The organism is Micromonospora ureilytica, assembly GCF_015751765.1.
Classification (GTDB): Bacteria; Actinomycetota; Actinomycetes; order Mycobacteriales; family Micromonosporaceae; genus Micromonospora; species Micromonospora ureilytica.
Map to the genome: position 1 here is coordinate 4,471,504 of NZ_JADOTX010000001.1, position 57,033 is coordinate 4,528,536.

Annotated in this window: 53 protein-coding genes (2 of these 53 cut by a window edge); 11 read left to right on the plus strand and 42 right to left on the minus strand. The window is 70.6% G+C overall.

What is annotated here, in order from left to right; all coding sequences use genetic code 11:
- On the plus strand, positions 1-36 hold the 3' end of the coding sequence (locus IW248_RS20155) for a helix-turn-helix domain-containing protein (RefSeq protein ID WP_196928235.1). The gene continues 192 nt to the left of window position 1, outside the view; only the last 36 of its 228 coding nucleotides appear in the window; its start codon lies off the left edge, out of view; the stop codon is at positions 34-36.
- Between the two features lie 253 nt (positions 37-289).
- Positions 290-883, plus strand: coding sequence for an Rv3235 family protein (locus tag IW248_RS20160; RefSeq protein ID WP_196928236.1), 594 nt, complete (start codon positions 290-292; stop codon positions 881-883).
- Between the two features lie 103 nt (positions 884-986).
- Here IW248_RS20160 and secA read toward each other — a convergent pair whose 3' ends face one another.
- On the minus strand, positions 987-3,914 hold the full coding sequence (gene secA / locus IW248_RS20165; protein WP_196928237.1) for a preprotein translocase subunit SecA: 2,928 nt from the start codon (positions 3,912-3,914) through the stop codon (positions 987-989).
- A gap of 168 nt (positions 3,915-4,082) precedes the next feature.
- Between secA and IW248_RS20170 the strand changes: the two genes are divergently transcribed.
- On the plus strand, positions 4,083-5,234 hold the full coding sequence (locus tag IW248_RS20170; RefSeq protein ID WP_196928238.1) for a GNAT family N-acetyltransferase: 1,152 nt from the start codon (positions 4,083-4,085) through the stop codon (positions 5,232-5,234).
- Positions 5,231-6,343 carry a GNAT family N-acetyltransferase gene (locus IW248_RS20175; RefSeq protein WP_196928239.1) on the plus strand — a complete coding sequence of 371 codons (1,113 nt, stop codon included), beginning with the start codon at positions 5,231-5,233 and terminating at the stop codon, positions 6,341-6,343. The genes IW248_RS20170 and IW248_RS20175 overlap by 4 nt, the downstream gene beginning before the upstream one ends.
- 59 nt (positions 6,344-6,402) lie before the next feature.
- On the opposite strand, the gene hpf is transcribed toward IW248_RS20175, so the two are convergent.
- The 8 genes from hpf to efeU form a co-directional block, all read right to left on the minus strand.
- Positions 6,403-7,044, minus strand: a complete 642-nt coding sequence (hpf, locus tag IW248_RS20180; protein WP_196928240.1) for a ribosome hibernation-promoting factor, HPF/YfiA family — start codon at positions 7,042-7,044, stop codon at positions 6,403-6,405.
- Between the two features lie 245 nt (positions 7,045-7,289).
- Entirely contained in the window at positions 7,290-7,997 is a 708-nt protein-coding gene (locus IW248_RS20185) for a ComF family protein (protein ID WP_196928241.1), read from the minus strand.
- Between the two features lie 4 nt (positions 7,998-8,001).
- Complete coding sequence (locus IW248_RS20190; protein WP_307788093.1) at positions 8,002-9,819, minus strand: LpqB family beta-propeller domain-containing protein; 1,818 nt, start codon at positions 9,817-9,819, stop codon at positions 8,002-8,004.
- Positions 9,816-11,573, minus strand: a complete 1,758-nt coding sequence (gene mtrB / locus IW248_RS20195) for an MtrAB system histidine kinase MtrB (protein WP_196928242.1) — start codon at positions 11,571-11,573, stop codon at positions 9,816-9,818. The genes IW248_RS20190 and mtrB overlap by 4 nt, the downstream gene beginning before the upstream one ends.
- A 12-nt stretch (positions 11,574-11,585) precedes the next feature.
- Positions 11,586-12,275, minus strand: coding sequence for an MtrAB system response regulator MtrA (gene mtrA, locus IW248_RS20200; RefSeq protein WP_030331519.1), 690 nt, complete (start codon positions 12,273-12,275; stop codon positions 11,586-11,588).
- Between the two features lie 227 nt (positions 12,276-12,502).
- The gene (gene efeB / locus IW248_RS20205) at positions 12,503-13,780 is read right to left on the minus strand and encodes an iron uptake transporter deferrochelatase/peroxidase subunit (protein WP_196928243.1); all 1,278 of its coding nucleotides are present in this window, start codon (positions 13,778-13,780) and stop codon (positions 12,503-12,505) included.
- A gap of 25 nt (positions 13,781-13,805) precedes the next feature.
- Positions 13,806-14,939, minus strand: a complete 1,134-nt coding sequence (gene efeO, locus IW248_RS20210) for an iron uptake system protein EfeO (protein WP_196928244.1) — start codon at positions 14,937-14,939, stop codon at positions 13,806-13,808.
- 22 nt (positions 14,940-14,961) lie between these two features.
- A complete protein-coding gene (efeU, locus tag IW248_RS20215; RefSeq protein WP_196928245.1) occupies positions 14,962-15,864 on the minus strand; it encodes an iron uptake transporter permease EfeU in 903 nt (300 codons plus the stop codon).
- 172 nt (positions 15,865-16,036) lie between these two features.
- Between efeU and IW248_RS20220 the strand changes: the two genes are divergently transcribed.
- Positions 16,037-16,195: a hypothetical protein gene (locus tag IW248_RS20220; protein WP_167492943.1), complete on the plus strand. Its 159-nt coding sequence runs from the start codon at positions 16,037-16,039 to the stop codon at positions 16,193-16,195.
- Positions 16,196-16,287: 92 nt separating this feature from the next.
- Here the strand turns inward: IW248_RS20220 and ahcY are convergent, their stop codons facing one another.
- From ahcY to IW248_RS20295, 15 genes are all read right to left on the minus strand, one after another.
- Positions 16,288-17,799, minus strand: coding sequence for an adenosylhomocysteinase (ahcY, locus tag IW248_RS20225; RefSeq protein ID WP_196928246.1), 1,512 nt, complete (start codon positions 17,797-17,799; stop codon positions 16,288-16,290).
- 279 nt (positions 17,800-18,078) lie between these two features.
- Positions 18,079-19,242 carry a mannose-6-phosphate isomerase, class I gene (gene manA / locus IW248_RS20230; RefSeq protein ID WP_124815565.1) on the minus strand — a complete coding sequence of 388 codons (1,164 nt, stop codon included), beginning with the start codon at positions 19,240-19,242 and terminating at the stop codon, positions 18,079-18,081.
- A 3-nt stretch (positions 19,243-19,245) separates the two neighbouring features.
- On the minus strand, positions 19,246-20,253 hold the full coding sequence (locus IW248_RS20235; protein WP_196928247.1) for a cation diffusion facilitator family transporter: 1,008 nt from the start codon (positions 20,251-20,253) through the stop codon (positions 19,246-19,248).
- A 67-nt stretch (positions 20,254-20,320) separates the two neighbouring features.
- On the minus strand, positions 20,321-21,520 hold the full coding sequence (locus IW248_RS20240) for an SIS domain-containing protein (protein ID WP_196928248.1): 1,200 nt from the start codon (positions 21,518-21,520) through the stop codon (positions 20,321-20,323).
- Positions 21,517-21,702 (minus strand): Trm112 family protein, encoded by a 186-nt coding sequence (locus IW248_RS20245; RefSeq protein WP_091394023.1) that lies wholly within the window; start codon positions 21,700-21,702, stop codon positions 21,517-21,519. The genes IW248_RS20240 and IW248_RS20245 overlap by 4 nt, the downstream gene beginning before the upstream one ends.
- Positions 21,703-21,795: 93 nt before the next feature.
- Positions 21,796-23,181, minus strand: coding sequence for a phosphomannomutase/phosphoglucomutase (locus tag IW248_RS20250; protein ID WP_196928249.1), 1,386 nt, complete (start codon positions 23,179-23,181; stop codon positions 21,796-21,798).
- A 70-nt stretch (positions 23,182-23,251) separates the two neighbouring features.
- A complete protein-coding gene (locus IW248_RS20255) occupies positions 23,252-24,310 on the minus strand; it encodes a hypothetical protein (RefSeq protein ID WP_196928250.1) in 1,059 nt (352 codons plus the stop codon).
- A 151-nt stretch (positions 24,311-24,461) separates the two neighbouring features.
- The gene (locus IW248_RS20260; protein ID WP_196930284.1) at positions 24,462-25,166 is read right to left on the minus strand and encodes an endonuclease V; all 705 of its coding nucleotides are present in this window, start codon (positions 25,164-25,166) and stop codon (positions 24,462-24,464) included.
- A 374-nt stretch (positions 25,167-25,540) separates the two neighbouring features.
- Positions 25,541-25,789 carry a hypothetical protein gene (locus IW248_RS20265; RefSeq protein ID WP_196928251.1) on the minus strand — a complete coding sequence of 83 codons (249 nt, stop codon included), beginning with the start codon at positions 25,787-25,789 and terminating at the stop codon, positions 25,541-25,543.
- A 64-nt stretch (positions 25,790-25,853) separates the two neighbouring features.
- Positions 25,854-26,510, minus strand: coding sequence for a tetratricopeptide repeat protein (locus tag IW248_RS20270; RefSeq protein ID WP_196928252.1), 657 nt, complete (start codon positions 26,508-26,510; stop codon positions 25,854-25,856).
- A 119-nt stretch (positions 26,511-26,629) separates the two neighbouring features.
- On the minus strand, positions 26,630-26,995 hold the full coding sequence (locus IW248_RS20275; RefSeq protein WP_196928253.1) for a hypothetical protein: 366 nt from the start codon (positions 26,993-26,995) through the stop codon (positions 26,630-26,632).
- Positions 26,996-27,039: 44 nt separating this feature from the next.
- Positions 27,040-27,324: a hypothetical protein gene (locus IW248_RS20280; RefSeq protein WP_196928254.1), complete on the minus strand. Its 285-nt coding sequence runs from the start codon at positions 27,322-27,324 to the stop codon at positions 27,040-27,042.
- Between the two features lie 25 nt (positions 27,325-27,349).
- Positions 27,350-31,288, minus strand: coding sequence for a toxin glutamine deamidase domain-containing protein (locus tag IW248_RS20285; RefSeq protein ID WP_196928255.1), 3,939 nt, complete (start codon positions 31,286-31,288; stop codon positions 27,350-27,352).
- A 15-nt stretch (positions 31,289-31,303) separates the two neighbouring features.
- Positions 31,304-31,636, minus strand: a complete 333-nt coding sequence (locus IW248_RS20290) for a hypothetical protein (RefSeq protein WP_196928256.1) — start codon at positions 31,634-31,636, stop codon at positions 31,304-31,306.
- Positions 31,633-32,055, minus strand: coding sequence for a YbaB/EbfC family nucleoid-associated protein (locus IW248_RS20295; protein WP_124815584.1), 423 nt, complete (start codon positions 32,053-32,055; stop codon positions 31,633-31,635). The genes IW248_RS20290 and IW248_RS20295 overlap by 4 nt, the downstream gene beginning before the upstream one ends.
- Positions 32,056-32,133: 78 nt before the next feature.
- Here IW248_RS20295 and IW248_RS20300 point away from each other — a divergent pair, with 78 nt between their 5' ends.
- The 3 genes from IW248_RS20300 (at position 32,134) to gabT (ending at position 36,278) form a co-directional block, all read left to right on the plus strand.
- On the plus strand, positions 32,134-33,375 hold the full coding sequence (locus tag IW248_RS20300) for an SUKH-3 domain-containing protein (RefSeq protein WP_196928257.1): 1,242 nt from the start codon (positions 32,134-32,136) through the stop codon (positions 33,373-33,375).
- A gap of 191 nt (positions 33,376-33,566) precedes the next feature.
- Positions 33,567-35,003 carry a gamma-aminobutyraldehyde dehydrogenase gene (locus IW248_RS20305; RefSeq protein WP_196928258.1) on the plus strand — a complete coding sequence of 479 codons (1,437 nt, stop codon included), beginning with the start codon at positions 33,567-33,569 and terminating at the stop codon, positions 35,001-35,003.
- Between the two features lie 3 nt (positions 35,004-35,006).
- Complete coding sequence (gene gabT / locus IW248_RS20310) at positions 35,007-36,278, plus strand: 4-aminobutyrate--2-oxoglutarate transaminase (RefSeq protein ID WP_196928259.1); 1,272 nt, start codon at positions 35,007-35,009, stop codon at positions 36,276-36,278.
- Between the two features lie 82 nt (positions 36,279-36,360).
- On the opposite strand, the gene IW248_RS20315 is transcribed toward gabT, so the two are convergent.
- From IW248_RS20315 to IW248_RS20380, 14 genes are all read right to left on the minus strand, one after another.
- Positions 36,361-37,035: an RlpA-like double-psi beta-barrel domain-containing protein gene (locus IW248_RS20315; protein ID WP_124815590.1), complete on the minus strand. Its 675-nt coding sequence runs from the start codon at positions 37,033-37,035 to the stop codon at positions 36,361-36,363.
- Between the two features lie 57 nt (positions 37,036-37,092).
- Entirely contained in the window at positions 37,093-37,770 is a 678-nt protein-coding gene (locus IW248_RS20320; RefSeq protein WP_196928260.1) for a M15 family metallopeptidase, read from the minus strand.
- Complete coding sequence (locus IW248_RS20325; protein WP_196928261.1) at positions 37,767-38,897, minus strand: D-alanine--D-alanine ligase family protein; 1,131 nt, start codon at positions 38,895-38,897, stop codon at positions 37,767-37,769. Before IW248_RS20325 ends, IW248_RS20320 begins: the two co-directional genes overlap by 4 nt.
- A complete protein-coding gene (locus tag IW248_RS20330; protein WP_231396372.1) occupies positions 38,894-39,904 on the minus strand; it encodes a threonine ammonia-lyase in 1,011 nt (336 codons plus the stop codon). The genes IW248_RS20325 and IW248_RS20330 overlap by 4 nt, the downstream gene beginning before the upstream one ends.
- A gap of 73 nt (positions 39,905-39,977) precedes the next feature.
- Positions 39,978-41,042: a sensor histidine kinase gene (locus IW248_RS20335; RefSeq protein WP_307788097.1), complete on the minus strand. Its 1,065-nt coding sequence runs from the start codon at positions 41,040-41,042 to the stop codon at positions 39,978-39,980.
- Entirely contained in the window at positions 41,039-41,704 is a 666-nt protein-coding gene (locus IW248_RS20340) for a response regulator transcription factor (protein WP_196930286.1), read from the minus strand. Before IW248_RS20340 ends, IW248_RS20335 begins: the two co-directional genes overlap by 4 nt.
- A gap of 379 nt (positions 41,705-42,083) precedes the next feature.
- Positions 42,084-42,929: a type IV toxin-antitoxin system AbiEi family antitoxin gene (locus tag IW248_RS20345; RefSeq protein ID WP_196928262.1), complete on the minus strand. Its 846-nt coding sequence runs from the start codon at positions 42,927-42,929 to the stop codon at positions 42,084-42,086.
- Between the two features lie 264 nt (positions 42,930-43,193).
- Entirely contained in the window at positions 43,194-43,943 is a 750-nt protein-coding gene (locus IW248_RS20350) for a G5 domain-containing protein (protein ID WP_231397521.1), read from the minus strand.
- Between the two features lie 271 nt (positions 43,944-44,214).
- Entirely contained in the window at positions 44,215-45,396 is a 1,182-nt protein-coding gene (locus IW248_RS20355; protein WP_196928264.1) for a saccharopine dehydrogenase family protein, read from the minus strand.
- Positions 45,396-46,862: an NAD(P)/FAD-dependent oxidoreductase gene (locus IW248_RS20360; RefSeq protein ID WP_196928265.1), complete on the minus strand. Its 1,467-nt coding sequence runs from the start codon at positions 46,860-46,862 to the stop codon at positions 45,396-45,398. Before IW248_RS20360 ends, IW248_RS20355 begins: the two co-directional genes overlap by 1 nt.
- A 37-nt stretch (positions 46,863-46,899) precedes the next feature.
- Positions 46,900-47,736, minus strand: a complete 837-nt coding sequence (locus IW248_RS20365) for an ABC transporter permease (protein ID WP_196928266.1) — start codon at positions 47,734-47,736, stop codon at positions 46,900-46,902.
- Positions 47,736-48,644, minus strand: a complete 909-nt coding sequence (locus tag IW248_RS20370; RefSeq protein ID WP_196928267.1) for an ABC transporter permease — start codon at positions 48,642-48,644, stop codon at positions 47,736-47,738. Before IW248_RS20370 ends, IW248_RS20365 begins: the two co-directional genes overlap by 1 nt.
- A complete protein-coding gene (locus IW248_RS20375) occupies positions 48,641-49,798 on the minus strand; it encodes an ABC transporter ATP-binding protein (protein WP_196928268.1) in 1,158 nt (385 codons plus the stop codon). The genes IW248_RS20370 and IW248_RS20375 overlap by 4 nt, the downstream gene beginning before the upstream one ends.
- Entirely contained in the window at positions 49,798-50,982 is a 1,185-nt protein-coding gene (locus IW248_RS20380; RefSeq protein WP_196928269.1) for a polyamine ABC transporter substrate-binding protein, read from the minus strand. Before IW248_RS20380 ends, IW248_RS20375 begins: the two co-directional genes overlap by 1 nt.
- A gap of 214 nt (positions 50,983-51,196) precedes the next feature.
- Between IW248_RS20380 and IW248_RS20385 the strand changes: the two genes are divergently transcribed.
- Both IW248_RS20385 and IW248_RS20390 read left to right on the plus strand, forming a co-directional pair.
- Complete coding sequence (locus tag IW248_RS20385; RefSeq protein ID WP_196928270.1) at positions 51,197-51,709, plus strand: Lrp/AsnC family transcriptional regulator; 513 nt, start codon at positions 51,197-51,199, stop codon at positions 51,707-51,709.
- Between the two features lie 472 nt (positions 51,710-52,181).
- The gene (locus tag IW248_RS20390) at positions 52,182-53,528 is read left to right on the plus strand and encodes an aspartate aminotransferase family protein (RefSeq protein ID WP_196928271.1); all 1,347 of its coding nucleotides are present in this window, start codon (positions 52,182-52,184) and stop codon (positions 53,526-53,528) included.
- A 116-nt stretch (positions 53,529-53,644) separates the two neighbouring features.
- On the opposite strand, the gene IW248_RS20395 is transcribed toward IW248_RS20390, so the two are convergent.
- Positions 53,645-54,013 (minus strand): DUF3499 domain-containing protein, encoded by a 369-nt coding sequence (locus IW248_RS20395; RefSeq protein ID WP_124822852.1) that lies wholly within the window; start codon positions 54,011-54,013, stop codon positions 53,645-53,647.
- A 153-nt stretch (positions 54,014-54,166) separates the two neighbouring features.
- Between IW248_RS20395 and IW248_RS20400 the strand changes: the two genes are divergently transcribed.
- Positions 54,167-54,616, plus strand: a complete 450-nt coding sequence (locus tag IW248_RS20400) for a metallopeptidase family protein (protein WP_074316962.1) — start codon at positions 54,167-54,169, stop codon at positions 54,614-54,616.
- A gap of 113 nt (positions 54,617-54,729) precedes the next feature.
- Here the strand turns inward: IW248_RS20400 and IW248_RS20405 are convergent, their stop codons facing one another.
- The 3 genes from IW248_RS20405 to IW248_RS20415 form a co-directional block, all read right to left on the minus strand.
- Positions 54,730-54,987 (minus strand): WhiB family transcriptional regulator, encoded by a 258-nt coding sequence (locus IW248_RS20405; protein ID WP_007455784.1) that lies wholly within the window; start codon positions 54,985-54,987, stop codon positions 54,730-54,732.
- A 458-nt stretch (positions 54,988-55,445) separates the two neighbouring features.
- Positions 55,446-55,775 (minus strand): phospholipase, encoded by a 330-nt coding sequence (locus tag IW248_RS20410; RefSeq protein WP_196928272.1) that lies wholly within the window; start codon positions 55,773-55,775, stop codon positions 55,446-55,448.
- A gap of 20 nt (positions 55,776-55,795) precedes the next feature.
- Positions 55,796-57,033 carry the 3' portion of a DUF4331 domain-containing protein gene (locus IW248_RS20415; RefSeq protein WP_124815310.1) on the minus strand. The gene runs 157 nt beyond the window's last position, so 1,238 of the gene's 1,395 nt are visible here — the last part of the coding sequence; the start codon falls outside the window, past its right edge — the gene reads right to left on this strand; the stop codon is at positions 55,796-55,798.

The following is a 57,033-nucleotide window of genomic DNA, read 5'->3' on the forward strand; positions in this document are numbered from 1 at the left end:
CAGAGCAATCCGCTCGTCGACCGCGACCCCGACTAGCAAGCCCACCTGCGCGGCCTACCCGACCTGCTCGGCCGGACCGACCGCCGGCCCGCCGGCGGCGTGATCGACTCGGTTTTGCGGAAGTCGGGGTATCGGGGGCGCTGGGATACCGCGTTGTCAAGGAACCCGAGTGGATCATGAGATTTGTCGGCCGAGGCCGCCACGAAGCCATTGACCGAGGCCGCTCTGTCGCTCAGAATCGAGTTTGTCGGAGCCAAACGAAGGCAAACGCAAGATCAAGGAGGCTGCGATGAGCGGAGCGCGACCCGGTCCTTCCCGACCATCCGTGCGGCTGCGCCCCGTCCCGCCCTTCGACCCGCCGTACGTTGACGAGACCGACGGGTCGTACTGGCCGGCACCGACCGAAGGTCAACTCGCCCTCGACCTGTTCGCCTCCACCCGCCCCAGCCCGGTCCGGCCGCCGGAGCGGCGGGCAGTCCTGCGTCCGGTGCCCACCCGGTCCACCACCATCCGCCAGGTCGCCTCGTTACCGTCGGCGACCGCTCCGGAAACCACCCGAGCCGCGCACCGATTCGTCGGCACCTGCCTGGAGGTGGTCAACGGCTACCGTTCGCCAACCCAGGTGCGAGCGCTGCTCGACCCGGCCCGGGCGGGCGACCTGCTGACCGAACTGGCCCGCGCATCCGGCCGGGCCGGTACCTCCCGCCGCCGCAACGGCCGGCCACTGGTCCGGCTGCTACGCCTGCGCGTCTGCGAGCCTCGGGAGACCGCGGTCGAGGCGGCAGCCGTCCTCACCGGCGCGGGTGGTCGAAGCTGGGCGATGGCACTGCGCCTCGAGCATCGCCGGGGCCGCTGGCTATGCACTGACCTCCACGTGCTCTGACACACCTGCCCCGGTCGTCGGCGGGGCTCAACGACAGCGACAGGCCCCGGCCTGGGTAGGCCGGGACCCGTCGGTCAGACGCTGTCGGTGCGGCTGCTGTGGATCAGTTGCCGCCGTTGGGGGCGCCGTGGCAGCGCTTGTACTTGCGGCCCGAGCCACACGGGCACGGCGCGTTGCGGGACGGGCCGTTGCTCGCCTCCGCCTGGTTCGGTGCTGGCCGACGGGCGGCGGCCGACGGAACAGCCGGGCCGCGCAGCCCGGATGCCGGCCGCTGCGGAGCGGACGGCGCGCTCTGCCCCGGCGCCGCGGGGGCACCCGGGGCCGGTCGACCCACACCGAGCGCCGGAGCCTGCTGCTCGGCCTGCTCCACGGCGACCGCGCCGGGGCTGGCCTCACCGTCGATTGTGGGCGCGGAGTATTGCAGGCCCTGCCGGCGCGGTGCCTGGTTGAGGCCCTTGGCCCGGATCTCCACCGGCTTGTCGAGCAGCGTGACCTCGTCGGCCCCCGCCTCCGGCTCCGGTTCGGTCACCTGGACGTCGACGTTGTAGAGGAAACCGACGGTCTCCTCCTTGATGCCCTCCATCATGGTGGCGAACATGTCGAAGCCCTCGCGCTGGTATTCCACCACCGGGTCGCGCTGGGCGTACGCCCGGAGGTTGATGCCCTCCTGGAGGTAGTCCATCTCGTAGAGGTGCTCGCGCCACTTGCGGTCGATGACCTGGAGCAACACCATGCGCTCGAGTTGGCGCACGCCCTCGGTGCCGAGCTGCTCCTCACGCCTGTCGTACGCGGCGTTGGCGTCGTCCTTGAGGCGGGCGACCAGGAAGTCGGCGTCCATGCCGGCCCGGGAGCCGCCGGCCTCCTCCTCCAACTCCTCGATCGTCACGCCGACCGGGTAGAGCTGCTTGAGGCTGGACCACAGCTGCTCAAGGTCCCAGTCTTCGCCGTAGCCGTCGGAGGTGGCACCCCGCACGTACGCCTCGACGGTGTCGTCGATCATGTTGCGGACCTGGTCGGAGAGGTCCTCACCGTTGAGCACCCGGAGCCGCTCGGCGTAGACGACCTGGCGCTGCTTGTTGAGCACCTCGTCGTACTTGAGGACGTTCTTGCGGATCTCGGCGTTCTGGCCCTCGATCTGGGCCTGGGCGCTCTTGATCTGCCGGGTGACCATCTTCGACTCGATGGGCACGTCCTCCGGGATGTTGAAGCGCTCCATCACCGCCTCGACGGCCCCGGCCCGGAAGCGCCGCATCAGCTCGTCCTGCAGGGACAGGTAGAAACGGGACTCGCCCGGGTCACCCTGCCGACCGGCGCGACCGCGCAGCTGGTTGTCGATCCGCCGGGACTCGTGCCGCTCGGTGCCCAGCACGTAGAGGCCACCGGCGGCGGAGACCTCGTCCGCCTCGGCGTCGCAGGCCTGCTTCCAGGTGGGAAGGACCTCCTCCATCGCCTTGGCGTACTCTTCCTCGTTCTCCAGCGGGTCGAGGCCGCGCTGGCGCAGCTCGTTCGCGGCGAGGAACTCAGGGTTGCCGCCGAGCAGGATGTCGGTGCCACGGCCGGCCATGTTGGTCGCCACGGTGACCGCGCCCTTACGCCCTGCCTGGGCGACGATCTCGGCCTCCCGCGCGTGGAACTTGGCGTTCAGCACGTTGTGCGGGATGCCGCGGCGGCGCAACAGCTGGGAGAGGATCTCGGAGTTTTCCACCGAGACGGTGCCCACCAGCACCGGCTGGCCCAGCTGGTGCCGCTCGGCGATGTCCTCGATGACGGCGTTGAACTTGGCCTTTTCCGTCTTGTAGATGACGTCGGGCCGGTCCTCGCGAACCATCGGGCGGTGGGTCGGGATCGTCACGACGCCGACCTTGTAGACCTTGTTGAACTCGCTCGCCTCGGTCTGCGCCGTACCGGTCATCCCGGACAGCTTCTCGTAGAGGCGGAAGTAGTTCTGGAGGGTGATGGTGGCCAGGGTCTGGTTCTCCTGCTTGATCTCCACCCCCTCCTTGGCCTCGATCGCCTGGTGCATGCCCTCGTTGTAGCGACGGCCGTGCAGGATGCGACCGGTGAACTCGTCGACGATCAGGACCTCACCGTCGCTGACGATGTAGTCCTTGTCGCGCTTGTAGAGCTCCTTGGCCTTGATGGCGTTGTTGAGGTAGCCGACCAGCGGGGTGTTGACCGACTCGTAGAGGTTGTCGATGCCGAGCCGGTCCTCGACCTTGGCGACACCCCGCTCGGTCACCGCGATGGTGCGCTTGGAGTGGTCGACCTCGTAGTCGCCCTCGCCGTCGGTGCCGGCCTGGAGCCGGGCCACCACACCGGCGAACTCGCCGTACCAGCGGGCGGAGTGCTCGGCCGGGCCGGAGATGATCAGCGGGGTGCGGGCCTCGTCGATCAGGATGGAGTCGACCTCGTCGACCACCGCGAAGTTGTGCCCGCGCTGGACCAGCTCGTCCTTCGACCAGGCCATGTTGTCGCGCAGGTAGTCGAAGCCGAACTCGTTGTTGGTGCCGTACGTGATGTCGCACTCGTAGGCGGCCTTGTGCTCGGTGGCCGGCCGGTTGGGCAGCACCACGCCGACGGTCAGCCCGAGGAACTCGTGCACCCGACCCATCCACGCCGCGTCACGCTGGGCGAGGTAGTCGTTGACCGTGATCACGTGGACGCCCTTGCCGGAGAGCGCGTTGAGGTAGACGGCCATGACCGAGGTCAGCGTCTTACCCTCACCGGTCTTCATCTCGGCGATGTTGCCGAAGTGCAGCGCCGCGCCGCCCATCACCTGGACGTCGTACGGGCGCTGGCCGAGCACCCTGGCGGCCGCCTCGCGGGCCACCGCGAACGCTTCCGGCAGCAGGTCATCAAGGCTTTCACCCTCGTCGAGCCGCTCCCGGAACTGTTCGGTCATGCCGGCCAGTTCCTCGTCGGTGAGGTTGACGTAGTCGTCCTCGATCGAGCTGACGGCATTGGCGATGGCCTTGAGCCGGCGCACCATGCGGCCCTCGCCCGCGTTAAGGACCTTTTCCAGAATCGACACGGATCAACGCTCCCCTAGACAGTCTCGAACCATCGTAGGCGCTCCATCGGCGCGATGGTCACTGGTGGCGGTGCTCGACCCCGCCGAACCCGACATAACTCGCGTCCTGCGCTCGCCCCAAACGTTATCCGGTTACGCCGTCGGCGAACGCTGCGGCAGGATGCACGAGTGGAGCCCGTGGAGATCATCGAGGACGGCGTGCTGCTGCGGCCCTGGCGCGAGTCGGATGCCGAGGCCGTGCACCGAGCCTGCCAGGACCCGGACATTCAGCGCTGGACCACCGTACCGCGCCCGTACCGGCCGGAACACGCGCACGGATTTGTCACCGAGATGAGCAGGAAGTCGTGGGCCGAGGGCACCGGGGCACCGTTCGCTGTGTGTGACCCGGGCACCGGCGAGCTGCTTGGCGCAAACGGCCTGATCTCCATCGGCAACGACCGCACCGGCGAGATCGGCTACTGGACGGCGCCCTGGGCGCGTGGTCGGGGAGTGATGGTCCGGGCCACCCGGGCGGTCGCCCGCTGGTCCTTCGACACCCTCGGGCTGCGCCGGCTCATCTGGCAGGCCGAGGTGGGCAACCACGCCTCCCGGCTGGTGGCCCTCCGGGCCGGTTTCCGGATCGACGGCCGGCTGCGGCTGCCCAAGCCGGCGCCGCACGGCGGCACGGACGGCTGGATCGGCTCGCTGCTGCCCGGCGAGGTGCCCGCCGTCGGGTCGACCGGTCCGGCCGGTCCGGGCACCCTCGCCGCCCGGCGGGCCGCCGTCTTCGGCCGCTCGCAGCCCGTTCTGTTCGCCACGACCGGGGCCGCCGAGCTGCTTCTGCGGCCCATGGAGGAGCAGGACCTGGACGCCGTGGTGCAGACCTGCCAGGACCCGGAGTCGATCCGCTGGACGACGGTGCCGGACCCGTACGAGCGCGCCGACGCGCAGGGTTACCAGGCCCACAACCGGGACGCCTGGGCTCGGGGGGACGCCGCCGGCTTCGTGATCGCCGATTCCGACGACCGGTACGTGGGCTCGCTCGACCTGCGAATCTCCCCCACCGACGCGCTGGTGGCCGACGTCGGCTTCATGACCGCACCGGCGGCCCGGGGCCGGGGCTATCTGTCCGCCGCGTTGGTCGCGCTCAGCGCCTGGGGCTTCAGCACGTTGGGCCTGGCTCGGATCGAGTGGAAGGCGAATGTGGGCAACACCGCCTCCCGCCGCGCGGCGGAGAAGGCGGGCTTCCTGTTCGAGGGGACCGCTCGGGGCGGTGTGCAGCACCGGGGCGAACGGGTGGACGTGTGGGTCGGGGCGCTTATCGCCAAGGATCTGGGATGACTCCGCTGCCGGTGGTCGAGGCGTACGGGGTGCGGCTGCGCCCGTTTCGCGCGGAGGACAGCGCCGACGTGGTGGACGGGTGCGCGGATCCGCTGACTCAACGGTTCGTGTCGAACCTGCCGATGCCGTACACCGAGACCGATGCCCGGTGGTGGATCGGCGTCGGCGCCCCGGCGGCCTGGACCGGCGGCGGCGCGGCGTACGCCGTCGCGGACCCCGCCACCGATCGGCTGCTCGGTGCCGTGGGGCTGAACAACCCGGTGCCCGCCCGAGGTCAGCTGGAGATCGGCTACTGGATGCGGCCGGCGGCGCGCGGACGCGGACTGGCCACGGCGGCGACTCGCGCGCTGAGCGAGCACGCGTTCGCCACCGGGACGGCCCGACTGGAGCTGCTCACCGAACCGGACAACGGCCCGAGCCAACGGGTCGCGCTGGCCGCCGGCTTCCGCTACGAGGGTCTGCGCCGGTCGGCCGGCGCGTCCCGCGACGCGGGCCGGCACGATCTGCTGGCCTGGGTACGCGTCGACGGTGATCCGCCCGGCCCGGCCACCCGGCTGCTGCCCGACCTGCCCGCAGGGGTGCTCACCGATCAGGTGGTGGCGCTGCGCCCGCTCGCGCCGGACGACGCGGCGCTGATGTACCGGCTGCACAGCCGACCCGAGGTGGTGGCCAACCAGGCGCCGCCGGTGCCGCCGACGCGCGAGGCGATGGAGCGGCGTTGTCGACTGGCGCAGAGCGGATGGCTGACCGGCGAGATCGCCCGGCTGCTGATCACGGACGTGGCCAGCGGGGAGCCGGTGGGCAGTTGCGGCTTGTCGTACACCGATGTGGCCGCTGGCGAGGCGTCGGTCGGCTACGCGTTGCTGCCCGAGTGGCGCGGCCGGGGGTACGCGACGCGGGCGGTCCGGTTGCTCGCGGCCTGGGCGTTCGGCCCGGCCGGTATCGCCCGGCTGTCGGCCGGGACGGTGCCGGACAACACCGCGTCGCACCGGGTGCTGGAGCGGGTCGGCTTTCGGCGCGAGTCGGTTCAGCGCGGCCGGCTGCCCGGGCTGGCCGGCGCCCGCCTGGACGATCTGACCTTCGCGCTGCTCCCCGTCGACCTCCGCTGACAGATCATGGAGTTGTGGTGGGCGTTCCCCACCACAACTCCATGATCGACGTGGGTCGGCTACCTGTCAGTGGCGAGGGAGATGATGCCGTAGTCGTACGCGTGACGCCGGTAGACGACGCTGGGGCGGCCGGACTCCTTGTCCTGGAAAAGGTAGAAGTCGTGGCCGACAAGTTCCATCTCGAACAGCGCGTCGTCGATGGTCATCGGCTCCGCCGGGTGCACCTTCTCCCGGGCGATGTGCCACGGCTGGTCGTCGTGATCCTCTTCGACCCGCTCCGCGACGGCGGTGCCGGCGCGGGCGCCGTCGCTCGGTGCGCTCAGCGCGCTGGGCACCAGGTCCGCGACCGGCAGGCCCGCGGTGGCTTCGGCGACGGAGATCGGCGCGTGCCGACCCCGGTGTACGCGGCGGCGGTCGGCCGCCCGGCGCAGCCGGGTGTCGAGCTTCGCGATGGCCGCGTCGAGCGCGCTGTAGAAGTCGTTCGTGCATGCCTCGGCCCGCATCACCGGGCCCCGGGAAACGCAGGTGATCTCCACCCGCTGGCAGTGGTCGGCTTGGCGCGGATTGCGCTCGTGAAACAGCTCGACATCGACGCGAATAAGTTTGTGGTCGTAGCGTTCGATCTTCGCGAGTTTCTCGGCTACGTGTACCCGGTAATGGTCCGGCACTTCGACGTTTCGGCCCTTGACCACGATGTCCACGTGACCTCCCTTGTTCGGACGGTCTTCGATCCGGTTACCCGGCCGCGCGCCGTGGGGAGACCCGCTGGCGTCGACCGGTTGGTACGGCTACGCCTCCTCTCACCGCCAGGGGCGGTTGGAACGACCTCCTACCCCCGACAGCGAAACGCTAACTCCTGTTTGCCCGGCAGTCACCCCATGTTGCCGAGACGACCCAGGATTTTTCGCAGCTCATACACCAACGGGTGAAACGGAAACACGATGGGTTACGACTGGTGTCTTTTCTCGGTCGCCGCGAGCACCGCCGCGACGCTGGGTGCCCATCCCGTCGCGGTCAGCACCCTGCTCGCGGCGGCGAGGGTGACGCCGGTGGTGACGATGTCGTCGAGCAGCACCACGACCGGCGCCGCGCCCGCGGCACCGGCCCGGACCGGTCCGGCCGAGCGGGGCTGGAAGGCCGCCTCGGCCGCCGTGGCCCGCCCAGCGCTGTCCAGGGTGACCGAGTCGGGCCGGGGCAGCGCCCGCAGCGGACGGTGCACCCGCACCGCCCAACCGCCCCGGTTGAGCCGGGCCGCGCAGTGCCGGGCCAGCCGGTCGAGGTGGTCCCCATAGCGGGACCGGGCCGCCGCCGCGGTGTCCGGGACCGGAACCAACGCCAACGGACGAGCCCCGCCGACGGCCACCGCGACGACCTCGGCGAGCAGGGCGCCGAGCGGGCGGGCCAACCCGTGTCGGCCGTGTTCCTTGTACGCCAGCAGGGCCTCACGCAGTGGACCCGAGTACGGGCCGAGCGCGACGCAGGACGGCAGGCCCGGCGGGGCGGGGGTGGGACGGACCGCCCGTGGCCGCAACTCGCCCAGCGTCGCGACGCAGGCGGGGCAGACCCCGTGCCGCAGGCCGGGTCGGCGCTCCCGACAACCGGCGCAGTCGGCGGGCAGCACCAGGTCGGCGAGGTCCGCCCAGAGCCCACTCACCGTGTCAGTAGAGGAAGAACGGCGCCGTCGGGTTACTCGGGCGCACGCCGGCCGGCACCGGGGCGATGTCGCGTACCCGGCCGGGCTCGATCCGTTCGAACGGGCTGCTGCGGTAGGCCACCCCGTTCGCCTCGTACATGTAGGCCCCGGTGGGGGCCCGCATGCCGCGGTTGCTCGGGTACGCGGTGAGGTGGTTGACCTTGGCGCCGAGGTCGGTCCTCAACGGCGTCTCCAGGGCGCCGTCGACGCTGATCTCGTAGATCGCCGGCTGGCCGACCGATCCCGCCACCACCAGCTGATCCTCCCGGCCCCAGTCGACCGCCGTGGGGTTGGTCAGCGAGGTGACCAGCTCTCGGGGCGGGCTGATGGAGACCCCGGCGCCGTCGAGGTTGACCGCGGCGACGTAGAGACGGCCGCCGACGATCAGCGCGACCCGCTGGCCGTCCAACGCGGCGGCCACCGCCGTGACCTCGGCGGAGGGCAGGTTGAGCGGCACCGGGAACATCCGGGCCGTCTCGTCGAACCGGTAGAGCTGCCCGTCGGCCACCACCAGGCCCCGGCCGGGGCGGGAGTCGACCGTACGCAGCCAGACCGGCCGGCTGATCGAGGAGTACTCGGCACCGCTGCGGTTGAACACGGAGACCGGATCGGCACCCGTGCCCACGGCGAGTCGGTACCGGTTCTTGCTGGTGCCGGTGACCACCATCGCGGCGAGGATCCGCCGGTCCTTGGCCAGCCCGAGGCTTGCCGAGACGACGTTGTGGTTGGCCTCGGGCGCCAACGGCACCGTGCCGCTGGGCTCGCCTTCGAAGTCGAGTGGGTGGATCACGCCGTCGTACACGCCGTACCGCTGTGGGCTGGCGACATGCGGGTAGAGCGTCTGGGACTCTCGTCGCTCGGCCAGGTCCACCACGGGTTGCGCGTTGTTGCGGATCTTCAACTCCAGCTGGCCGGGCAGGTCCCCCAACGACCAGGCGATCTGCGTGATCACCTGGTCGATCCTGGTCTGGTCGTCACCGGACATGTCCAGGTTGACCTCCCACCGACCGTTGCCGCCGGTGGCGTTGTTGATCAGCTCGGTGCGGTCCGGTAGCCCGACGACTGCCGGGCGCAGCCAGTCGGAAGGACCGCCGACCAGCCACTTCACCACCTCGTTGACCCGCCGCTCGACCGGCACCGCCTGCGGCCGGTAGCGCTGGTCGGGCACGAGGCGGGTGCGGTCCGAACTCCAGAAGTAGATTGTCTCGTCCTGGTAATATTGTCGAAGGGCGGTGTCGTTGAGCAGCAGCACGTTTGGCGGGTTGATGATGTACAGGCCGGCCCGATCATCGTTGATGCCGCCGTTGACCGACGCGCTGCGCACGCCGAACTCGTACTCCGTCTCGGTCGCCACCGGCGGGGCCAGGGTGCCGTTGGCCCGCAGCACACCTATCTGCTGCACGGCGATCTTCACGGTCGTGGTCAAGTCAGTGTTGAGGGTGTAGACCGCCTCGCGCAGCCGGATCACGTTCAGCGCGACCTCGCTGCCCTTCTTGTCCTGTAGGCGGATCTTGTCCTCCGGGGCGATGAACGCCTTGACCCGCTCGTACGCCCGATCCGGCTCGCCGGCGGCGGCGGACAGGAAGTTGCGGACGAACGTCTCGTTGACGCTCCCGCTGGCCGTCCGCGTCGGTGGCTCACTGCCCCGGCTGATCACGCCGGCCTCGGTCGCGGCACCGCCCTTGCCGTCCACCCGCACGTCGGATGCCGCCGGGATGCTACAGCCGGCGCCCAGCAGCACCAGCACACCAAAGGCCCCGAGGAGCAGCGTCGGCCGTCTCACGAGCGCACCTCCGTCCGCTGCCCGTCCCCGGCCGGAGCCGGGCCGATCGCCAGTGCCCCGCCGGTGCCGGGACCGATGGCCAGTGGGCCGCCGTCGCGCGGGCCCCCGAACGGCAGCGCGGCGTCGGCCGGCACCAGCCGCAGCGGCGAGGTGGTCAGCCGGTCGCCCGCGCGGGCCGGCAGGGTGAGCCGGAACTGCGCGCCCTGCCCGGGAGCACCCCACGCCTCCAGCCAGCCGCCGTGCAGCCGCGCGTCCTCCAGGCTGATCGACAGGCCAAGCCCGGTGCCACCGGTCTGCCGAGCCCGGGACGGGTCCGCCCGCCAGAACCTGTTGAACACCAACTTCTCCTCGCCCACCTTCAGCCCCACACCGTGGTCGCGGACGGTGATCGCCACGGCGGTCTCGTCGATGCCGAGGGTGATCAACACCGGGCGCGCCTCGCCGTGCTCGACAGCGTTGCCGACCAGGTTGCGCAACACCCGCTCGACCCGGCGCGGGTCGACCTCGGCGATCACCGGAGTGCCCGGCAGGTCGAGTTCGATGGGTACGCCCACCCGCTCGGCCAGGCCGGCCAGCCGGTCGACCACCCGGTGCACCACCGGCACCAGGTCGGTCGGCTCGGAATCCAGCATGGCGAAACCCGCGTCGAACCGACTGATCTCCAGCAGGTCGGTGAGCAGCTCCTCGAATCGGTCCAGTTCGGCTTGGAGCAGTTCGGCGCTACGGGCGACCGCCGGGTCGAACTCGTCGCGCTCGGCGAAGATCAGGTCAGCGGCCATCCGAACCGTGGTCAGCGGGGTACGCAGCTCGTGGGAGACGTCCGAGGTGAAACGGCGCTGCAACCGGGACATCTCTTCCAGGCGCAGGATCTGCCGTTGCAGGTTGGTGGCCATCTGGTTGAACGACGCGGCGAGCAGGGCCAGGTCGTCCTCGCCGTTGACCACCATCCGCTGGTCGAGAAGGCCCGCGGAGAGCCGCTGGGCGGTCCGTGCGGCGACCCGGACCGGGTTGACCACCAGCCGGGTGACAAGCGCCGCGAGCAACCCGAGCAGGATCACCAGCGCCACCCCGGTGGCCACCACTGTGGCTCGGGCGTCGGCGGCGGTGACGTCCTGCCGGCCCAGCGGCACCAGGTAGTAGAGCTCGATCTGGCCGAAGCGGGTGGGCACCGGCGAGCCGTAGACCAGGTATTTGGTGGTCTCGCCGGTGAGTCGCCCGGTGCGGATCTGGCTGGCCACCTTGCCGTCGGCGATCGCGGCCCGCAGCTCGGGGCTGATCAGCGGCTGGACGTTCGCCGACGGGGAGGTGCGCGTCTGGATGTCGGCGGGATAGTCGTCGGCGAGAATCGCCACCACCACCCCGCTGGTCTGCTGGGGGTCGCCACCGGCCAGGTAGTTGACAGTGCCGTCGATGGTCTCCTGGAGCTGCGCCTCCTGCGGCTGCCCGTAGAAGGACACCTGCTTGGCCGCGTAGCTGGCACCGGTGGTCACCCGCTGCCGGACGTCGCTGCGAGCGCTGTCGAGCAGGATCGTGGTGATCTTGTCAGCGATCAGGAACGCGAACCCGCCGACCAGCAGGCTGGACGCGACGAGCGTGATGGTCACGACCCGGACCTGGAGCGAGCGGCGCCAGGTCTGGTGTGCCCGACCCACCACCCGGGCGACCCGCCCGCTCCACGCACGCCAGAACTCCCCGCCGGCGCTGGGCCGGTGGGTAGCCGTACTCGGGGAGGGTGGGGGCGGCGAGGTCGACACAGTGCGACCAGGCTATCCGGTCCCCGCCTTGTAGCCCACGCCCCGCACGGTGAGGATGATTTCCGGTCGCTCCGGGTCCGGCTCGATCTTGGCCCGCAACCGCTGGACGTGCACGTTGACCAGCCGGGTGTCGGCCGCGTGCCGGTAGCCCCAGACCTGCTCGAGCAGCACCTCGCGGGTGAAGACCTGACGTGGCTTGCGGGCGAGCGCGACCAACAGGTCGAACTCCAGCGGAGTCAGCTTCACCTCCTCGTCGTTGCGGCTCACGGTGTGCGCGGGCACGTCGATGGTGATCTGGTTGTCGGGCGGCCCGATGGTGAGCATCTCGGGGGCCACGTCCTCGCCTCGGCGCAGTCGGGCCCGCATTCGGGCCACCAACTCCTTGGGCTTGAACGGCTTGACCACGTAGTCGTCGGCGCCGGACTCCAGGCCGAGCACGACGTCCACGGTGTCGCTCTTGGCGGTCAGCATGACGATGGGCACGCCGGACTCCGCCCGGATCGACCGGGCCACGTCGATACCGCTCATACCGGGAAGCATCAGATCAAGCAGCACGATATCGGGACGGCTGTCACGAAAGGCGGCCAACGCCCGCTCGCCGTCCGCCACAAACGAGGGCAGGAAACCCTCGCTGCGCAGCACGATGCCGAGCATCTCGGCGAGCGCGGGGTCGTCGTCGACCACCAGTACGCGGGCTCTCATGGGATTAATATTGCATCCTCATTCAGTTCGGTGGGACCGGCGTCCGCCGGTAACGCTTCGCGCCGCCGTCAAAACCGGCTGTCCGCGGTCCGCGGCGGCGGCGCCACGTGCTGCGGTGCCTGGCCACGGATGGGCCGTGGGCCAGGCTGCCACCATGATCCCCCTTCGGCGCCGCCCGGCGCCACCGCAAGCCGGGCCGATCCGACTGTCGCCCATCCGGACGACAGTCAGCCGAACAGCCGACGCCCCCAGTGATCCCCACCGTCGCGTACCCCGGGTGGGCAGGCGAACACCCCGCTGGAGACGTGTCGCAGATATTCGTTCATCACATCGTGCCGTGCCAACTGGGTCTGGATGGGCACGAACTGGCGGCGTGGATCGCGCTGGTAGGCGATGAAGAAGAGGCCCGCGTCGAGCCGCCCGAGGCCGTCCGAGCCGTCGACGAAGTTGTAACCCCGGCGCAGCAGCTGGGCGCCGCTGTTCCGACTCGGGTGGGCCAGCGCGACATGGGCGTGCTCGGCGATCACCGGCTTCCCGTCCGCGCCGCGCGCGGCGAAGTCGGGCTCGTCGAACTCGTCGCTCCGACCCAGTGGCGCGCCGCTGCCCTTGGTCCGGCCGACGATCTCCTCCTGCTCGGCGAGGGAGGTCCGGTCCCAGGTCTCCACCAGCATCCGGATCTTGCGGGTGACCAGGTACGAGCCTCCGGCCATCCAGTCCGGCCCGTCGCCCGGCTGCACCCACAACTGCTCGCGCAGCAGGTGGGTGTCCTCGGCCTTGAGGTTGGCCGTGCCGTCCTTGAACCCGAAGAGGTTGCGCGCGGTGGCCTGCTCCCGCGAGGTCGACGAGGTACGGCCGAAGCCGAGCTGCGACCAGCGGACACTCACCACGCCCATGCCGAGCCGGGCCAGGTTGCGGATCGCGTGCACCGCCACCTGCGGGTCGTTGGCGCAGGCCTGGACGCAGAGGTCGCCGCCGGAGAGCTGCGGCTGCAACGCGTCGCCGGGGAAATTCGGCAACTCGGCAAGGGCGGCGGGCCGCCGATCGGCGAGGCCGAAGCGGTCCCGCCCGTCGGCGTCGCGGAACAGCGTCGGCCCGAAACCGATGGTGAGCGTGAGCTGCGAGGGAGGCAGGCCGAGCGCCTCGCCGGTGTCATCCGGTGGGGCCTCCGGCATCCCGCCGACCGCGCCCAGCACCCCGGCGTCACGCCCCGCGGTCATCCGGGCGGCGGCGGCCGTCCACTCCTCCAGCAGTTCGACCAGCCGGGCCCGGTCCTTGGTGATCACGTCGAAGGCCACGAAGTGCAGCCGGTCCTGCGCCGGCGTGACGATGCCGGCCTGGTGCTCACCGTGAAACGGCACCGCCCCGGCCGGGTGGTCGCCCGCCTCGGCCGGGCCGTGGGAGCCGTTCAGCAGCGCCCCCGCGCCGGCCGCCACCCCGGCGACCCCGGCCACCCCGGCGCCGGCCAGTGTGATCGCCCGGCGCCGGGTCAACCTGCTCCCGCTCATCGAATCGACTCTTTCCGTCATCCGGTCACTTCGCGACAGCTGCGGCGACCTTGCTGATCGGCTCCGCGAGCGCGTTGATCCCGTCGGAGAGCTCCTTGAGCTCGGCCTTGCTCAGCGCGGTGTGCAGCTTCCACCCGTCGCCGTCGCGGTGCTTGCCGAGCAGCCCCTCCACGTTTGTGAACTCGGTGTCCAACTGCGTGACCAGCTCCGGCGAGCGCTGCTGCAACGCCGGGCGCAGGGCGGACACGGCGGCCTTGGAACCTTCGAGGTTAGCGGCGAAGTCCCACAGGTCGGTGTGCGAGTAGCGGTCCTCCTCGCCGGTGATCTTGCCGCTGGCGACCTCGTCGAGCAGTTCCTTGGCACCGTTGGCGAGCTGCAGCGGGGAGAGCTTCTCGGCGTTCGCCTTGGCCACGATCTCCTTGACGTCGACCAGCAGGCGGTCGGCGATCGGGCCGTCCTTGCTGATGTCACCGGACTGCCAGAGGTCCTTCTCGATCCGGTGGAAGCCGGTGAACTCCATCCCCTCCTCGATGACCTCAGCACGGCCGTCGATCTTGGGGTCGAGGTCGCCGAAGATCTCGGCGACCGGCTCGATCCGCTCCCAATAGGTGCGCGCGACCGGGTAGAGCGCCTTGGACTTCGCGACATCGCCGGCCTTGACCGCGCCGACGAACTCCTCGGTCTTGTCCAACAGCGCGGCGGTCTGGCTCTTGACGTAGCGCTGGTAGTTGTCGGTGGCGTCACCCAGCGCGGCGTCGGCGGTGAGCGGCTGCGCCGACCCGCTGACCTTGAGCGCGCCCCGGATGCCCTTGCCGCTCATCCCCGGCTTGCAGGCCGTCTGGTACGTGCCGGCCGGCAACTCCACGTGCAGCTCGCGGCTCAGCCCGGGGGCGATGTTCTCCACCTCGCCCATCACCCGGTCGCCGTCGGCGTACACGTAGAACTCGGTCACCTTCGCGCCCGAATTGGTGATCTTGAAGGTGGCGGTGCCGGCGCCCAGGTCGGTCGAGCCGACCTCACAGGCGGTGTCGCTGGCCTTGACCACGATCGGTCCACCGGACGCGGCCGCGTCACCCTTGTCGGAGTCGGAGCAGGCGGCCAGACCGGCCGTCGCCAGCACGCCGGCGGCGGCCAGCGCGAAGAACTGGGTGGTACGCATCTGAGCTGTCTCTCCTCGTGGGTCAGGCACGCTGCGGCGGGGACGCCGCCTCGGCCTCGGCGCCGGTGTCGGCCCCGCGCTCGTCGGTGACGGTGGTGGTGGTCGCTGTGGGCGCCGGCCTACGCCGGGCCGGTCGCAAAAAGAGCAGGAGAACCGGTACGGCGTACGCGACCCAGGCGATCGTCTCCAGCACGGTGGGCGCGGGAGTCACGTTGAACATGCCGGCGAGCAGGGCCGCGTACCAGGTGCTCGGGTCGAGCGCGCCGGTGATGTCGAAGGCCAGGTCGTTCAGGCCGGGCAGGACGCCGGCCTCCTGGAAGTCGTGCACGCCGTACTTGAGGATGCCGGCGGCGACCAGGATCAGCAGCGCGCCGGTCCAGGTGAAGAACTTGCTGAGGTTGATTCGCAGGGCGCTGGCGTAGAGCAGCACGCCGAGGACCACGGCGGTGACGATGCCGCCGATCAGCGCGAGCAGCGGGCCACTGTCGCCGGCCGCGCCCTGGGCGGCAGAGTAGAAGATCAGCGCGGTCTCCAGGCCCTCCCGGATCACCGCGAGGAAGGCCATTCCGGCAACCGCGAGGGATCCGACGGCCAGCGCCTCGGTGAGCTTGCCCCGCAGCTCGCCGGCGATGGTCCGGGCGGCCCGGCGCATCCAGAAGATCATCCAGGTGACGAAGACCACGGCGGCGACCGACGTGATCGCCTCGAACAACTCTCGATCCTCGGAACGGGACAGCAACGAGGTCGACGTGTACTCGATCAGCCAGCCGAAGAGCACCGAGAGCGCCACGGCCAGGCCGACGCCCGCCCAGACCTGCGGCAGCCGGTCCCGGCGCTGCGACTTCACCAGGAAGGCGACCAGGATGCTGACCACCAGGGTGGCTTCCAGCCCTTCCCGCAGGCCGATCAGATAGGTGGCGAACATCCGGGCTCCGAGTAGGTTAGGCACGCCTTGGTTGACTTAGGGCAGGCACACCTTCCTCCCTGCTCAGGGCACTCGTCAAGTCGTTCACGACAACCTCACTGGGCCCGTGCCGGGACCGACGACCGCCTCGTCGACGGGCCCGTCTCCGGCCGACTGTGGAAGGATCCCCGCCGTGAGGGGATTCCTGCCGTGGTTGGCGGTGCTGGCCGTGGTGCTGCTGCTCAGCGCGCTACGCCTACGGACGCTGGCCACCGTCGTGTCGGTCGGCTGGCTGGTCTGGTGCGTCTGGACGTGGTTCCGTCCCACCCGGCGCGGCCCCCGCTCGGGCTGAGCCCGCGGCGGAGGCACTGAGCCCGCCGAGCCGGCGGCGGAGACGACGAACCGGGCCGGCTGCGAACAGCCGACCCGGTCCGGAGATGTCGATCAGTAGCGGTAGTGATCCGGCTTGAACGGACCCTCCGTGGAGACGCCGAGGTAGGCGGCCTGCTCCTTGGTCAGCGTGCTCAGCTTTGCGCCGAGCGCGCCGAGGTGCAGCCGGGCCACCTTCTCGTCCAGGTGCTTGGGCAGCACGTAGACGCCGATCGGGTACTCCTCGGTCTTGGTGAAGAGCTCGATCTGGGCGATCGTCTGGTTGGCGAACGAGTTCGACATGACGAAGCTCGGGTGCCCGGTCGCGTTGCCCAGGTTCAGGAGGCGGCCCTCGGAGAGCACGATGATGGCGTGCCCGTCGGCGAAGCGCCACAGGTCGACCTGCGGCTTGATGTTGACCCGCTCGACGTCGGAACGCTTGGCCAGCCCGGCCATGTCGATCTCGTTGTCGAAGTGGCCGATGTTGCCGACGATGGCCTGGTGCTTCATCCGGGCCATGTGCTCGTTGGTGATGACGTCGAAGCAACCGGTGGCGGTGATGAAGATGTCGGCCTGCTCGACCACGTCGTCCAGGGTGGCGACCTGGTAGCCGTCCATCGCGGCCTGCAACGCGCAGATCGGGTCCACCTCGGTCACCACGACCCGGGCGCCCTGGCCGCGCAGCGACTCGGCGCAGCCCTTGCCCACGTCGCCGTAGCCCATGACGACAGCCATCTTGCCGCCGATCAGCACGTCGGTGGCGCGGTTGATGCCGTCGATGAGCGAGTGCCGGCAGCCGTACTTGTTGTCGAACTTGCTCTTGGTCACCGAGTCGTTGACGTTGATGGCCGGGAAGAGCAGGGTGCCCGCCCGGTGCATCTCGTAGAGCCGGTGCACGCCGGTGGTGGTCTCCTCGGTCACGCCCTTGATGCCTGCGGAGATCCGGGTCCAGCGCTGGCCGTCCTCGCCGAGCGAGCGGTGCAGCAGCTCCAGGATGACCGCGTACTCCTCGGAGTCGGCGGACTCGACCGGCGGGACCGCACCGGCCCGCTCGAACTCGGTGCCCTTGTGCACGAGCAGGGTGGCGTCGCCGCCGTCGTCGAGGATCATGTTGGGGCCGGTATTGCCAGCCGAGTCCGCAGGCCACGTCAGAGCCTTTTCGGTGCACCACCAGTACTCCGGCAGGGTCTCACCCTTCCAGGCGTACACCGGAACCCCGGCGGGAGCCTCGGGGGTGCCGTCCGGGCCGACGACGATCGCCGCGGCGGCGTGGTCCTGGGTGGAGAAGATGTTGCAGGACGCCCAGCGCACCTGCGCGCCGAGCGCGACAAGCGTCTCGATCAGAACGGCGGTCTGGATGGTCATGTGCAGCGAGCCGGTGACCCGCGCGCCGGCGAGCGGCTGCGCCTCGGCGAACTCCCGACGGATCGCCATCAGGCCGGGCATCTCGTGCTCGGCGAGTTGGATCTCTTTACGCCCGAATTCGGCGAGCGACAGATCCGCCACCTTGAAGTCGCCGTCGGCGAGCGTGCTCGGCCGGGCCTCGGACGGCCTGCCGCTGGCGGCTGCCGGGAGGGTGCTGGTCATGAAAGCTCCTGTCGAACGATGTCTGCGCCGACCCTCCACCTTACGCGCGTCGGCGACGGGCAGCAGGCACGGTCCGCGGACAGCGCACGGGGCGGCCGGTAATGGGCGGACTTTCCCGCCCACGTCCCGCCCGCCCCGTGCATCCCCCCGGTTTGGTTCCCCCGCACGTTCTCGGACCGTCGTCGCGATAACGCTGCGTACTCATAGAGTCACACTCAGGCAGGGCGACGTCAAGCTATTCCGGGAAAGTCGGACTTGTGTCGTTCTCTCGCTCGGAGATCAGCCCAGCCCGGGCGTCGCCACGAACGCCACACCGGCGCCGTCGATCCGCAGCGGTGCTCCGGACGCCGTGCCGATCGCCGCCTCGCCGGAGGCCAGCGTCAACGCGCCGGCGCCGTCGTCCACGGTGATCGCGCCACCGGCGCAGAGCACCACCCGGGGGCCGGGCAGCGGCAGCGTCACCGAGGGCACCGCCGCGTCGACCCGCACCCGGTGCAGTGCGAAATCGTCCACCGGCACCGGCCACCAGTCCACGCCCGGGCCGACCGGCTGGGCTGCCCGCACCGGATCGTCGAGCACCTCGAAGCGCAGCACCCGCAGCAACTCGTCGACGTCCACCCGCTTCGGGGTCAGACCGCCGCGGAGCACGTTGTCGCTGGCCGCCATGATCTCCACTCCGCAGCCGCTCAGGTAGGCGTGCAGGTTGCCGGCGGGCATCCAGATCGCCTCCCCCGCCTCCAGCCGCAGGTGATGCAACAGCAGCGCGACAAGCGCACCGGGATCCCCCGGGTACGCCTCGGCCAGCCGGCGGGTCAGCTCCGCGTCCGGACCGTCGGCCGGCGCTGCCAGCACGGAAGCCAGCAGGTCGTGACGCTGGGCCACCGGCCAGCCGAGCAGTGTCCGCACCGCCGTCCGCAGCCCTGCCGGCCCGGCCCGCAACGCGGCGACCACAGGCGTCAACGCCGGTACGCCGAACGCGGCGAGCGCCTCGGCCGACTCCGCCGGGTCCCGGAACCCGCACAGCGCCTCGAACGGGGTGAGCGCGACAAGCAGCTCCGGCTTGTGGTGCGGGTCGGAGTAGTTGCGCCGCCCCTCGGGGCGCCCCTCCTCCGCCGCGTAGCCGGCCCGCGCCTGCTCGGCGTCCGGATGCGCCTGCAGGCTCAGCGGAGCGTCGGCCGCGAGCACCTTGAGCAGGAACGGCAGTCGACTACCGAACCGCTCGGACACCCGCTGGCCGAGCCACTGTCCTGGTTCGTCCCGCACCAGCTCACAGAGGCTCACCCGCAGACCGGCGCGATCCACGTGGGCCGGTGCGCCCGGGTGGGCACCCAACCACAGCTCCGCCTCCGGACCCGCGCTCGGCACCGGCCGCCCCTGAAGGAGGGCGATGGCGGAGCGGGAGCCCCAGGCGTAGTCCCGGATCGGCCCGTACAGTGGCTCCACCCGTCAGCCCCCGGGCCGCCCGGTCGCCTCGCCCGACGCGTCCTGCGGCTGCGGCACGGCGGTGTCGGCAGCGGCACCGGTGCCGGCCTCGGCGGCGGCGGCGCTGTAGACGTCCGGCTCCAGATAGATCACCCGGGCGGTGGGCACCGCGGCGCGGATACGCGCCTCGACGGCGTTGATGCCGCGCGCCAGGTCGTGGGCGCTCTCCCACTCCGGGACGGCGATCTTCGCGGCCACCATCAGCTCTTCCGGGCCCAGGTAGAGCGTCTTCATGTGGATGATCCGCTCCACCTCGGGGCCGTCGGTGACGGCCCGCTCGATGGTGGCCAGGTCGGACGGCTCGGCGCCCTCACCGAGCAGCAGGCTCTTCGTCTCGATGGCCAGCACCACGGCGATGACGACAAGCAGGATGCCGATCATCGCGGTGCCGGCGGCGTCCCACCGGCCGTTGCCGGTGATCAGGGTCATGCCGACGCCGAACAGGGCGAACACCAGACCGACCAGGGCGCCGAAGTCCTCCAGCAGCACCACCGGCAGCTCCGGGGCCTTAGCCCGGCGGATGAAACGCACCCAGGACTGGTTGCCCCGAACGTGGTTGGACTCCTTGATGGCGGTCCGGAAGGAGAACGACTCCAAGATGATCGCCGTCACCAGCACCACCACCGGCAACCAGTGCCAGGACTTGATGCCACCCTCGTCATGCCACTTGTGGTACGCCTCGTACAACGCGAACAGGCCACCGATGCTGAACAGCACGATGGACACGATGAACGCGTAGATGTAGCGCTCCCGGCCGTACCCGAAGGGGTGTTCCGGGGTGGCCGCGCGCTTCGCCCGCTTGCCGCCGAGCAGCAGGAGGCCCTGGTTGCCCGAGTCGGCGACCGAGTGGACCGCCTCGGCCAGCATCGACGACGAGCCGGAGAGCAGGAACGCGATGAACTTGGTGACGGCGATGCCGATGTTGGCCAGCAGGGCGGCGACAATCGCCTTCGTCCCACCGTTGGCGCTCATGCCACCGCTCCGCTTCGCCGCACGAAGCCGCCCGCTCCGCGCATGGCGCGCCGCCCCCTACGTTCGTTCACTGGTTCGACAGCTCCTTCATCTCGGTGATGGCCGGGACGGCCATCGGGTCCAACCCGTGTGCCAGAGCAAGGTAGATCGAGGCGAAATCCGGAACGGCGATCAGCGACGCCAGCCGCTCCAGGGCGGAGCCGCCCTCGGCGGTCACCACGTCACACCGCACGCCACGGCGCTCCGCCAGGGTCTGCACCGCGTCCGCGCGGCGCTCCTCGACGGCGAGCGGCTCGTCGGTGTCGTCCTCGGCGTTGAGCCCGCCGTCGCGCAGCAGCACCAGCCGCAGCCGGGTGCCCTCGCCGTCGTCGTCGCCGGCCCGGTCGGCGAAGATGTCCCGCTCGCCCTCGGCCAGGCCGCCGAAGACGCCATCGAGCAGCCCGACGCGACCCCGCCCGGCCTCACCCAGCGCTCCGGTGACCACCGGGTAGCGGGCGTTGGCCGACAGCGTGTCGCCGAACCGGCGGGCCGCCACCGTGGCCAGGGGGGACGAACCCCAGACGATCGGGATCGAGCCGGCCAGACCCAGTGCCAGTGACTTCGCCGGGTTGACGAAGGACTCGGCGGCGGAGCGGCAGCGGTCGGCGTCCGCGTCGAGGCGGGCCGCGGTCTCGGCCAGGTCCGCCTCGTTGACCTTGACGAGCCCGAGGGAACGGGCGGCGAGCAGGACCGGCACGGTGAGCGCCCAGAGGCTGGCCCGGGCCGGGGCACGCCGGGGCACCGGGATGAACGGCGCCCGGGCCTGCTCGGCGATCGACTGCAACTGCGAGTCCGGGGCACCCACGGCGACGAGTCGGGCACCACGCCGGTGGGCCGCCTCGGCGGCGCCGAGGGCCTCCGGGCTACGTCCGGAAGCGCTCACCGCGATCACCACGTCGGCCGCGCCCACCCAACCGGGTACGCCGGCGCTGCGGTGCCCGATGATCGGGACCGGGCAGCGCGGCCCGGCGACAGTGGCCAGCACGTCCCCGGTACGCCCCGCCGTGCCGATGCCGGCGATCACGACGGCTCGGGGCCGCCCGTCGTCGGCGAGCACCGCCAGGTTCGCCTCGGCTGCCAGCGCGGCGCTCTCCCGAACCTGCGCACCTGCCGACGCCGTGTGCCGGAGCATGCCGCCCGGGTCAGCCTCGGCCAACGCCTGCGGGTTGTCGAGCAGGGCCTCGTCGGCGTCACGACGCCCGCTGACCCCGGCCGTACCGTCGATCATGAGGACTGCCCGGGGCCGCCGCGCGCCTCGTCGAGCAGCAGCACCGGCACGTCGTCGCGGACCTCGAAGATCCGGCCGCACTCCGTGCAGGTCAACGTCTGCGCCTCCGCGTCGTAGGTGAGCGGGGCGTGGTGCGTGTCCGGACAGGCAAGGATCTCGAGCAACTGCGGATCCAGGGCCATGGCGCGGCTCCTTCCACGTGTGCGGCTTGACCGGCGGCGGTGCCGACGGGTGTGCGGCTTGACCGGCGGCGGTGCCGACCGGCGCAGGCGATCTTATCGGCGAACGCGGTCGAGCACGTCGTCCCGGAGCGAGACCATCCGATCCCGGGTGGGCGCCTCGACGTTGAGCCGCAGCAGCGGCTCCGTGTTGGAGGCGCGCAGGTTGAACCAGGCGCCGTCGGGGAAACGCAGCGTGAGGCCGTCCATCTCGTCCGCCACCGCGTCGGGGTACGCGGCGCGCACCTCGGCCACCGCGGCCGCCTGGTCGACCACCGTCGAGTTGATCTCACCGGAGGCGATGTAGCGCTCGTAGTCACCGGCGAACACGGACAGCGGCAGCGACTGCTCGCCCAGCGCTGCCAACGTGTGCATCGCCGCGAGCATCCCGGTGTCGGCGAACCAGAAGTCCCGGAAGTAGTAGTGCGCGGAGTGCTCGCCGCCGAAGACGGCGTTGGTACGGGCCATCTCCGCCTTGATGAAGGAGTGCCCGACCCGGGCCACGACCGGCTGCCCACCGTGCTCCCGGATGATCTCCGCGACGGCGCTGGAGGTGATCAGGCCGTGGATCACCGTGGAACCCGGGTGCTTGGCCAGCTCACGGGCGGCGACGAGTGCGGTGATCGCCGACGGTGAGACCGGTTCGCCGCGCTCGTCCACCACGAAGCACCGGTCGGCGTCACCGTCGAAGGCCAACCCGATGTCGGCCCCGTGCTCGACCACCGCGCGCTGGAGGTCGACGAGGTTCGCCGGGTCAAGAGGGTTGGCCTCGTGGTTGGGGAAGCTGCCGTCCAACTCGAAGTAGAGCGGCACGATCTCCAGCGGCAGCGGCGACAGGGCCGCGTCGCCCAGCACTGTCGGAACGGTGAAGCCACCCATGCCGTTGCCGGCGTCCACGACCACCTTCAACGGTCGGATACCCGAGAGGTCGACCAGCTTGCGCAGGTAACCGGCGTAGTCGGGAAGCAGGTCGCGCCGCTCGGCGGGCCGGGTCGGCGCACCGGCGGGACGAGCGTCGCCGGAGTCCAGGAGGGCCTGGGCCCGCTCCCGGATCTCGGCCAGACCGCTCTCCTGACCTATCGGGCGGGCGCCGGAGCGGCACATCTTGATGCCGTTGTACTGCGCGGGGTTGTGGCTGGCGGTGAACATCGCGCCGGGCAGGTCGAGCGAGCCGGACGCGTAGTAGAGCAGGTCGGTGGAGGCGAGGCCGATCTCGATCACCGAGCGGCCCTCGGCGCGTACGCCGGCGGCGAAGGCGGCGGCCAGGCCGGGCGAGGTGGCCCGCATGTCGTACCCGACGACCACCGCGTCGCCCGGCTCGTCGGTGGAGTTGAGCAGTTGGGTGAAGGCGGCTCCCAGTGCCTCGGCGGCCCGTTCGTCCCACTGGTCCGGCACCGTCCCGCGGACGTCGTAGGCCTTCACAATCTGGGACAGATCAGACACGTGTTCCACTCCTCGGCCGCAGGTTAGACACCGATCCTGAGCCTAACGGAGGGGCCGGGTCGTACTCCGCTCAGCCGGGGAGCCGGGGTATGAACACGGTGTGGCCGCCGTCGGTGGGCGGGTCACCGGGCGGCCGACCGTCCGGCCGGCCCGGCATCGGCTGCGTCGCCTCCGGTGCCGGAGCGGGGGTGTCCGGCCGGGCGCCGTAGACCCCGCCGGTGGCGGGACGCGGGGACGGAACCGCACCCCAACCGGCGGCCGGCGGCTGCTGGCCGTACACCTGGCCGGGGCGACCGGGCGCGGCCGGCAACCCACCCCCCGCGCGGTAGGTGGTGCCACCGGGGTTGCCCGGCAGGGCGCCGGGCCCGTCGTCGGACGGCTTCCGGTCCTGCCGCGAGCGACGGAACAGCAGCACGATGAGCAGCAGTCCGACCGCCACCAGCACAATGCCGAAGTACATCACCGGCGATCCCCCTCCGGACGATTCGGCGGCGGTCGCAGTGGTGTTCGGGGCGGCGGAGACGCCGCCCAGCGCCGCCGGGTTCACCGCCTCGTCGACGGTCGCGGCCTCGGTGGGGCTCGGGGAGGGCGTCGGCGACTTCGACCGCGACGGAGTCGGCGACGGAGTCACCCGCGCTCCGGTCAGCCGCGCCGCGTCGGTGGCTTGACCCAGCCTCTGGCCGGCGGCGCTGAGGCCCGCACCCGTGACCACGAGGCGGCCGCCCGGCGCACCCTCCGCGAACGCCACCCGGTAGCGCACCGTGATGCCCTTGCCCTTGCACAGCGTCGGCTTCGACGGCGACGTCTGCGCGGTCGACACGTTGCCGTTGCCGCCGCCGACGGCCACCGGGAACCAGCGCCCGCCCGCGTTGACCTCGACCTTCACCTGGCTCGACTGAAGACCCTCCAGCCTGAAGCCCAGCGCGGTACGCAACAGGACGCACCCGTCGGTGCGCTTGCGCACCGCGACGTTAACCCCCTGCGCGGAACCACCGGCGGCGAAGCTGCTGGCCGCACCCACCCGGACCGAATCCTCGTCGGCCAGCGCCGGCGACGCACCGAGCATCACCAGGCCGCCCGCCAGACCGCAGACCGCCGCGAGCCGTGCCACGCGTCGACGCACTGTCATGATCACCTCGCCGTTCTCCCCGGGTGGGGTCCGCTGGTCAGGCTACTACCGGCCCACTCACCCCATCGGTCATAGAGCGGCCCGGATGTGTGCGGCGTTACGGTTTACGACCCGGCCCGCCGACCTGCGGTTGACCGGACTGACCAGCAGATCAGCCGGCCGAATCGGCCGATCCGTCGGCCTGCTCCGCCGACCGGCCGGCCTGCTCCGCCAACCGGCCCGACTGCTCCGCCTCGGCCAGGGCCTCGCGGCACAGTCGGTCGGCGGTGCGGGTGGTCTCCGGCAGGCGGTAGCGCGGAGTCAACGCGAGCACCTGCGCGGTCGCGTTCTCCAGGCTCATCCGATGACCGACGCTGACGAAGACCGGCTTCACCCCGTCCCGGGTCCGCAACACCCGACCTACGACGTCACCACCGTCGCGCAACGACGACCAGGAACCCCGCTCGGCGGACGGCGGATCCCACGTCCCGACCAGTGGCGTCTTCCCCACCCCGATCGCCGGCAACCCGGTGACCACCCCGAGATGGCACGCGAGCCCGAACCGGCGCGGATGAGCCAACCCGTGCCCGTCGCAGACCAGCAGGTCCGGGATGGTGGTCAGGCGGTCGAGCGCAGCGAGCAACGCGGGCAACTCACGAAAGGCGAACAACCCCGGCACATAGTCGAACGCGGGTCGCCCCACACCGACCGCGGAGTCCACCACCGCCAGGGTCCGGGCATCCAGGACCGTCACGGCCGCCGCCAGAAGTTCACCACCCGCCGCGTACGCGACGTCCAGGCCGGCCACCGTCGCGGGCGCGCTCGGCCCCGGCCCGACCAGGTCCACCAGCGGCCGCAACTCCTCCTGTACGGCCACCGCCTCCGCAACACTGCCCGGCGCGGCGGGTGTGTGCGCCGTGTGCGCCGTGCCCGCCGTCTGCGGCGTGAGCGGCGTGCCCGTCGTCTGCGGCGTGTGCGGCGTGCCCGTCGTCTGCGGCGTGTGCGGCGTGCCCGCCGTCTGCGGCGTGTGCGGCGTGCCCGCCGTCTGCGGCGTGTGCGGCGTGCCCGCCGTCTGCGGCGTGTGCGGCGTGCCCGCCGTCTGCGGCGTGTGCGGCGTGCCCGGCGTGCGCACCGCGTGCGGCGTGTGCGCGGTGCGCACGGCGTGCGCGGCCCGGCATGATCCACTCGGGTTCACGGAAGTCGGGCTATCCCTTTGACCCGGATGCCCCGACTTCAATGAACCGGAGTCGATCACCCTCGACCTGCGGCCTCGGCGCCATCTCCGGCGGCCCTGCCGTCCGGGCCACCCCGGGCAGGGTCACCTTCGGCCCGGCTCCTGATCGCACCCAGGCCCAGCACGAAGGCAATGCTGAGGGCGACGCCGAAGGCGACACCACCCTTTGCCCCGAACACGGGAATGCCGATCGCCAGGCCGACCAGGATGCCAACTGGCCAGGCCCAGAGATAGAACTTGTCGCCCTGCTTGCCGGATCTCGCCATGCGTCGATCTTATTCGGCGCCTCCAGGGCCCACCGATCGCCATTCGCGACACAGCGCCCCATCGTCAGGCAAGCCCCAACTCTCCTCGGGCCTCCTCGACCCACCGGCCAACCCCGCGCGCGCCGCTGTCGGCCGCGAGCCCGGCCGCCTCGTCGAGCAACTCACGGGCACCCTCCCGATCACCGTCGCCCGCCGCCAGATCCGCCAGACCGATCAGATTCGCCGCGACCCCCGCAGTGAAGGACAACTTCCGGCGCAACCGGGTCGACTCCGTCAGCAACTCCCGCGCCCCATCAACACGACCGGCGGCCCGCTCGCCGAAACAGAGGTGCCGCAGCACGTACGACAGCGTCAGCTCATCGCCCACCGCGGTAGCCAACTCGCGCGCCCGGACGAAGGCCGGGCCGGCGGCCGCCTGGTCCTGGCGAATCACCTGGTGGACCGTGCCCACCCAGAAAAGCGACTCGCCCTCACCACGGGCATCACCCAGCTCCCGGTACAGCCCGGCGGCCCGCTCGAAAAGCGGCAACTCCTCCGCGTCCTCCAAGCCGGTATCCAGGAAACGCGCGTGCAGAAGCCGCCCCCGGGCCAACGCCACATCCGCGTCCAGCGCGGTGAGATCCCGCTCCGCCTCGTCCAACGACTTCGCGTCGCCACCGAAGACCGCCTGCTCGTACCGCACCTGCGCCCGTACCAGCCGCGCATCCAGTCCTTCGGCCATCACTGACTGCCCCTTTTCGACCAACCAGAGAACAGGTCGCGGGGCCATTTCGCCCCGCATACTTCACCATCACGTGCACTAGTTACGCGCTACGACGAGGAGGCAACCATGGGAGGTCATCATCGATCTCTGGCCGGATCGGCAGCCCCGAATCGCGCCGGCCGCTCCCCGTCAGAACCGGCAGCACCTTTGACGAGCAGCAGATGAAAAGCCTCCTCATCCGGCAAGCCCGCTAATCCCGTTACCGTCGGGGCGATCTGATCGGCTTCGGCCCGGTCGATATTGTCGTAGCGGTCGACGTTCCGGTAGTCGTTCAAAAAGCGCGTGACCAGGCCCGGATCGTAGGCCCACGATCCGCACCGGTGGTCCCAGAGCAGCGCCTCGCCGTGGCCCGCACCGAGCACAAATAGCCCCGCAGGTATCCGGACATCATCGACCCTGTAGACCACGTAGTAGGTCAGCCGTCGGTCCACCTGATTCGTCACCAATCCCGGGCCTACACCCGAATCGACTACGTCGACTTTGACGCCTACCCGCGACGGGCGATCGAAGCGACCTGCACGTCCGCCGCTTCAACGTCCGCCCGGACGGCAGCCAGTAGATCCTGCACGTCCGAGTCGCCCGGGTCCGCCAGCAGCTCGATGTCGAGGCGCCATCCTCGGCTGTCCACGTCGCGCCAGAGCTCGACGTTCGCAGAAACCCCTGCGATTGTTCGGTTAGCTTCACCAAACAACTCGTCCCAGTCGTCGCTGAGGCGCCCGACCTCACTGAGGCCGAGTACCGCCCGCAGACGGCCCAGCGTGACTCGATCCACGTGTCCATCTAGATCAATTACCCAACTAGCTGACATCCGCTTCCCCAACAATCCAGTCTGAATCTCGGAAGTGGGACGAAACTCCGGTTCCGGCTCGATCCGGCGGCCCGGAACCGGGAAAAATTGCCGGCACCACGTCGCGGCCCAGACCACGGGCGTGGCGCTCCGCCCACTCGAACAAGCGAGGGAAGCACTCTCGCGCCACCTTCTTCGTCACGAACCCGTACCTGGAGTTGACGACACGAAGGCCAGGGTATTTCTCGGCCGCGTGTTGCCGAGCCCGCTCCACCATCTCATCCGAGGAGATCTGAAAGTCGTAGTCACTCGGCTCTTCCAGGCCCAACCGGTACATCGCGTCGAACGGCCTACGCAGTGGAAGCGGCTCCCCCTGCGACCAGCCCTGCAGACGCGCCAACGCCTCCGGGTTGTCCACCAACTCAGACTCCGTCGGCATTTGCTTGTGGGGACCCGAGAAGAAGCGAGCCGATGAGCCCTGGAGCCGAATGTCGACAGTTGACAGGTCGAGGCCGTCCTGCCGCAACGCATCGACGAGATCGGCCCTCATCTGCGCGAACTGCGCCCGGGTAACTCCAAGGGGCGCTGATCTGTCGGCCCAGGCAAGGACGGCATCGGGCGTGATGCCGAGGAACTCGCAATCCTTCGGGTTCAGTTGGCGGCCAGACTCGTCCGCGGGCAACAGAGGACCGGCAGCCTGCCAGCCGTCGCCCTGCTCTTCTGCCGCGGTCTTTTCCACGGCCTCGATGCTGTTCGGCCCGCCATCGGAGTCGGGCGACCACGGGGCCGAGCCCGGGCCGTCGAGGAGCAGGTACATCCGGTTGATGTACGGGTCGCCGTGCCCGCCGTTGTCGTGCGTCGGCGGGTGATCAGGCAGGTCGGGTCGTTCGCTGAACCGCCCCCGGGGCAGTCCGCCGAGCGGCATCGGCCGGCCGTCTCCGCTCAGCACCAGCGCGTCGATGCCGACCACGTCGGGGTAGAGCGGCCGGTCCCGGACCACGCCGTTCTGCGGGTCCACGTAGAGCACCGTGCCGTTCTGGTTGAGCGCCACCCAGGCGTGCGAACCACCGTGCGCCCACTCGGTGACCAGGAACGAGTAGCTGCCGTGGCCGCCCAGTAGGAGTTGGTCGTGCAGGTTGCGGTAGCCCCGGTCGGCGGCCTGCCGTGCCTGCGCGGCGTCCGACGGTTGGCCGGGGGCGAGGAGTTTCTGGAAGCGCCCGCCGGTCACGTCCTCCACCCGACCGGGGCCGCCTGCCTCGCCACGGATGGGGCGCCGGATGTCACCGTCCAGGTAGCCGTCGAAGGTACGAGGCGCCGACACGCGGGGCCGCCCGTGCACCCACGTCTCGAACAGTGACAGCGTGCAGTCCAGACAGTTGATGCCTCGGGTGGCGTCGGCCGCGGGACCGCCGTCGTTGAGAAGCCGGAACCAACCGCCCTGGCGGGGGTCGGCGGTGCGGGCGACGGCACCGTTCGGCTCGCGGGGCATCTGCCGTTCGACGTCGACCTGGTGCAGGGCGAGCGGTGGACGGAGTCCTCCGGGCTGCCCGTACGGCCGGGAGTCGTCGATGGGCGGCGGACCGTCGTCGCCGGTGAGCCTGGACGGGCCGGCTGTCTCCACCGCGCCGAGCGCGAGCGCGCCCACGTCCCGGTTGGCGTGCTCGAAGGTGGCGGTGATGTCCACGACCGGCGGGGCAGTGGTGCCAGCCAGCACCGCGTCTGCCAGGTCACGCCATTCGGTGTACGCGCGAGTCTCCTCGTTCGCGGCGCGCTGCCAGCCGTCGGCCCACTGCCGGTTGCCGGCTTGGTGCAACTGCCGGGCGTAGGTGGCGTACTCGACGGCTCGGCGATCGTGCTCCACGGCACGGGTGCGCAGGCGGGCGGCCTCGGACTGCCGGCGGTTGTTCTCGAACGCGATCCGCAGCGATTCGTAGTGGTCCTGGTAGCGCCGCCGCTCGGCGGCTTCCGCCGCGGCTGCCCACTGCGCCGCGTACGAGTCGTTGGTCTCGGGCTCGCGCACCGATGGGGCACCGAACGCGGCCACGTCGACGGGGATCGACGCCCTTCCCCGGGCCGGATGGTCGGGCGCTCGCACCGGTGCGGGCGTCTCCCGCGTCGGAACGCGCGACGGTACGGCGAATCGACCCACCACCGGTGGGGTGGAGGCGACCGGCAGCGCTCCGTTGGTGGTGGTCGGGACGCCGAAGGTGACAGGTGCCGCGGGGCCGGGGGTGATCGTTGGTGCGGAGGGTCCGGTCGCCGGAGACCAGGCGGTCGGTCCGGAGGTGGTGGTGTGCGGCGAGCTGCCGGGGTGGGTCGGCGGCACACCGGTGGCAGCCGGCCCACTGCCCGATTCGAGCGGACCGACCACGGGCGCGGCCGCCGCCGAAAGCCTCGGATCGGCGGGCGCCGACGAGAGCCTCGGATCAGCACCGACCGCCGACGTGGCCGGATCGGCACTCACCGCCGACGTGGCCGGGTTGGTGGTCGTCGACGAGAGCGTGGGGTCTGCCGCTACCTGGTGCGGTACGCCCGCTCTCTCCCCGATTGGCCCGCCCGTCGACGGCGTCGCCTCAGACGCGCTCACCGGGCGGTCCGCCACGTCCACGTCGGACACCGCATCAACAGTCGTCGCTGACGACAGGTGCACGTCGGGCACGACAGGAGACGCCAGCCCGGCTCGCCCTGACTGCTCGATGCCCGGAGACGTCTGCGCAGCCACCTGGTTCGTCGGCGACGCCGCGCCGGCCTCCGTCGCCTGCACGGGAACGCCAGCAGACGTGACGAGACCACCCGAAGCCACACCACCCGAAGCCCCCACCGCGGGCGAGACCGCCGCGGACGGGACTTCCGCGGAGAACGACGCTCCCGCATCCCCCGCGACAGGCAGCACAGACGGAAGGGAGGGACCCGCGAACGATGCTCCGGCGAGGGCGTTGGCCTGCGCGTCGAGCCGGGCGCGTAGCGCGTGGTCGGTCTGGCCGGTCGCCGAACCGGTGGCCCCGGACGCGGCGGCACGCGCCGCGTCCTCCATTGAGGCTGGGCCCTGACCGGTGGCCAGACGCGCAGCGTTCTCGGCGAGCACCTCGCCGGTCATCTCCCGCCCCAGGTGCTCCCCGACCTTCGCCGCTCGCCCGGTCGCGTGCCGGCCCAGGCCGGCCAGCGGCGCCACCGCCCCACCGGCGAGCCCGCCGACCGCCGAGGCACCAAGGTCGGTCAGGTCCAGGCCGTGTGCCCGCCCGGTGGAGTTCTGGTACGCCTGGGTGGCCAGGGTGACTCCGGCCTCCTCGGTGGCCTCCTCCAGCCCTTCCCGGGCGGCTCGCTTGGCGAAGCCGCGTGCACCACCTCGGGCGGCCTCCTTGGCGGCCCGCTCGCCGGCCTCCTTGAGCCCGTGTTTGAGGGATTTGCTGGCCAGCTGGCCCATCAGCCGTTTGAAGATCTGTTGAACCAGGAGCCGCGTCGCGGTGATCGCCACGCCGGCGGCCGGGGTTGCCGCACCGGCGGTGAGCACCGCCGCGACCGCCACGGAGAGCAACTCGACGACCAGGATGCCCAGCTCGATCCAGACTTCCAGCTTGGCGCCCTCGATGTCGCAACCGCACTCCTCGACCAGTCGGCCCAGGTCGGCCGTGACCGCGAGCAGCACGGGCAGCGGGGCGTCGGAGCCCTCGGCGATCCCCCGCCAGGCCGCCTCGAACGCCGCGTCGACAGCCCCGACAGCGCCGTACCCGTTGTGCACCTCGACGGCGGCCGCGGCGGCGTCGGCGTGCGGCCCGGCGAGTACGGAGGCGACCGCGTACCACTGGTCGGCGAGGTCCCAGACGGCCCGCTCGTTGCCCTCCGGCCACTGCACACCGACGACCCAGTCGAGGGCCTCGTAGATCCAGCCGGGCACGTCCCACGGTGCGTGGTCCAGTGGGTGCGGGATGGGACTCGGCAGCACGCTCATCGGGATCGCCGGCCGTCAGCGCCGGTCGGCGGCCCGGCCGACCCGGGCGGCGTTGGCCCCGTCGGTCTGCACGCTCGCGTCGACCGCCTCGACCACGTCGCTGCCCAGCTCGGTGAGCCGGTGCCCGACGCCGGCCCAGGCTCGCAGCACGGTTTGCTCGAACCCGCGGTAGTTGCGCTCGAAGGCCGCGCCGATGTCGTCGCGGCCCCACGGCCGGGCACCGCTGGCGGCCTCGATCGCGCCCCCCTCCACCACACGACGGGCCGTCACCGCCTCGCCGGCGAGCGCCAGGTCGGCACCACCCCGGCGGGCCCGGGACGGATCAAGCCAGAGCTGCCCGTCGGTCATGCCTTCGCCTCACCTTTGCCGAGTGCGGCGTCGGCCCGGCCGAGCAGCGCGGCGTAGTCGCCGGTCTTGAGGAAGTCCGTCGCTCCGGAGCCGGCCGGCATGCTCTCGGCGACGAGGTCGCGGGTGGCGTCGGCGGCGGCGGTCGCGGCCGCCCGGATCGTTTCGGTGATTTTTCGGCCGAGCGCGCCAGCGTCGCGGTCCCGGTAGATGGCCGGCGTCAGCTCGACCTCGATCAACTGGCCCTGCGCGCCCACGGTCGCCGTCACCTGCCCGTCGGTGGACCGCCGGGTCACCCGTAGCGCGGCAAGCCGCGTCTGGAGGGTGTCCAAACCGGACCTGAGCTGCTGATATTGCCCGTACACGTCGTCGAATCGGGCCCGTAGGTCGCGATTGACGCCCCTGTCCGCCTGTTCGTCCACCGCCGCCCTCCCGTCACCGTCGGTAGAGCGAAACAATACCGGCCGCCATCGATCCGTGTAGTCCGGTAGTTTCAATGCGTGATCGACCGTCAACAGGCCGAGCAGCTCGCGGCCACCTGGGCCCGCCGTGACTCGCAGCGCCTCGGCCACGAGTGCACAGCGATGGTCGACGAGTTCGACCTGGGTTACGTCATCACGTCCGTCGTGCCCACCGAGGTGCGCACGGTGCCGGGTGACCTGCCGACGACAGTCATCGACAAGCAGACTGGCAAGGTCACCACCTGGCCCCGGGTGCCGAGCACTGTGGTGGCGGAACTGTACCGGCGCAGCCAGCCGGCCGGGCCGACCGCACCCCGCACCGTCGACCCGTCGAGCCTGCTGGTCCGTGAGATCCACCGGGGCGCCACCCCGAACACCGCCGCGCACCTGACCATCGACGGACGGATCTGGACGGCCCAAGGCACGAGGGCCGACGTGCCACTCAACCATCACCCGCTCGTGCGCGACTATCTCCAGCAACTGCCCCCGGGCGAGCTGGTGCGCGGCGGGGCAGCGCACGCGGAGCTGATCGTGGTCTCCGACGTCCTGCACGAGTACGACCACCGCCGGGCCGCCGAGGGCATCGCGCCGATGGGGCGGGCCGAGGCGGCCGCGCTCCTGGAGGACGCCCGCTTCGAGATCTTCCGGATCCGTGAGCCGGGTGATCCCGCAGGTGGGCCCGCCGAGCGGCCCTGCGACTCGTGCATCAGCTTCCTGGTGCGGGCGAACGTCCTGCCGGAGTCGGCTCGCGCCTACACCGAGACCTGGAACTCGCCGGAGGCACCCGACCCCGATCCTGGGCGCTTCCCGGCGGAGGTCGCCAACGCGCTGGTCGCGGCCGGTTGGCGGCCACACATCGGGGATCAGATCATGGCCGCCGCCGCGGTACGCGACGTCACGTCGGTGGCGGGGCGGAACCATCGACACGAGGTCTTTCCCGCCGCCGTGGAGGCGCTCACCGCGTTCCCCAGTCTGGTCGGCGCGCGGCGCGGCCGGGGCGAGCAGGTGTGGATCTCCCGTTTCGACATCCGCCCGCACGCCATCGCACACACCGCCGACACCCTCGCGGACTTCGGCGCGGTCCTCGGCGTACGCCTCTTTCCGATCGGCACCGAGCAGCAGGACAGCATCCTGGCGGTGGACGAACGCGGTCGGGTCTTCGCGCTCGATCAGGCCGGCGAGTGGTTCCTCGGCGACACCATCGACGCCGCGCTGACCACTCTGCTGCTCGGCCGCTCCCCCGCCCGGGTTCGCGACGACGGCACCTGGCAGGCCGACTAGCGCGGCAGTGCTGCGTCCTGGATCGCGAGACGGGTCAGCACCATGACCCGGGGCCGAGGGTAGCCGAGGGGCAGCCGACGGAAACAGTCGCGACAGCCCTTGTCTGCCGCGAATTCAGTAGCGAAGATGGCAGAGAGATTGCGATAACCGCCGCAGAACCGCGCCCCCGGCCCCTTCGGAGTGATCCCGTCATGAGTGACCAGCAGCAGCTGCGCAACTTCGTCAACGGCTCCTACGTCGACCCGGCCGATGGCGGTTATGCCGACCTGGTCGACCCCTGCACGGGTGAGGTGTTCGCCCAGGCCCCGGTCTCCGGCCCCGCCGACGTGGACGCGGCGATGAATGCCGCCGCCACCGCTTTCGAGAGCTGGCGGGAGGTCACCCCCGCCGAGCGACAGCGGGCGCTGCTCAAGCTCGCCGACGCCGTGGAGGCGCGCGCCGCCGAACTTGTCGACGCCGAGGTGCGCAACACTGGCAAGCCCCGCCAGCTCACCGCCGAGGAGGAGCTTCCCCCGGCGGTGGACCAGTTCCGGTTCTTCGCCGGCGCCGCCCGGATGTTGGAGGGGCGGTCCGCCGGGGAGTACCTGGCCGGGCACACCTCCTACGTGCGGCGTGAGCCGGTCGGCGTCTGCGCGCAGGTCACCCCCTGGAACTACCCGCTGATGATGGCGGTCTGGAAGATCGCCCCGGCGCTCGCCGCCGGCAACACTGTGGTGCTCAAGCCGTCGGACACCACGCCGGTGTCGACGCTGCTGCTCGCCGAGATCGCCGCCGAGTTCTTCCCGCCCGGGGTGTTCAACGTGGTCTGCGGCGACCGGGACACCGGTCGTACCCTCGTGTCGCACCCGACCCCGCAGCTGGTGTCGATCACCGGCTCGACCCGCGCGGGCATGGAGGTCGCCGCCGCGGCGGCCTCCGACCTGAAGCGGACCCACCTGGAGTTGGGTGGCAAGGCACCGGTGGTGATCTTCGACGACGCGGACGTGGCGGCGGCCGCCGAGGCCATCGCGCTGGGTGGCTACTTCAACGCCGGGCAGGACTGCACGGCGGCCACCCGGGTGCTGGCCGGCCCCGGCATCCACGACGACTTCGTGGCGGCCCTCGCCGAGCAGGCCCGCAACACGAGGACGGGCGCCCCGGACGACGCCGACGTGCTCTACGGTCCGCTGAACAACGCCAACCAGCTCACCAGGGTCAGCGGCTTCGTCGACCGCCTGCCGGACCACGCGGCGATCCAGACCGGCGGGTCCCGGCAGGGCGAACGCGGTTACTTCTACGCGCCGACCGTGGTCTCCGGGCTGCGTCAGGCCGACGAGATCATCCAGGACGAGGTGTTCGGGCCGGTCATCACCGTGCAACGCTTCTCCGACGAGGACGAGGCGGTGCGCTGGGCCAACGGCGTCGACTACGGCCTGTCCGCGTCGGTCTGGACGCGGGACCACGGCCGGGCCATGCGGATGACCCGTCGACTGGACTTCGGGTGCGTCTGGGTCAACACGCACATCCCGTTCGTCTCCGAGATGCCGCACGGCGGCTTCAAGCACTCCGGGCACGGCAAGGACCTCTCGGTCTACAGCCTGGAGGACTACACCCGGATCAAGCACGTCATGCACAACCTGGGGAGCTGAACCATGCCGTCGAGCGAGGAGCTGCACAAGCGGCGCGGCGGTGCGGTGGCCAGGGGCGTCGGCAGTGTGATCCAGTCCTACGTGGACCGCGCGTCCGGCGGGACGGTCACCGACGTCGACGGCCGGGAGTGGATCGACTTCGCCGCCGGCATCGCCGTGACAAGCGTGGGCAACTCGGCCCCGAGGGTGGTCGAGGCGGTCCGTGCACAGGTGGAACGGTTCACCCACACCTGCTTCATGGTCGCGCCGTACGAGTCGTACGTGGCGGTGTGCGAGCAGCTCAACGCGTTGACGCCCGGCGGGTTCGAGAAACGCTCGGCGTTGTTCAACTCCGGCGCGGAGGCGGTGGAGAACGCGGTGAAGGTCGCCCGGCACGCCACCGGGCGGCCGGCGGTAGTGGTGTTCGACCACGCGTACCACGGCCGGACCAACCTGACGATGGCGTTGACCGCGAAGAACATGCCGTACAAGCACCGGTTCGGGCCGTTCGCCGGGGAGATCTACCGCGTGCCGATGTCGTACCCGCTGCGCGACGGCGGGCTCTCCGGCGCGGACGCGGCCGCACGGGCCGTCGAGATGATCGAGAAGCAGGTCGGCGCGGAGAACGTCGCCGCGCTGCTCATCGAGCCGATCCAGGGCGAGGGTGGCTTCGTCGTACCCGCGCCGGGTTTCCTGCCCGCGCTGCGTGCCTGGGCGACGGCGGCCGGGGTGGTCTTCGTCGCCGACGAGATCCAGACCGGTTTCTGCCGTACCGGTGACTGGTTCGCCTGTCAGCACGAGGGCGTCGAACCCGACCTGGTGACAGTGGCCAAGGGCATCGCCGGTGGCCTGCCGCTGGCCGCGGTGACCGGCCGGGCCGAACTGATGGACGCGGTGCACGTGGGTGGGCTGGGCGGCACGTACGGCGGCAACCCGATCGCCTGCGCCGCCGCGCTGGCCACCATCGAGACCATGCACGAGCTGGACCTGGCCGGCGCGGCCCGACGGATCGAGTCGGTGCTGGTCCCCCGGCTACGGGCCATCGCCGAGCGGGACCCCCGGGTCGCCGAGGTACGCGGCCGGGGCGCGATGCTCGCCGTGGAGCTGGTGCTGCCGGGCACGCTCACCCCCGACCCGGTCGCCACCGCGGCGATCTCGGCGGCCTGTCACGCCGCCGGCCTGCTCACCCTGACCTGCGGCACGTACGGCAACGTGCTGCGCTTCCTGCCCCCGCTGGTGATCTCCGACGGGCACCTCGGTCGGGGTGCCGACCTGCTCGACGCCGCCTTCGGCTGAGCGGCGGAGCAGGCTGAGCCGCTGAGCGGCGGAGCAGGCTGAGCCGGCGAAGGGGCCCGGTGCACGGGCCCCTTCGCCAATGTCAGCGAAGCACCTCGACCGTGTTGCGGCGCACCAGGTTCTTGCCCGGCTCGCGGATCTGCTCCATCGCGGCGGAGTTGAGCAGCACGCAACTGCCCGACGGGCCGGTCACCGTCACAGTGGTCGCCCGGTTGTTGTCCAGATTCGTCACCCGCAGCCGGGTGCCCACCGGGAACTGCCCGCTGGTCGCCGCCGGCCCGGCCGCCTCCTCGAAGAAGGTGATCGCCCCCGAGCACACCGATTGCGGCGCCGGGCCGGACGCGCCGGGCGACGCGGCACCCGGGCGGACGGTGCCGGGGGCCGGTGCGCCGGCGTTCGGGGCCGCGCCGTCGACGCGTTCCACCACGTTGCGGCGGATCACGTTCTTCCCCGGCTCCCGGACCAGCTCCATGGCCGCCGCGTTGAGCAGCACGCAACTGCCCGACGGGCCGGTCACCGTCACAGTGGCCGCCCGATTGTTGTCCAGGTTGGTCACCCGCAACCGCGTACCCACCGGGAACCGGTCGCTGGTCGCCGCCGGTGCCCCGCCCTCCGCCGAGAAGGTCACCGAGCCGGAGCAGACCGACGACCGTGCCGGGGCCGTGTCGGCGAACCCGAAGCTGGTCCCCACCGACACGCCCACCGCGGCGAGCACCGCCACACTCGCCGCCAGCACGTGCCTGCGCTGCACCCTCATCGCCGTCACTCCCGTCCTCGGTGGTGTCCTTCACCCACCGGTACGGACCGGAGCGCCCTACCGTTCAGCCGGCACGGGTATCGATCGTGCGGCGGCCAGGTCCACCGGCCCGTACCGGGTGTGCGGCGCCCCGGTGATCAGCGCCCAGTAACGATCGCCGTACGACCAGTGCCACCACTCGGTCGGGTAGTTCACCATCCCCGCGCCACCGAGAGCGTCCACCATGATCTGCCGGTGCCGCCGGGCGGTGCCGCCGATCGCCGGTGCGTCGGTGAAGCAGGCGTCGGCGCTGTCCTCCGGGGTGGCGTCGATGGCCGTGCCCAGATCCAATTCCACACCGTCGTCGGTGCACAGCGTCAGGTCCACAGCGCCGCCCGTGCTGTGCGGGGCAACCTCGACCGGTGCGACGAACTTCGTGGTCTCCCGGTGCAGCCGCTGCGGCGACCAGTCCGGGTGCCGTCGGCGCAGCTCGTCGCGGTAGCCGGTGAAGATGGCCAACTGCGCCTGGTACGGCCGGTAACCCTCGACCACCAACAGCCGCAGCCCACCGGGCAGGGCACGCTGCGCGGCCAGCAGGCGGTCCACGACACCGGCGCGCAACCGGGCGTACGCCCCGGCCGGGTCCGCCGCCCGGCCGTCGAGCCGCAACTCCGGCAGCTCACGCAGGTCCACGAACTCCTCGCCGTCGTCGGCGCTGGGCACCGCCGCCACCCGGGGGTCGGAGAGCAGGATCATCGGATGCTCCCCGCCGTGCTCGCGGGCCGTTCCGCGTGCCGGGCCCGGGCCAACTCGACGAGTCGGTCCACCACCTCCCGGTAGCTGACCCCGACGGCGTCCCACACCTTCGGGTACATCGAGTGCGCGGTGAAGCCGGGCATCGTGTTCAGCTCGTTGACGTACAGCTCACCGACCGTCTCGTCGTAGAAGAAGTCGACCCGGGCCAGACCCCAACCGCCGATCGCGGCGAACGCGCGCAGCGACAGCTCGCGGACCCGCGCGGTCACCTCGTCCGGCAACACGGCGGGAACGATCATCGGGTCGGCGTCACCGAAGTACTTCTGCTGGTAGTCGAACCAGCCGCCGCTGACCTGCACCTCGCCCACCGCCGACGCCTCGGGACGCCAACCACCGAGCACAGCGCACTCCAACTCCCGCCCGGCGACCCCCTGCTCGACCATGACGAGCTGGTCGTGGCGAAGCGCCTCCTCCACGGCGGCGGCCAGGTCGTCACCCTCTCCGACGCGGGAGATGCCGATCGACGAGCCCATGCTGGCCGGCTTGACGAACAGTGGCCGGGTCAGCCCGGTCACCAGCTTCTCCGGGTCGTCGACCGCCCGGTAGGTGTGCGCGTCGAACGACACGTACGGAGTGACGGGGATGCCCTCGGCACGCAGCGCCCGCTTCATCGCCACCTTGTTCATGCCCACCGCCGAGGCGAGGATGCCGCACCCGACGTACGGCACGTTCAGTGACTCCAGCAGCCCCTGCACCACACCGTCCTCGCCGTACGGGCCGTGCAGCACCGGGAAGACCACATCCAGCTCGGCGTGCACCGCGCCGGGGGCGTTACCGGCGGACACCTGCACAACGCCCGGACGCGGACCGGCCCGCAGCTCTACGGCCGGCCCGGTCACGACCAACTGGTCGTCGATGGCCCGCTCGCCGGCCGGTCGGTCGCGCAACTCGGCCAGCAGCGCGTCGGGCATCAACCGAAAACCGCCGCTGCGGGTGACGCCGATGGCGACAGTTCGGTAGCCGCCGCCGGCGAGCGCCCGGGCCACCCCGAGCGCCGAGGCACAGGAGACCTCGTGCTCCGCCGACGGTCCACCGAACAGGATTCCGATCCGAACTGGCGCGCTCACGCGGCCACCCCTTCCCCGGTCACGTCGGCGGATCGCGGGGCCATCAACTGGGCCACCAGCGCCGCCTCCACGTTTCCGCCGGTCAGCACCACGCCGACCGTCCGCTGCCGGTCCCTGTCCGGCGGAAGCCGGAGGGCGCCGGCCAGGCCCGCCGCCCCGGACGGCTCGGCGAGCACCTTGAGCTCCGTCAGGACCAGCCGGAACGCCGCAGCGATCTCGTCGTCGTCGACCCGGACGACCCCGCGAAGCGTGTCCCGCACGATGGCGAACGGCAGCTCACCCACGCAGGACGGCCGCAGCCCGTCCGCGATGGTGGGCGCCGGCGCGACCGGCACCCGAACACCGGCCGCCAGGCTGCGGGCCAGCGAGTCGCAACCCACCGGCTCCACGCCGTACACCTCGATGCCGGAGCCGGCGGCGGCCAGGCACGCGCCGGCAACCCCGCCACCACCACCCACCGGTACGACAAGCGCGTCCAACGGCGTCCCCGCGCGCTTGGCGTCCTCGATCAACTCCAGGCTCGCGGTGCCCTGCCCGGCGATCACGTCCGGGTGGTCGTACGCGTCGATGACCGGATGACCGCTCTCGTCGCTGAGCCCATTGGCCACCCCCACCCGCTCCTCGACGCCGGTGCCCGCGAACACCACCCGCGCCCCCGCCGCGCGCGCCCGGTCGACCTTCGTCGGCGCCGCGTCGACCGGCAGCACCACTGTCGCCGCGAGCCCGTGCTGCCGGGCCGCCAACGCCACCGCCACCGCGTGGTTGCCGGTGCTCTGCGCGATCACCCCGGTGTGACCGGCCGCGGCGAGGCGACCAACGGCGCGCAGCGCGCCCCGCATCTTGTACGAGCCGCCGTGCTGAAGGTTCTCCGCCTTGAGCAGCACCCGCGCACCGGCAAGCTCGTCGATCACCGGGGACCGCAGCACGGGTGTGCGGACCACGCGGCCGGCAAGCCAGCGGCTGGCCTCCTCGACATCGGCCCGGACCTGGCCAACGGTGCGTGTCATCGTCTCTCCTTCTCGGGCACACCACAGGCGGGATCCAGCGGTACGTGGACCCCGGGAAAGGTGGGTGGAAGTGTCAGTTCAAGGTGGGTAGCTGGACGTCGACCCGCAGGCCGCCGTACTCGGCGGGCCGGGCCGCGATGATGCCGTCGTGGGCCTGCGTGATCGAGCGGGCGATGGCCAGGCCCAGGCCGGCCCCGCCGCCCTGCGAGGTCCGGTCCCGGGCGAGCCGGCGGAACGGCTCGAACAGACCGGCCACCGCCTCGGCCGGCACGGGCTGGCCGGTGTTCACCACGGACAGCGCGGGCACGCCGCTCACCACGACTGTCAGCGAACCGCCCGGCCGGTTGTACTTGATTCCGTTCTCCACCAGGTTGGTGACCAGGCGCTCCAGCAGCACCCGCTCGCCGACGACCACCCGCGGTTCGAGATGGGTCTCCACAGTGACCTCGGCCTCCCGGGCCCGGTCCAGGTACCCGGCCAGCACCGCCTCCACGATCGTGTCCAACCGCTGCGGAATCCGCGAACGGAGGCCCTGGTCACTCTCGCTGAGCGCGAGCAGGCCCTCGATCAGGCGTTCGTTGCGCTCGTTGGTCTCCAACAGCTGACTGGTCAACAGCTCCAACTGCTCGCCGGTGAGCGCCCTGGCCATGCCGACCTCGATCAGCGTCCGCTGCACCGCGAGAGGCGTCCGCAACTCGTGCGAGGCGTTCGCGGCGAACCGCCGCTGCCCCTCGTACCCGGCGGAGACGCGTTCCATCATCTCGTCGATCGCCCGGGACAGCCGAGCCAACTCGTCGCGGCCCCGAGGCCGGATCCGGTGACCGAGGTTCTGCGGGCCGAGTTGCCCGATCGGCCCGGCCAGGTCAGCGACCGGGCGCAGGCACCACACCGCGGCGAACCAGAGCGCCACCAGGGCGGCCACTGTCACTAACAGGACGGCCACCAGGGGCAGCATGAACGCCCCCGGCCGCACGTTGCGGCACACCACCGACAACCCGGGCACGGGCACATCGCAGAACTGCTGCCCCCAGGTCCAGGTCATCTCCGACAGCCACTTGCCCATCGCCGGCAGCACCGGGCCGGCCAGTAGCGCCAGCAGCCCCACCAGCAGCACCCGACGTCGGGGCGTCCAGCTCACGCCGTACCGCCGATGCGATAGCCGGCCTTCGGAACGGTGTGGATGATCGCGGGATCGCCGAGCTTCTTGCGCAGCGTCATCACGGTGACCCGTACGGCGTTGGTGAACGGATCGGCGAACTCGTCCCAGGCCTGCTCCAGCAACTCCTCGGCGCTGACCACCTGACCGTCCGCGCGCAGCAACACGTGCAGCACCGCGAACTCCTTCGGACTCAACGCGAGCGGGCGGCCGTCCCGGGTGGCCACGTGCCGGCCCACGTCCAGCGCCAGGCCATCCTGGGCGAGCACCGGCGGCAACGCCGGCGTGGACCGTCGCCCGAGAGCCTGCACCCGGGCCACCAACTCGGCGAAGGCGAACGGCTTGGTCAGGTAGTCGTCCGCGCCGAGGCCGAGGCCCTCCACCCGGTCCCGGATACCGGCCGCCGCGGTGAGCAGCAACACCCGGGTGCCGACCTGCGAGTCGGTGATGCTGCGACACACCTCGTCGCCTGTGTGCCCCGGCATGTCCCGGTCCAGCACCGCGACGTCGTAGCGGTTCACCCCGACCCGCTCCAGCGCCCCGACACCGTCGTAGCAGACGTCGACGGCCATCGACAGGCGGCGCAGCCCTTCGGCCACCGTGTCCGCCAACAACCGCTCGTCGTCCGCCACCAGCACCCGCACGTTTTCCCGCTCCCCCAGTTCGGCTTGCCCGGCCATACCGTCGCAGGCCCGGGTTAAGGGTTCTGTAAGCACCCGCCGCAGCCATCCTCCACGCGAGTGTCCAGCGGGCAAACCAACGCAAGCCAGGCCCGAACAACTTCGTACCCGTGTCACCCCACCTGCGCCATCCGTCCCGACCGACCACAGCGATCGCTGCCCTAGGGGTGAGCTGCGTCACGAGAGGCCGAGCAGGTCACCCCCCACCCCCGCCCCGCCCCCACCCCACCCCCGCCCCCGCCCCGTCGATCTTGCAGTTTGTGTTGCCCAAATGTCCTTAAGGCGTTATCTGTCGGGACAGAAAGTGCAAGATCGACGGAGGCAAAGGGGGCGCGGGGTGTGGTTAGGAGAGGGCGGCGCGGATCGTGGCCTTGATGTGTTGTGGGCGGCGATAGAGGTCACGGTCGGTGAAATAGCGCATTCGCCAACCGGCCGCGTCCAGCCAGTTGACCCGTTCCCGGTCGTGCCTGATTCGGTCACGGTCCAGGTGCGACAGTCCGTCGTACTCGATGCCGATTCGGTGTTCGCGGTAACCCAGGTCGAGCCGGCACAGAGGGATGCCATGGCGGTCGGCCACCCACAGTTGTGGCTCCGGCGGAGGCAACCCTCCGTCGATCAGGATCAGTCGCAACTGGCTTTCCTGTCGGCACTCCGCCCGACCGTCCGCCAGCGGTATGAGTTGCCGGGCCTGACGGACACCACGCAATGCGTTGTGTGCCGCAACCTCGGCCAGCAGGTCGTCCTGGGTGACCAAGCCCGACCGGAGCGCGGCGTCGAGCACCGGGAGTGCGTCGAGCCGCCGAACGGCGCGAGCCAGGTCGACTGCACAGCGAGCCGCCGGTACGCAGGGCAGACCTCCGACAAGGACCGGCCGAGCGGGTAGAACCGTCCGGTGGACGACCACCCCGGGCAGACGCGGCTTTGGCACCTCGGCGGGCAACTGGATGTGGATCAGATCGTCGCGCAGCACCCCAAAGCCGTATCGGCGAGCGGCACTCTGCCTCGCCAACATCGCTCCATCGGGTAGCCGGAGCATCAGGGCACGCAGTTCGTCATCATCGCTGCAGGGTTTGTCGGCGTAGACCCCTCTGCGCACACGCAGCAATTCGGCGTGGTCGAGCCGGGTACGGATCCGTCCAACGGTGAGCTTCCGCATCAGCGCGTCAGTACGCCACAACTGAGTAGCCATGACGGCAGGCTGACCAATCCAGGAGCCCAGCGATGCCCCGCAGTGACCACCTGTGGAAAACCGCGCCCCCTGTGGAAAACCCCAACCCCTACCCCTCCCGTGCTAGCGCCCCACCCCGAAATCCCCACCCCGGCCCCCCACCCCCGCGATCTTGCACTTTCTGTGGCCGATACGCCCAATAAGAGACGAAAAGTGAGCACAGAAAGTGCAAGATCGCGGGGGCCGAGGGCGGGGGCGCGGGCCAGGGGTGGGGCAGGGCTGGGGTTAGTCGCAGGCTATGCCGTCGCCGTCTCGGTCTAGCTTGTAGATGTCGTCGCCGATCACTCTGATTGGTCCGTCTACGTAGGCGGGGCCGTTGCCGCTGCCGCCCGCGCAGTCGACGTCGCTGGCGATCGGGACGCAGCCGCTGTAGTTCGGGTCGCACGTGGACGACTGCGGCTTCTTGGTGCCGACGGCGGCGACCTGGGCCACCGGCTGCTTCGTCACGACGGATTTGACCAGCTTCTTCGCCGTCCGCACGCCGTCGGTGGTGGTCACCTCGTACGTCAGGGTTCGTACGCCGTTCACGCCCTTGGTCCGGACGACCCGCTTGCCCTCGGCCAGGGACGAGTCCTTGACGGTCCGCTCGCTGTACCGGACCGTGGCCTGCTCCGTCACGGTTGTCACCTGCACCACGGGCGCGGGCGCCGCCGACGTGGGCGCCGTGGCGGGCGCCACCGACGAAGGCACCGTGGAGGGCGCAGCAACGGGCGACTCGGTCGGTTCGCCGGGCGCCGCCAGGATCGGCTGCTGTGCCGCTTCGGCGGCGGTGCCGGTTTTAGTCGGTTCCGGCTCGCCGGTCAGCGCGCCGACGATGGCGGTGCCGGTGCAGCAGAGCAGCAGGATCGACAGGGTCACCGAGCCGAGGATCACGGCGACCCGGCGGGCGGGGGTGGCCCTGCGGAACCAGTTCGGGCGGGGCGTCTGGTCGAACGTTGGCGGGTACGGCGGCCCCGGGTTCTGTGGTGGTTGCATCGTCACGGCGATGAGTGTCGTCGTAAACACAGCCTGCAATATCCACCGTCGCGCTCGTCACCTGCGCCTTTCGCTCACCGCGGAAGATCGGTGGGCACGCTCGCGGTCGACGAGTCGACAGGCGCGGCAACCCGGCAGGTCAACAGGGCGGGGCCGATCGTGCGCGTGTCGGCACCAACAAAAGCCGCGAATCAGCACGCACCGCATCGGCAGGCGATCGAGTGTCCAACGGGGACGACGAAACTGTCGCGATGCTGTCAGCGGGGCAGGCTCACCGCTCCTCCATCGCCCATGGTGACCCGTAACCGTTCAGGAGGTCGAGGAAGGGCAGCGGTGGCAGCGCCTCCGGTCCGAGCACGCCGACGCCGGTCCAGGCGCCGCTGGCGAGCAACTCCAACGCGACGACCGGGTTGACGGCGGTCTGCCAGACCACCGCCTGGTGCCCGTACTCCCGCATCGACCATTCGTTGTCGACCACGTGGTAGAGGTAGACCTCGCGGGGTTGCCCGTCGGGGCCGAGGCCGCGTACCCAGGTGCCGGCGCAGGTCTTGCCGCGCATCCGGGCGCCGAGCGTGGCCGGGTCGGGCAGACTCGCGGCCACCACGTCTCGCGGTGAGACCTCGACGCCGCGTACCCGTACCGGGGAGACCGCGTCGAGGCCGAGCTTGTGCAGTGTCTTGAGCACCTCGATGAACTCGTCGCCGAGGCCGTACTTGAAGGTGACCCGCCGGGCCTTGACCCAGCGCGGGATGAGCAGCACCTCCTCGTGCTCGACGTTGACGCACTCGACCGGCCCGATTCCCTCCGGAAAGTGGAAGACCTCCGGCTCGGAGAACGGTTCGGTGGTGAACCAACCCCGGTCCCTCTCCCAGACGACAGGTGGGTTGAGGCACTCCTCGATCGTGGTCCAGATGGAGAACGAGGGCGCGAAGTCGTACCCGTCGACGGTGAGGTTCGCGCCGTCCCGGACACCGATCTCGTCGATCTCACTGAACAGTTCGTCGGCGGCGTATCTGGCGAACACGTCGGAGAGGCCGGGCTCGACCCCGATGCCGCAGAGCGCCAGCCGACCGGCCGCCGACCAGGTGTCGGCCAGCGCGAACTGTTCGTCGCCGAGCTTTACCCCGGTCCCCGCGTGTGACAGCGACATCGCCATGTCGAGGTAGTCCGCGCCGGCCGCGAACGCGCCGTTGAAGATCGGCATGACGAACCGCGGGTCGACGGCGTTCAGCACGTGCGTGATCCGGTGCTCCCGGCACAGCGCGGTGACCGCGTCGACCGAGGAGGCGTCCACCTGGGCGGCGACGAAACGATCACCGTGCGCGGCGACCGCACGATCGGCGCGAACGGGGTCGTGGTCGGCGACCACCATGGTCTCGAAGAAGGTCCGTCGGGCGGCGATGGCTACGGCGGCGGAGCCGACGCCACCGGCGCCGACGAGGAGGACACGCATCAGGAATCAAACCCCAAACCGAAACGATCGAGAGTACGGAGCCAGAGGTCGCGCCGACCCTCGCGCGCGTCGGCGCGGGCCAGTGACCAGCGGGTGAGATTGATGCCGACCGCGCGGACGGGTTCCGGTGGGAACGGCAGTGGCTTGCGGCGAACCAGATCGAGCCGGGTCAGCGGGGTGTTCCCGCCGTCGAGCAGGTCGAGCAGCACCCGGGCGCCGAAGCGGGTGGCCCCGACGCCGAGGCCGGTGTAGCCGGCCGCGTACGCCAGCCGACCGCCGTAGGCGGTGCCGAAGAACGGGCAGAACCGGGTGCAGGTGTCGATGACGCCTCCCCAGCGGTGGCTGAACCGCACGTCGGCGAGCTGCGGGAACGTGGTGAAGAAGTGGCGGGCGAGGGTGGTGAAGGTGGCCGGTCGTTGCTCCAGCTCGGGGGCGACCCGATTGCCGTAGTGGTAGACGGCGTCGTAGCCGCCGAAGAGGATCCGCCCGTCGGCGGTGATCCGGTAGTAGTGGAACTGGTTGGCGGTGTCGGCGAGCCCCTGCCGGTTGCGCCAACCGATGGCGTCGCGCTGGGCCGGCGTGAGGGGCTCGGTCATCAGCACGTGGTCGTAGACCGGCACCAGGTAAGCCCGCAGCCGGCGCAGCAGCGGCGGGAACGCGTTGGTGGCCAGCACGACCCGTCGCGCCCGGATCGAGCCGGGTCGGCCGGCGGCCCGGGTGTCGGCCCGGTCGGGGTCGGCCGGGTGGTCGGCGGGATCGGTGCCCAGGGTGCTGGCCTGCAGGGCGGCATTGTCGGCGCGCAGGCCGGTGACCCGGGTGTGCTCGTGCACGCGTACGCCGAGGTCGAGGCAGGCGCGGCGCAGCCCCCAGGCCAGCTTCGCCGGGTCCACCATGGCCACCCGGTCGGCGTCGAACATCCCACCCAGGTACGTCGGTGAGTGCACCTCGGCGCGCACCTCGTCGCGGTCGAGCAGCCGCACCCGGTGGCCGTACCGGCGGGCCAGGTCGGCGTCGGCGGCCAGCCCGTCGAGTTGGTACGGCTCGACGGCGACGGCCAGTTCACCGGTGCGCTCAAGGTCGCAGTCGATGTCGAACGTCGCGACGGTGGCGGCGATGGCGTCCAGGTTCTCCCGGCCGAGGCGTTCCAGTTCGCCGACCTCGTCGGGGAACCGGTCGACGCCGTTGGCGAGGCCGTGGGTCAGCGAGGCGGCGCAGAACCCGCCGTTGCGCCCGGAGGCGGCCCAACCGCAGGTGCCGGCGTCGACGAGCAGCACGTCGCGGTCCGGGTCCGCCTGTTTCGCCAACAGTGCGGCCCACAGTCCGCCGTAACCGCCGCCGATCACCAGCAGGTCGGTGGAGTGCCGGCCAGCCAGTGGCGGCAGCGGGTCGGGGCGGTCCGGGCGATCGAGCCAGTACGGCACGGGTGCCGCGTCGGCCAACGCCCGGCCGGTATGCGGGAGCGTCATGACGGCACACTGGTCGGAAGACCCGCATCCCGGAGGGTCATGACGACCGACGCGGGTGACCTGACGGCCCGGCCAGCAGCGCGGCGCGGCGGGCCCGTCGACCGCGCAGCGAGCCGAGGCCCACGAGCAGCAACGCGACCGCGAACATCGCGGTGCCGATCACGTTGACCTGCGGGGGGATGCCACGCTGGGCAGCGCCCCAGACGTACATCGGGAACGTGACAGTGGTGCCGGCGTTGAAGTTGGTGATGATGAAGTCGTCGAAGCTCAACGAGAAGGCCAGCAACGCGGCGGCCACGATGCCGGGCAGCACGAGCGGCAGGGTGATTCGTCGGAAGGTCTGCCACTCGCTGGCGTGGAGGTCCATGGCGGCCTCCTCCAGCCGCCGGTCCATCCCGGTGAGCCGCGCCTTCACTGTGACCACCACGAACGACACGCAGAACATCACGTGCGCGATCACGATGGTCCAGAACCCCTGCGGTACGCCCGCCGACACGAAGAGGGCCAGCAACGACGTGCCCATCACCAACTCCGGGGTGGCCATCGGCAGGAAGATCAGCACGTTGATCCCGGATCGGCCACGGAAGCGGTGCCGGACCAGCGCGAACGCCATCAGGGTGCCGAGCACTGTGGCGACGACGGTGGCGATGAAGCCGATCTGCACGCTGCGGACCACCGCGTCACACATGTCCGAGGTGGCGCACGGCCGCCGCCAGTTGTCCAGTGTGAACTCGTTGAAGTCGTACGACAGACGGCTCGACGGCCTGTTGAACGACAGCGCGGCCACCACCAGGATCGGCAGCGCCAGATAGCCGAGCACCAGCAACGCCACGATCATCACCCAGCGGTCCGCCAACCAACGCGACACCCTCATTAGAGGACCTCCTCCGTGCCGGCTCGACGCAAATAGCCGAAGACCACCGCGAGGATCGCCGCCATCAGCAGGAACGACAGCGCGGCGCCCTGCGGGTAGTCCAGTCGGACCAGGAACGCCGAGTCGATGACGTTGCCGATCATGTATTCGTTAGGGGTGCCGAGCAGTTCCGCGTTGATGTAGTCGCCGCTGGCCGGGATGAAGAACAGCAACGTGCCGGCGACCAGACCGGGCATGGAGAGCGGCAGCGTCACCCGACGGAACGCCTGCACCGGGCTGGCGTACAGGTCGGTGGCCGCCTCCAGCAACCGGTGATCCAGCCGCTCCAGGCTCGCGTACAGCGGCAGCACCAGGAACGGCAGGAAGTTGTACGTCAGGCCGAGCACCACAGCGAACGGGGTGGCCAACAGCCGACCGTCCGGGGCGAGCAGGTGCACGTCCCGCAGCAGACCGACGAGCGCGCCGTTGTCCGACAGGATCGTCTTCCAGGCCAGCGTGCGGACCAGGAAGCTGGTGAACATCGGCGCGACGACGCACACCAGCAGCAGGTTCTTCCACCGGCCGGCCTTCTGCGCGATCGCGTACGCCAGCGGGTAGCCCAGCAGCAACGCCAGCACCAGGGCCAGCCCGGCGTAGCCGAACGAGCGCAGGAACTGCGGCCAGTACGCCTGCACCACGTCCGGGTAGTTGCCGACCGCCCAGGTCATCGCGTACCCGGTGGAGAGCGAGCCGCTGGGGTCGTACAGGCTGGCCGCCGCCAACTGCACAAGCGGCACACCGAAGAAGACGAGCAGCCAGGCCGCGCCGGGCAACAACAGGAGGTACGGCAGGAGTCGGCGTCGCCCGGACCGGGCTGCCGGTGGCGCGGGTGGCTGGTGCCCCGATCCGGTGGGGGCCAGGAGGGTCACGACGACGCACCCACCGGCTCGTCGAGCACCGGCGACGTCCGGTCGGTGTCGGCGGCGTCGCGGGGCAGCAGGAACGCGTGCCGCGGATCCCAGTAGGCCACGGCTTCGCTGCCGACCGCCACCGGCGTCGCCGTCCCGCTGTTGGCGGCGAAGACCGACAGCTCCGTGCCCCAGCCGGTGCGCAGCAGGTACTGCGTGCTGACTCCCACGTAGGAGGCGTCGGTGACCACTCCGGTGACGTGCTGATACCCCACGGGCACCTGGTCGGCGGAACCGACCAGAATCAGCTTCTCGGGGCGTACCCCCAGGTGGACCGGGCCGTGGTCGGCCCGCGACCGGCCCACGGGCACCGAGAAGCGCGTGCCGTGCGCCGTCACCGCGACGTCGCCGCCGCCGACGCCGGTGGCCTCGCCGGCGAGCAGGTTGGACTGGCCGAGGAAGTTCGCCACGAAGGCGGTGGCGGGAAACTCGTAGAGGTCGGCCGGGGCACCCAGCTGCTCGATCCGGCCGGCGTTCATCACCGCGACGGTGTCGGCCATGGTCATGGCCTCCTCCTGGTCGTGGGTGACGTGGACGAAGGTGATGCCGACCTCGGTCTGGATGCGCTTCAGCTCGATCTGCATCTGCCGGCGCAGCTTCAGGTCGAGAGCGCCCAGCGGCTCGTCGAGCAGCAGCACCTGCGGCCGGTTGATCAACGCGCGGGCCAGCGCGACCCGCTGCTGCTGACCGCCGGAGAGCTGGGCCGGGCGGCGGTTGCCGTACCCGTCGAGTTGCACCAGCGACAGCATCCGGGTGACCTCGTCGTCGACCGCGCGGATGCCGCGTCGGCGCAGCCCGAAGGCGACGTTCTCGAAGATGCTGAGGTGCGGGAAGAGCGCGTAGCTCTGGAAGACGGTGTTGACCGGCCGCTTGTACGGTCGCAGCCGGGCGATGTCCCGGTCACCGAGCAGCACCTGGCCGCCGGTCGGCTCCTCCAGGCCGGCAATCATCCGCAACGTGGTGGTCTTGCCGCACCCGGATGCGCCGAGCAGCGCGAAGAAGGAGCCCTGTTCGATGGTCAGGCTCAGGTCGTCGACAGCTGTGAAGACGCCGAACCGTTTGGTGAGGTTGGCCAGGCGCAGGTCGCCGGCGGGTGTCTCGCGCGCCATCCTCATCACGCCCCGATGACCTGTTGGAACTTGCCCTCGTACTCCTTCTCCTGCTTCTCGTCCAGGGCCATGAACACCTTGGACTTCGACAGCAGCGCCTCGTCGGGGAAGATCAGCGGGTTGGCGGCCAGCTCGGGGTCGATCTTCTCCATCTCGGCCTGCGCGCCCTTGACCGGGCAGATGTAGTTGACGTACGCGGCGAGCTTCGCCGCGACCGCCGGCTCGTAGTAGTAGTTGATCAGCGCTTCGGCGTTGCCCTTGTGGGTGGCCTTGTTGGGGACCATCATGTTGTCGCTGTAGAGCATCACGCCCGAGTCCGGCGCGACGAACCGCACCTTCTCGTCCTCAGTGGAGAGCTGGATGACGTCGCCGGACCAGCCGATGCACGCGGCGATGTCACCCTTGGCCAGGTCGGGCGCGTAGTCGTTGCCGGTGAACTTGCGGATCTGCCCGGAGTCGACGGCCTTCTTGAGCTTGTTGAGGGCGTCGTCGAACTGGGCTGCGGTGAAGTTCGCCGGGTCGTGCCCGTTCGACCCGAGCAGCAGGCCCATGGTGTCGCGCATCTCGCTGAGCGCTGTCACCTTGCCCTTGAGGTCGGGGCGGGTGAGCAGTTCGTCGACAGTCCGCAGTTCCTTTGTGACGTTGCCGTTGTACGCAAGGCCGGCGAGGCCCGACTGCCACGGGATGGAGATCCGGTTCTCCGTGTCGAAGGGGCGGTTGAGCAGCGACGGAAGCAGGTTGGCCTGCACGTTCGGGATCTTCGCCGGGTCCAGCTTCTGGATCCAGCCGAGCCGGATCATCCGGGCCGCCATCCAGTCGGTCAGCACGATGATGTCCCGGTCGGTGCTCTGGCAGGCGGCGAGCTGGTTCTGCACCTTGCCGAAGAATTCGTTGTTGTCGTTGATGTCCTCGGTGTAGGTCACCTGGATGCCGGTCTTCGTGATGAACTCGTCGAGGCTTGGTCGCTTGGACTCGTCAGTGTCGTCCACGTCCATGTACTGCGGCCAGTTCGCGAAGGCGAGCTTCTTCTCGGTGCCGGAGAGGTCCTCGCTGACGCAGCCAGCTTCGGTCTGCTGCGCGCCCTTGGTGCCGCAGCCCGCGAGGCTTCCGCCCATGGTGAGCAGGGCGGCCGAACCGAGAGTGCCGGTGAGCAGTCCACGCCGGGAAAGGGGCCGGAGGGGAGTACGCATGACGACTCCTAGGGGGTCATCGTCGGCCGGCGGGACGGGGAGGCACGCCGGCGGGAATGTCGGGAGGGTCAAGTGCCATGGACGACTGATCCTGACATGAGGTGACCTCCCTTACAAGGGATTCCGTTGCGGGAATAGCGATGTACGACGAAATACGCCAGACTACGCGGGGATACACGCGCGACATCATGATTCGGGACATGGGGAGCGGTCAATGACAAACCGGCAGCACGAGAACAGCAATGGCGGTCGACGCGTCGCTGTCCGTGACGGTGCTAATCACGCTCTGCTGGATGACGTGGCCAAGCAGATCATCGAGCAACTCCAGGAGGACGGCCGCCGCCCGTACGCGACGATCGGCAAGGCGGTGGGACTGTCCGAGGCGGCGGTCCGTCAGCGGGTGCAGCGGCTGCTCGACTCCGGCGTGATGCAGATCGTGGCGGTGACCGATCCGCTCCAGCTCGGCTTCAACCGGCAGGCAATGATCGGCCTACGTACCGACGGCGACCTGGAAGTGGTCGCGGACCGGCTCGCCGAATTGGACGAGGTCGACTACGTGGTGATCACCGCCGGGTCGTTCGACCTGCTCACCGAGGTGGTCTGCCGCAACGACGACCACCTGCTGGAGATCCTGCAGCGGCTGCGCGCGGTGCCCGGGGTGCTCTCCACCGAGGCGTTCGTCTATCTCAAGCTGCGCAAGCAGACCTACACCTGGGGTACGGCCTGAGCTTCCCCTGATCCACTCAACTTCATCGATATCGCGGTATCAACCACGCCCGGACACCGCGATTACAGCGAACCGGAGTGGATCGAGCCGGCAGCCGAGGGAGGCGCTACCACCAGGCGGGCCCTGTGGAGCTGATGTCGCAAACGAATCGGCAGCCGGCAGGTCCAACGCCACCGCGGCGCACACCGCGACGGCGCGACCTGGGTAGCCGAGCGCCATCCCAGCCGACGGCCATGATGTCGCAAACGATTCAGCTCCAAAGGCACCCACCAGCACACCTCCAACCCCTGACCCTCCAGTCGGGGGCAGTGCGGATTCCGTTGCATTCACGACACCCGTGTGCTAAATCCGTCGCCAACTCACCGTGATACCGCCGATAACCCTTGCCTCGGAGGTTGAGGCTGTGCGATAACCGTTGGCAGAGCGGCCGGCCTCACCCCTTTGACCGGCCCCCGACGACGATGGGGCTGACATGGCCAACGCCACCGACCACCTCTGGATGCATTTCACCCGGATGGCGAGCTACTCCGCCGGCGAGGTGCCGACCATCGTGCGCGGCGAGGGAGCGTACGTCTGGGATGCGCAGGGTCGCCGCTACCTGGACGGGCTCGCCGGGCTCTTCGTGGTCAACGCCGGTCACGGCCGCACCGAGCTGGCCGAGGCTGCCGCCAAGCAGGCCGGCGAGTTGGCCTACTTCCCGCTCTGGTCGTACGCGCACCCGAAGGCCATCGAGCTGGCCGAGAGGATCGCGGCGCTCACGCCCGGCGACCTCAACCGGATCTTCTTCACCACCGGAGGCTCCGAGGCCGTCGAGGCGGCGTGGAAGCTGGCCCGCGCCTACTTCAAGCGCACCGGGAAGCCCAACAAGTACAAGGTGATCAGCCGATACATCGCCTACCACGGCACCTCCATGGGCGCCCTGTCGATCACCGGCCTGCCGGGCATCAAGAGCGACTTCGAGCCGCTGGTGCCGGGGGCGATCAAGGTGCCGAACACGAACTTCTACCGGGCGCCCGAGCACGGCGACGATCCCGAGGCGTTCGGCCGCTGGGCCGCCGACGAGATCGGTCGGGCCATCGAACGGGAGGGGCCGGACACGGTCGCCGCGGTCTTCCTGGAGCCGGTACAGAACTCCGGCGGGTGCTTCCCACCCCCGCCCGGCTACTTCGAGCGGGTACGGGAGATCTGCGACCTGCACGACGTACTGCTCGTCTCGGACGAGGTGATCTGCTCGTGGGGGCGGTTGGGCGAGTACTTCGGCGCGGTGCGCTACGGCTACCAGCCGGACATCATGACCACCGCCAAGGGCATCACCTCCGGCTACGCCCCGCTCGGCGCGATGATCGCCAGCGACCGGCTGATGGAGCCGTTCCTCACCGAGACCGGCATGTTCGCCCACGGGGTGACCTTCGGTGGGCACCCGGTCTCCTGCGCGGTCGCCCTGGCCAACCTGGAGGTCTTCGCCCGCGAGGACCTGGTCGGGCACGTACGCGCCAATGAGGACGCGTTCCGGGCCACCCTGGAGAAGCTGTACGACCTGCCGATCGTCGGCGACGTCCGCGGCGACGGCTACTTCTACGGCATCGAACTGGTCAAGGACAAGACCACCCGGGAGACCTTCACCGAGGCCGAGTCGGAACGCCTGCTACGCGGTTTCCTCTCCACCGCCCTGTTCCAGGCAGGCCTCTACTGCCGGGCCGACGACCGGGGCGACCCGGTCATCCAGCTGGCCCCACCCCTGATCGCCGAGCAGCAGCACTTCGACGAGATCGAGCAGATCCTCCGCACAGTCCTAACCGAGGCCTGGACCAAGCTCTAACCAACCCCACCAACCCCTGTTGATCATGAAGTTATTGTCACGACACGCCGAGGCGAGTGGCAATAACTTCATGATCAACGCCGGAAGGGGCGCGGGCCGGGTGAGGGCGAGGGGGGTTAGTGGTTGGGGGGGATTACTCGGAGGTGGCCTCGGCGGCCGGTTTGGTGGGGGTTCTCGGGACGGCTCTGGTCCGGTTCCGGGGGGCGGGGAGCCGGGCGGGCGGCCTCGCGGACCGCTTCGGCCAGCGCGACCAGGTCGTCCGTGGTGGGCGGCGGCGGCTCGAACTCGCCCTCGTGCCGGACGACGTCCCAGCCCCGCGGAGCCGTGAGGCTGCGGGCGTGCGGCTCGCACAGGTCGTACGTGTGCGGCTCGGCGAACGCCGCCAGCGGCCCCACCACCGCTGTCGACTCGTTGTAGACATAGGTCAATGTGGCGACCGCTTGCCGGGGGCAGCCGTTACGGGAGCAGCGCCGTGGTGACCTCACGTGCGGCAGGGTATCTCCATTACCGGGTCCGGCGCATCGCTTCGCGTTGCGACACGCCCGTCATGGTGATCACAGTCGACCGTCCTGGGCGCGCCGCGCCACGGGAGTGGCGCTGCCGCTGGCCAGCCTGAGACGGGCGCTACCCTTTGCCTCATGACGAGCCCGGAACACCGCCGCCCCGGCTCCGGCCGGCGTGCGCATCGTGACCGGCATGGGCGCGGCCTGCGTGGGCGGCTGGTGCCGGCCACCGTGCCGCTGGCGCGGACCAAGGCCGAGGTCTTCGACGACCTGGTCCTGGACACCGTGGAGACGCTGGAGCGTCGGTTCGCCAAGGAGCTGGCCGGGGTCGAGTTCGCGGTCGAGGACGTCCCGCCGGACTTGAACGTCTACGACTCGGATGTGCTGGAGGACGGCGAGGTCCCGCTGGCCCGGCTGCTGCCCGGCCGCCCGGGCCGGCAGGAGGTGCCGCCGCGGATCGTGCTGTACCGACGGCCCCTGGAGTTCCGGGCGATGGACCGTGAGGACCTCGCCGATCTCGTCCATGACGTGATCATCGAACAGGTGGCGAACCTTCTCGGTGTGGACCCGGACGAGCTCGCCTGAGCCAACCCCGAGCGGAGAGTCGGGCGGCCCCCACCGCCTCGACCTCACACCGCCCAGGCGGCCCCCCGCCCAGACCTGCACCGCCCACGCGGCCCCGCCTCCACCTGCACCGCTCAGGCGGCGCGCCGCTTCAACTTGCGCCGCTCCCGCTCGGAGAGCCCACCCCAGATGCCGAACCGCTCGTCGTGCCCGAGAGCGTATTCGAGGCACTCGGTCTTGACCTCGCAACGCGAGCAGATCCGCTTCGCCTCGCGGGTCGAGCCGCCCTTCTCGGGAAAGAACGCCTCGGGGTCGGTCTGCGAGCACAACGCCCGCTCCTGCCACTCCGGCGCGTTTCCGAGCAGGTCGGCCACCTCAAGCTGGCCGTCCATCAAATGCCTCCTTGTCGCGCACCGGCGTCATCGCCGCTGCAACCCCCCACGCGAAAGGCGTGCTTGTCCGTCCGGTCCCGTTTTGTTGCGTTCCGTGCGAACAACCCCATTCAAATTACACGCGTGTAATGCGTGCGCCGTCAAGCCAAACTTGATAATGGAGTCGCCCTCCCGACACCCCCGGACGGCCACTCGGGCCGTCCAGCCTCGCAACCTGCCCTATCGATTCAGACCCCGGCCGAGTAACGCCCTCTCCGGCGAGTTGCCCGACTTTTCTGCCGTGGCGCTTCCCCGACGAGTCGCCGACCGGAGGGCACCAGACATCTCCACCCCTAAGCTGATCTTGGTGGGGGACAGGTTAACGCGACGCGGCGCAGACTGCCCGTCGAGCTGCGGACAGCACTCGCACCCCGCCCACATTGTGGACGGGGTGCGGCGGTAGAACCCGTGCGTCGAGGTCAGCCAGCGGCCCCGAAACCGCTGCTCGGCCAGGCAAATTCGGCTATCGCTCCACCATGGACAGAAATCGTGCCGGCGGGCGTATGTTCGTCCCACCAGACGGTATAGATCCCACTCGGCAGATCGGGATAGACCGCACTGTGGAACGAGCCGTCCCGCACCCGACGCTCGCGCACCGCCGAGTGCACCCGCCGGTCGTCGTCGCGACTGATCTCGATCTCCCGGCCGTGCAGATCCCGACCCGTGTAGATGATCAGGGCACCGGTGTCGCCGCCCAGATCGAGGACGACGGTCCCGGTCTCCGACGGTCCGTACGCGTGTTCGTGCATCCGCTCGCTCCCCGCGCCGATCAGGACGCCGCCGGCGGGTTGTTGAACCCGTCGTACGGCGTACCCAGGTAGGGGAAGTTTGCGAGGAACGGCGCGGTCACGTCGGCGGCGCTCAGCCCCGGGGTGACCGCGGCGGCCGCCGCGTCCGGCCGGAACGTCTTGTCCACCAGCGGGACGGTGACCCCGGCGATCGCCCGCAACGCGATGCTGACCACGTCGTCACCGACCCGCCGCCCGTTCGGGAACCCGGCCAGGTCGCCGCCGAGCACCCCGAACCGGTCCGGGCGCTTGGACGGCGGGATGGCGGTGTTCAGTCGCAGCATGTCGGCCTGCACGTCGCCGGTGGCGTTGGTGAAGCCGTCGATCAGCCCGGCCGGCACGCCGGTGAGCAGGATCGCCACCAGGTCGGCTCGTGCCTTCTTGGCCTTGGTGAGCTTGTCCAGGTTGGGGAAGACGTCCGGGTAGAGCGCCGGCAGCAACGCGGCCAGTTCCGGCTGCTCGACGAACTGGGCGAACCGCTTGTCCTCCGTCGGCGGCAGCGAGTTCCACAGGTCCTTCTTGGACATCGGCACGATGACCTCGTTGAACAGTGGATTGCCCAACCGCGAGACCTGGGTGAACGGGCCGGTGGAGGTGTCCGCCCCACCCCGGTCGCCGAGCACCCGCACCTGCCGGCGCGACGCCGACGTCCACACGCCGATCACCGATGCCTGATCGGCGGCACCGTACCGGTTGGCGCGCCGACGCACCCGCTCCAACGGCACCTGCACCGCGATGCTGTGCACGTTCATCCGGTCGGTGGCGTTGACCGGTTCGCCCTCGGCCTTGAAGATCTTCTTCCCGGCGACGTGCAGCTGCTGGAACGGCCGCAGCGTGCCGAGGTCGAAGATCGCCCCGAGGTCGACGAAGAACCCGTCGGCGCGCTGCCCGGCGAAGACCCGCTCCCCGGTGGAGAGCGAGTAGGTGGCCTGCCGCACCAGGTCGGCGTACTTCGGGGTGGACAGCGGGCCGACGTTGCACGGCGGGCAGGGCAGCTTGTGCGCCAGCCGGTGCTCGCGGCCGTCGGCCACCCGGGTCAGGCTGTAGAACTGCCGCCGGTTCCAGTTCTTGCTGTCCAGCGAGTCGATCGGGCCGGTGTTGTAGAGAAAACTGTTCGGATTGGTGATCTCGGTGGTGAATTCGAACCGGTAGGTCACATCCGGACGACCGTCGCCGTCGTTGTCGATATGGATCTCGTACCGCACGTCGTCGCCGAACT

What these genes read in the sequence shown, in the direction of transcription:
- IW248_RS20160 (WP_196928236.1), top strand. Translation starts at nt 290, where the DNA reads ATGAGCGGAGCGCGACCCGGTCCTTCCCGACCATCCGTGCGGCTGCGC.
- IW248_RS20175 (WP_196928239.1), top strand. Translation starts at nt 5,231, where the DNA reads ATGACTCCGCTGCCGGTGGTCGAGGCGTACGGGGTGCGGCTGCGCCCG.
- mtrA (WP_030331519.1), bottom strand. Translation starts at nt 12,275, where the DNA reads ATGAGAGCCCGCGTACTGGTGGTCGACGACGACCCCGCGCTCGCCGAG.
- efeB (WP_196928243.1), bottom strand. Translation starts at nt 13,780, where the DNA reads ATGAGCGGGAGCAGGTTGACCCGGCGCCGGGCGATCACACTGGCCGGC.
- efeO (WP_196928244.1), bottom strand. Translation starts at nt 14,939, where the DNA reads ATGCGTACCACCCAGTTCTTCGCGCTGGCCGCCGCCGGCGTGCTGGCG.
- efeU (WP_196928245.1), bottom strand. Translation starts at nt 15,864, where the DNA reads ATGTTCGCCACCTATCTGATCGGCCTGCGGGAAGGGCTGGAAGCCACC.
- ahcY (WP_196928246.1), bottom strand. Translation starts at nt 17,799, where the DNA reads ATGACCAGCACCCTCCCGGCAGCCGCCAGCGGCAGGCCGTCCGAGGCC.
- IW248_RS20235 (WP_196928247.1), bottom strand. Translation starts at nt 20,253, where the DNA reads ATGAGCGCCAACGGTGGGACGAAGGCGATTGTCGCCGCCCTGCTGGCC.
- IW248_RS20240 (WP_196928248.1), bottom strand. Translation starts at nt 21,520, where the DNA reads ATGATCGACGGTACGGCCGGGGTCAGCGGGCGTCGTGACGCCGACGAG.
- IW248_RS20245 (WP_091394023.1), bottom strand. Translation starts at nt 21,702, where the DNA reads ATGGCCCTGGATCCGCAGTTGCTCGAGATCCTTGCCTGTCCGGACACG.
- IW248_RS20255 (WP_196928250.1), bottom strand. Translation starts at nt 24,310, where the DNA reads ATGACAGTGCGTCGACGCGTGGCACGGCTCGCGGCGGTCTGCGGTCTG.
- IW248_RS20265 (WP_196928251.1), bottom strand. Translation starts at nt 25,789, where the DNA reads ATGGCGAGATCCGGCAAGCAGGGCGACAAGTTCTATCTCTGGGCCTGG.
- IW248_RS20270 (WP_196928252.1), bottom strand. Translation starts at nt 26,510, where the DNA reads ATGGCCGAAGGACTGGATGCGCGGCTGGTACGGGCGCAGGTGCGGTAC.
- IW248_RS20285 (WP_196928255.1), bottom strand. Translation starts at nt 31,288, where the DNA reads ATGAGCGTGCTGCCGAGTCCCATCCCGCACCCACTGGACCACGCACCG.
- IW248_RS20290 (WP_196928256.1), bottom strand. Translation starts at nt 31,636, where the DNA reads ATGACCGACGGGCAGCTCTGGCTTGATCCGTCCCGGGCCCGCCGGGGT.
- IW248_RS20305 (WP_196928258.1), top strand. Translation starts at nt 33,567, where the DNA reads ATGAGTGACCAGCAGCAGCTGCGCAACTTCGTCAACGGCTCCTACGTC.
- gabT (WP_196928259.1), top strand. Translation starts at nt 35,007, where the DNA reads ATGCCGTCGAGCGAGGAGCTGCACAAGCGGCGCGGCGGTGCGGTGGCC.
- IW248_RS20315 (WP_124815590.1), bottom strand. Translation starts at nt 37,035, where the DNA reads ATGAGGGTGCAGCGCAGGCACGTGCTGGCGGCGAGTGTGGCGGTGCTC.
- IW248_RS20320 (WP_196928260.1), bottom strand. Translation starts at nt 37,770, where the DNA reads ATGATCCTGCTCTCCGACCCCCGGGTGGCGGCGGTGCCCAGCGCCGAC.
- IW248_RS20330 (WP_231396372.1), bottom strand. Translation starts at nt 39,904, where the DNA reads ATGACACGCACCGTTGGCCAGGTCCGGGCCGATGTCGAGGAGGCCAGC.
- IW248_RS20345 (WP_196928262.1), bottom strand. Translation starts at nt 42,929, where the DNA reads ATGGCTACTCAGTTGTGGCGTACTGACGCGCTGATGCGGAAGCTCACC.
- IW248_RS20350 (WP_231397521.1), bottom strand. Translation starts at nt 43,943, where the DNA reads ATGCAACCACCACAGAACCCGGGGCCGCCGTACCCGCCAACGTTCGAC.
- IW248_RS20355 (WP_196928264.1), bottom strand. Translation starts at nt 45,396, where the DNA reads ATGCGTGTCCTCCTCGTCGGCGCCGGTGGCGTCGGCTCCGCCGCCGTA.
- IW248_RS20360 (WP_196928265.1), bottom strand. Translation starts at nt 46,862, where the DNA reads ATGACGCTCCCGCATACCGGCCGGGCGTTGGCCGACGCGGCACCCGTG.
- IW248_RS20365 (WP_196928266.1), bottom strand. Translation starts at nt 47,736, where the DNA reads ATGAGGGTGTCGCGTTGGTTGGCGGACCGCTGGGTGATGATCGTGGCG.
- IW248_RS20375 (WP_196928268.1), bottom strand. Translation starts at nt 49,798, where the DNA reads ATGAGGATGGCGCGCGAGACACCCGCCGGCGACCTGCGCCTGGCCAAC.
- IW248_RS20380 (WP_196928269.1), bottom strand. Translation starts at nt 50,982, where the DNA reads ATGCGTACTCCCCTCCGGCCCCTTTCCCGGCGTGGACTGCTCACCGGC.
- IW248_RS20385 (WP_196928270.1), top strand. Translation starts at nt 51,197, where the DNA reads ATGACAAACCGGCAGCACGAGAACAGCAATGGCGGTCGACGCGTCGCT.
- IW248_RS20390 (WP_196928271.1), top strand. Translation starts at nt 52,182, where the DNA reads ATGGCCAACGCCACCGACCACCTCTGGATGCATTTCACCCGGATGGCG.
- IW248_RS20400 (WP_074316962.1), top strand. Translation starts at nt 54,167, where the DNA reads ATGACGAGCCCGGAACACCGCCGCCCCGGCTCCGGCCGGCGTGCGCAT.
- IW248_RS20405 (WP_007455784.1), bottom strand. Translation starts at nt 54,987, where the DNA reads ATGGACGGCCAGCTTGAGGTGGCCGACCTGCTCGGAAACGCGCCGGAG.
- IW248_RS20410 (WP_196928272.1), bottom strand. Translation starts at nt 55,775, where the DNA reads ATGCACGAACACGCGTACGGACCGTCGGAGACCGGGACCGTCGTCCTC.